The sequence below is a fragment of the Agrobacterium sp. OT33 genome (assembly GCF_017313365.1).
Taxonomy (GTDB): Bacteria; Pseudomonadota; Alphaproteobacteria; order Rhizobiales; family Rhizobiaceae; genus Agrobacterium; species Agrobacterium rhizogenes_A.
Genome location: NZ_JAFLMZ010000001.1, coordinates 621,924 through 676,624, shown reverse-complemented (window position 1 = coordinate 676,624; position 54,701 = coordinate 621,924). Strand labels below are relative to the sequence as shown.

The window sequence follows — 54,701 nt, the reverse complement described above, 5'->3', positions numbered from 1 at the left end:
TGGCCGTTATGGGCATGACAAGGCGGTAAAGCTCGGGGAAATGTCGCTGGAAGGCGGCGCGATCATCCGCGAGCGTATCGCCAAATATGACATCGACTGTGATCTCGTCGATGGTGGCTTCTTCGCCGCCTTCACGCCGAAACAGATTCGCGAGATGGAGGCTCACAAGGCCCATTGGGAAAAGCACGGCCATGGTGGGCTGGAAATGGTCCCCAGGGCGGATGTCGGCACTTATGTAAAGTCCGACCGTTATGCCGGTGGCATGATCGACCGCCTCGGTGGCCACATCCACCCGCTCAATCTGGTGCAGGGCGAGGCTGCGGCGGCCGAAAGCCTCGGTGCCCGCATATTCGAAAATTCACGGGTTATCTCGGTAGAACAGGGTGCAAACCCCGTGGTGCGCACGGCGACGGGCAGCGTGAAGGCGAAATATGTGCTCGTCTGCGGTAATGCCTATCTCGGGACATTGCTGCCGGAAATCGGTGAGCGGATGATGCCGGTCTCAAGTCAGGTCATGGCGACGGAACCACTCGATGCCGATCTGATCGAGGCGCTTTTGCCCGCCGATTATTGCGTCGAGGATGCCAATTACATTCTCGATTATTACCGCCGCACCTCGGATAACCGTCTGCTTTACGGCGGGGGTATCGGTTATGGCGGCAGCGACCCGGCCGACCTGACCGGCGTGATCCGCCCAAACATGCTGAAGACCTTTCCGCAACTGGAAAAGACCAGGATCGACTTCGCCTGGAGCGGCAATTTCGCGCTGACGCTGACGCGCATCCCGCATATGGGCAGGCTTTCGGACAATATCTATTTTTCGCATGGCGACAGCGGCCATGGCGTCACGACCACACATCTGCTCGGCAAGATATTGGGCGAGGCCGTTGCCGGCCACGCCGAACGTTTCGATATCTGGAGTTCGCTGCCGAACTATCCGTTCCCCGGCGGCAAGACCTTCCGCGTGCCGCTGACCATGCTTGGCGCCTGGTGGTACGGCATGCGGGACAGGCTCGGCTTTTAGAGCATTTCCCGCAAAAGCGTGAAGCGGTTTCGCCTCCGGAAATGCAATAAAACAGGGAGTTAGAACGTCACTGTTTTAAGGCCGGAAAGCGCATTTTTCGCGATTTCTTCCGGTGTGGTGTCGATGCTGACGGTGACGACGCCCGGTTCGCCGGTCGGCACTTCCAGCGTGGCAAGCTGGGTCTGAAGCAGCGAGAGCGGCATGAAATGGCCCTTGCGTTCACCCATGCGCCGGCTGAGAAGCTCCAGGCTGCCATCCAGATAAACGAAAGCAAGCGGGCTGCCGGTGGCCGTGCGAAGCCGGTCACGATAAATTTTCTTGAGTGCCGAGCAGGAAACGACGACACCGTTGCCTTCGCTGCCCTTGCGCAGTTCCGCGCCGATCAGGTCCAGCCAGGGCCAGCGGTCTTCGTCCGTCAGCGGAATGCCTTCGGACATTTTATCGACATTGGATTTCGGGTGAAGCTTGTCGCCTTCAATAAAGGCGATGCCCAGTTTTTCCGCCAGCTCCTCTGCGACCGTGGACTTGCCAGAGCCGCTCACTCCCATCACGACGATTGCCTGTGTCACCCGAACCTCTGATGTTTCTGTTTCGACGGTCAGCCCCTAACATGTGCGGCTGACGTCGGGAACATAAAAATACGGAGCTTGCCCGTGTCAGTGCCCGGTTTTGCGGGCTGCTGCTCTTTCCAGCGCGGAAAAGGCAGAGTGGATGAGAACCGCAAGTGCGGCGACGATCAGCCCGCCCTGCAGGATGAAGGCGAGATTGTTGGATTGCAGGCCGGCGATGATCACTTCGCCAAGCGTGCGCGCCGCTACCGTGGAGCCGATGGTGGCTGTTGAAAGGCTGATGACTGCCGACAACCGGATGCCTGCAAGAATGGCGGGTAACGCAAGCGGCAGTTCCACTTTGACAAGCCGCTGCCAGCCGGTCATGCCGCTGCCTCTGGCGGCATCCATCACCGTGGCGGGCAGGGTGGTAAGCCCGGTCAGCGTATTTTCGAACACCGGCAGCAATGCGTATAAAAACAGCGCAATAAGCGTCGGTTTTTCCCCGAAACCGATCATCGGCACCGCAAGCGCGAGTACCGCCACGGGCGGGAAGGTCTGACCGATATTGACGATGCTGCGCGACAAAGGCAGGAAATCCGCCCCGAAAGGCCGGGTGACGAGAACTGCGAGCGCACCCGCTACCAGTGTGGCCAGCCCCGTGGCGATCGCCACGGTGGTCAGATGCGAGAGGGTGAGGGAGAGAAGATTGGCCTGCGTGTAGATCGCCGGTGCATTGGCCTGCACGAGAGGGCGGAATATCGGCGCGAAGATTTGCGGCGCTGCAAGAAAGACGATCAGCACCAGCACCAGAAAGCCGATTGCAAGGAAAGAGGCCGCGTTTTTCATGAGGCTCCGGCAGCACGCTGGAGGAGAACGTCCCGCCGCACCCGGCCGACGAGCTGGCCGTCGTCCTTGACGACCGGCAGGACATCGCAGCCCGCCCATAACATCGCTGACAGGGCATCGCGCTGGCTTGTATGTTCGGTAAGCGGTTCGCCCTCGGCGCTTCCCAGCTCCACGATGTCAGCAATAGAGAGAACCGACAGCAGTTTCAGCGCACGTTCGTTTTCGCCGATCATGGTGCGCACGAAATCGGTTGCCGGTTTCAGCACCAGTTCCGCCGGCGGGCAGTCCTGCACGATACGGCCCTTGTCCATCACGGCAATGCGATCCGCCAGATGAAAGGCCTCGTCCATATCGTGTGTGACGAGGACGATGGTGACGCCGAGCTTCTTCTGAATATCGAGAAGATCGTTCTGCGCCTTGGCGCGGATTACCGGGTCGAGCGCGCCGAAGGGTTCGTCCATCAGCAAGATATTCGGCTCTGCGGCAAGCGCCCGCGCCACGCCGACACGCTGCTGCTGGCCGCCGGAAAGCTCATGCGGAAAACGGTCCGCATAAAGCGCGGGATCAAGCTGGAAGAGGTGCATCAACGCATCGATCTTCGCCTCGATGCGTTTGCGGTCCCAGCCGACCAACTGCGGAACGGTGGCGATATTCTCCGCCACCGTCCTGTGTGGAAACAGGCCATGGCCCTGAATGGCATAGCCCATCTGTCGGCGCAGTTTGTAACCCGGCATCGTGCTGACATCCTCACCGTCGATTCGGATCGTGCCGGAGGTCGGTTCCACCAGCCGGTTTATCATCCGCAGCAGCGTGGTTTTCCCCGATCCTGACGTGCCGACGATGACGGTGACGGTGCGCGGTGCGACGGTCAGCGACACCTGATCCACCACGGCCGCATCGCCATATCGTTTTGTGATGGTGTCGATCTCGATCATGCCTGTTGCCTTCCGCCTGCGCTGAAGAGATTACTGTCGATGAGGGCGTCTAGCGTGATCGCGGCGGCAAAACCGAGGAGAACGGTCGGCACGGTGCCGAGCAGTACGAGGTCCATCGCCGTCTGCCCGATGCCCTGAAACACGAAAACGCCGAAACCGCCGCCGCCGATCAGCGCGGCGATGGTCGCCAGCCCGATATTCTGCACCAGCACGATGCGGATGCCCGTGAGGATGACCGGCATGGCCAGTGGAAATTCCACCCGCAGCAGCCTTTGCACCGGTGTCATGCCAAGTCCACGCGCCGCTTCCCGGACTGCCTGCGAGACGCCGGAAAGGCCGACAACCGTGTTGGAAACGACCGGCAGCAGTGAATAGAGAAACAGCGCCACGAATGCGGGCGCCATGCCGATGCCGGCGATGCCGATCCTGGCCGCTCCCGGCACGGTGGCGGCAATCCATCCAAGCGGAGCGATCAGCAGGCCGAAGAGGGCGATGGAAGGGATGGTCTGGACGATATTGAGGCTGTTCAGCACGCCTGCCCGCAACCGCTCGACCTTGTAACAGAGTATCCCCAGCGGAATGCCTGCCACTGTCGCCGCGATCAGCGAGCCGATCGCAAGCTCCACATGCCGTAGGGCTTCTGTCCAGAAAATATCGGCCCGGGCAGTATATTCCCTGATGATCGAGAGATCGTTCCAGAGACCGCTTGTCAGCACGGCTGCAAGTGCGGCAATGGCCATGAGCAATAGCAATATCCGGACGGCGGGCTTCGGCTGGAGACGTGCAATGCAATCCGTCGCGAGCAAAGCCAGCCCGGCAAACATCAGCCAGAAACCGCTCGCCGGCGAAATGCGGGCGAAACCATTACCCTCCGGTGTGAGGAAGGAGGCCGCCTGCCCGACAAAAACCGCCAGCGCCGCAAGAGAGACCAGGGCGGCTGCGAGTTTCAGCCGCGCCGGAAAGCGCAGGAAAGCGATGAAGGCTGCAACGAGAATGATGGCGGCAAGGAGTGTTGCGGAAACGGATGGAAGTGCATCGAAGATCGCCCGTGCTTCGCCCTGAACGATCCGGTTGGCGCGAAACGTCATGAAAGGCGATACAAAAAGCGCATAGAGCAGCAGGCACGAAATCAGCACACCCACCTTGTCAGGCCATTTCGTCAAATCCTGCTCCCCTGCACCCTGGTCCAGCGCTGGGCCGTAAGAGCGCTGTGGTTCCCGCAGCCCGCCCCGGCACCATGATAGCTTACTTGACGAAACCGTTCTTTGTCAGGAAGTCGAGCGCCACGGTCTTCGCCTGTTCGCCACCCACCTGCACACGCGCATTCAGATCCTGCAGGGTCGCCAGATCGAGTTTCTCGAACACGGGTTTCAGCAGTTCCTCGATATTGGGATGCTTTTTCAGAGCCTCTTCACGAATGATCGGTGCGGGCTGATAGACCGGCTGCACATGTTTGTCGTCCTCCAGCACCACAAGACCCGAAGGCGCGATGCCGCCATCCGTGCCATAGACCATGGCGGCATTGGCATTGTTGGTCTGATTGGCGGCGGCGGCGATCGTGGCGGCCGTATCGCCGCCGGACAGCGTGATCAGCTGCTCCGGTTTCATGGTGAAACCATAGGTCGTCTGGAATGCCGGCAGGGCGGCGGCGGAATTGACGAATTCGGAGGAGGCCGCAAGAACCACCGCGCCGCCATCGGCGACATATTTGCCGAAATCGGAAAGCGTCTTCAGATTGTTCTTGTCGGCGACATCCTTGCGAAGCGCAATCGCCCAGGTGTTGTTGGCCGGAGAGGGCGCCAACCAGACGATCTTGTTGGCGTCGTAGTCGAGCGTTTTCGCTTCTTCATAACCCTTGGCGGCGTCCTTCCACAACGGGTCGTCGGCCTTGGAGAAAAAGAAGGCGGCATTGCCGGTATATTCCGGATAGATGTCGATCTCGCCGGCAGTGATTGCCTTCCTGACGACCGGGGTAGCACCAAGCTGGATGCGATCCGTCGTCTCGATATTGTTCTTGCTGAGGACGGCAAGGATGATGTTGCCGAGGACGCCGCCTTCCGTATCGATCTTCGACGACACCACCACCTGCGCCTGAGCGATGGAAACAGAAAGGGCGAACGCAAGTCCTGCGCCCGTCAACGTCATCAAGCGGTTCATGAATTTTCCTCCGGTGGGTCAGCCTGCCGAACAGGTGAAAGATTGCCGCCGCAATTGCGGCGGAGTGTTAACGACCGGGAGGGAAAAAGGTTGCAACGTCACCTGCAATTTGGCGTCCGGCGAGGTGCTTTGCGCTCACGGGGCGGCCGTCAGCTCTCGTCGTTCCGCTTGCGCGCATCCTTGCCCATGACGAGTGGCATGAGCACGGAGAGAAACAGCAGCCTGATGACATGGTGGGAGCCGACATAGGCGGTATCGGCATGCATCATCACCGCCATCGCCGCCATGGTTTCGAGGCCGCCCGGCGCATAGGCGATCATCACGGCATTGAGCGGAACGCCGGTGACGCCGGAAATCATCCAGGCGATGCCGCCGGCGATTACCATCACGGCAATGGTGACGACGAAGCCGGCCAGAAAACCCTTGCGCACTTCCATCAGCGACACATTGGAAAAACGCGTGCCGATGAGGCAGCCGATCAGCACATAGACCGGCAGGCTGAGCCAGGCGGGAACACCGCCTGCGGTAAAGCCGGTAATATGGGTGCCGATGGAAACGGCAACGCCGCCAAGCAGCAGGGCGGCCGGAAATCTCCAGCGCAGGAAAAGCCATCCGGTCAGCAGGGATGCGGCGATGGTCAGCGCCAGGGTTAAAAGACCCATTGGCGGGTTTGTGATCAGCGGCTCGGTGCTGACCAGATCGAAATATTCGACGATCAGCGGCACCGAAAGCGTCAGCGCCAGTACCCTGACACTTTGCACGATGCTGACGGTCGCAAGGTCGCTTTTCGTTTCTGCGCCAAGGCTGATGATGTAGCTGAGGTGACCGGGGGAGGCGCCCAGCATGGCCGTCGTCCGGTCGTAGCCGAAACCGTAATGCAGGATCCAGTAAGCGACGTAGAGCATGATGACGACGGCGACGAGCACGACGACGAAGCTCAGCGGCCATGTCTTTGCCGCATCGATGACCGAGGGCGTTACGCTCGTTCCCATCGAAATGCCGACGACGACGAAACAGGCATTGCGGATGAAGGCGGGAATTCCAAGCTTGACGCCCGCCAGTCCGGTGATCGTCACCGCGAGTGCCGGCCCCGAAAGAAAGGGGGCGGGAACATGAAGCAGGCTGGCAAGCAGTGCGCCCATGCTGCCGACAAGGGCGGTAAGCGCAAATGTATGAAGTTCGGGCTTGATGATCATTGCGACGCTGATTGTTTGCTTGAAAAAGCTCGTGACCAAATGCGCCGCTTCGTCTCGCAACGTCAACCGGCGGGACCAAAAATATTGTATTTCATGAGTATTTTATAAAAGAAAAGCCCGTGACCTTCCGGCACGGGCTCTGGCTGTCGCCATTTGGCATTCATCTGGTCAGGCGGCGGGAAGCGCCACGGCCTTCGGCATTTCGGTATCGAGGCCGAGCAGGAAGTTGATCTGCGGGCGTGCCTTGACGAGATCGTCGATCGAATATTCCGCCAGCACGTCGAAGAAGGCATTGAGCGCCTTGCGCAGCGCCGAGTTCAGGCCGCAGCTGTCCACAAGCGGACATTCGACAGCGCCGTCCTCGAAGCACTCCGCCATTGCAAAACTGTCTTCCGTGACCTTCACGACATCGAACAGGCTGATCTTCTCGGCGGGCTTGCCCAGGCGCACACCGCCATTGCGGCCACGTACGGTTTCCACCAGTCCGGCCTTGTTGAGCGGCTGCAGGATCTTGAAAAGGAACAGCTCTGACACGCCATAGGCCCTGGCGATCTCTGGAATACGGCTCAGCTTGCCTTCATTCGCGGCGCAGTACATCAACATGCGAACGGCATAGTTGGTCTGTTTGGTCAAACGCATGCTGGTCTCCTAACTCTCAATGTGGAGTTATATAGTCTCTTTTTCAGTTTAGAACAATTCCAGAAACTGAAAAAACTGGCATCCATCCGATATTTCTCGAACAGCCTTGTTGACCGCCTCGATGATTCATGAACAAACAAGTCAAGAATCGGAATGTAATGGAGGCATTCATAATGGCAAGCTTGAAATCGTATTTTTCCGCTGCCGTTTTTTCGGGACTGGCTATCCTCTCGGCCGTGCCTGCGGCTTTTGCGGAAGGCGAGGTGAATGTCTATTCCTATCGCCAGCCGGAGCTGATCCAGCCGCTGCTGGATGCTTTCACCAGGGAAACCGGTATCGAGGCGAATGTTCTTTTCCTCGACAAGGGGCTGGTGGAGCGCATCCAGGCCGAGGGCGTCAATTCGCCCGCCGATGTGCTGCTGACGGTCGATATCGCCCGTCTCGTGGAGGCAAAGGAAGGCGGCGTTACGCAGCCGGTCCTTAATGATCCCATCATTGAAAAGGATATACCCGCGAACCTCCGTGACCCCCAGGGGGAGTGGTTCGGCCTGACGACGCGCGGCCGGGTTGTCTATGCCTCCAGGGAGCGGGTGACCCAGAAGGATATCACCTATGAGGAGCTTGCCGATCCCAAGTGGAAGGGCAAAATCTGCATTCGCGACGGCCAGCATTCCTACAATATCGCGCTGATCGCCTCGATGATCGCCCATCATGGCGTCGATTACACCCGTACCTGGCTCACCGGCCTGAAGAATAACCTCGCGCGCAAGCCTGATGGCACCGACCGCAGTCAGGCGAAATCGATCTTTTCCGGCGAATGCGATATCGCGCTCGGCAACACCTATTATGTCGGCCTGATGCTGACCAATGATCGTGAACCGGAAGAAAAGGAATGGGCTGGATCGGTGCGGGTGATCTTCCCCAATGCGGGCGATCGCGGCACGCACGTGAATATTTCCGGCATGGCCCTGACGAAATATGCGCCCAACAAGGACAATGCGCTGAAGCTGATGGAATTTCTGGCTTCCCGCGAAGCCCAGGAAATCTACGCCAAGCAGGTCTTTGAATATCCGGTGCTGCCCGGCGCGGAGCCTTCCGATGTCGTGAAGGGCTTCGGCCCCATCAATCCGGACAAGCTGCCGTTGACGGATATTGCCGCCCATCGCAAGCAGGCATCGGAACTGGTGGACGAAGTGGGTTTCAACGACGGTCCGACCAACTGACGCCGCTCCCAAGGCTCGCGACTTTAAGTGTCGATATTACCGGCGGGTCAGTTGTCCGCCGGTTTGCTATCGAGTGAAGCGTTGTAGTCGAGGATCGCTTTACGCCTTTCCGGCGTTCCGGGATGGGTGGAGACGATGCTGGTGCCACCCTTGTCGCCCAGTTTTTCCTCAAGCAGCGCGAAGAAGCGTTCGATGGCGGTGGGGTCGAGCCCTGCCTCGCGCATCAGTTCGACAGAGCGCTGGTCCGCCTGCCGTTCGGCATCGCGCGAATGCGATAGCGCCAGAAGGCCGCCGCCCTGGGTGAGAATATCCTCCATCGCCGAACCGACGTCGCCGGCGATCAGCATGACAAGACCGGCGACACCGGCGGCACGATAAAGCTGCCGCAGGCTGTGCTCATATTCCACATGGCCGATTTCATGTGCGAGGACGCCGGTAATCATCTGCCTGTCGTCCCCCGCCAGCTCCACCAGCTCATCCGTCAAGACCAGCGTCCCGTCCGGCAGCGCGAAGGCGTTCGGGCCGATATAACCGCCCTTGCGGAAATTCAGCTTGTAGTCCTCGGGTGAACCTTCCGCATGGGCGGCGATCCGGGCAAACTCCGCACGGATGGCATCCTGCTCTTCCTGCGGCAGGCCGCTTGGAGAAAACACTGCCTGGTCCAGAGCCTGCATGGTGCTGGCCGACATGATTTGCGGAACGATCGGCGGGGTTACGGCGACCGCCAGCTCCACCAGCGCCGGAAGTGCCAGCTTGTAGGTGCCATAGGCCAGAAGAACGGCCGCGGCGGTGATACCGACCAGCCGCAGGCGGAACTGTTCCAGCCAGTTTACGAAACCCGCGCGTTTGGCGATGTGCTGGCCGAGCAGACGATCCACGCCGTCATTGTCGCGTGTTTCAAACAGCGACCCATCGGGAAAATGCAACTCCCGGGGGATGGTGCCAACCCGGTGGCTGATCTCGACCGCTTTTATCTCGGCCTGGGTTCTGACGTGGTTGTCCTTCGTGTCGAGCACGAGAAGAACCGTGCCGCCAAGCTTCAGCCTGGCGGCGCTGGAAAGGCTGGAGCGAGCGGCATGCCACTCGCCCGAAACGGTTTCTCCGGTATCAGAAACCAAATTCGAAACCTTCCATATCCATATATTCGGCGCTGACGGCGGCACCGGTGGCTTCCATCGATGAGAGGACTTCGCCCACGTCACCGTTGAAGCGGATTGCCGTGCGTTCCACGGTGTAACGCGCCTCGCGCACCGCCGCCCATGGCCGCATCAGGCCAAGTGTGAAGACTGTGACGATGAGGTTGGAGACGATGATCCACAGGTAGCGGCCGCGATGAAGGTCGCTGTGCAGGTCGTGCTTGCCGTCCAGCAGCATGGAGGAAATGACGACGTTGCGAACGCCGGTGCGATAGACGACACCCGCAAGACCATAGACCAGAAATGCGCCGAAAACTCCGGCATAGAGCGAAGCCAGCGCGGTGGCCATGGCTGTCGTCTCGTCTTCGAGCATCGCGCTGTTGGCCGCAAAGGCGGCAAGGCCGAAGAAGCCAACCACGATGCCACCGATCACCACCATGATCGCGGGAATGATCCAGACCCGGTAGAGCTTGCCGATCCTGGGGTCGGCGCTGAAGGGCCGGTCACCATAACGCAGGTTGCCGAAAATATAGCGGTTCGCCCAACGGCTGGACAGCGGCGCCAGAATGCCGAAGGAGAAGAACGCAACGAGGCTGCCGAGCAGGATGGAGACAAAAGCGCCCCCTGCGGTGCCGACGAAATCAAAACGCACATTGCGATAGCTTGTCACCCGCGCATTAAAACGAATGCTGCGCGTAATCAGCCATGGAAAGAAGATCATCAGCAGGATTGCCGGCACGAAGACCAGGTACGGATGGATGAGACCGACAAGCTGCGAGACGACGATGAAGGCAAAGGCAATGAGCCGTCCCTTGAAGATTTGTCCGCCCGTGGCGTGGTAACCGAAGGCGCGGCCCGCCAGCACGGTGTTGCCATTGAAATAACGCTTGCGGCGCACCTTCGCCCAGGCGGAATAGATGCCGATCGTGACGATCGTCAGCAGAATATTGACGATCCAGATTCCGAAATATTCCTTGGCATTTCCACTGAATGAGCCGCGTTCGAGTGCGCGCTGATCCGCGCTGACAGAGATATCACTCATAATAGTCCCTCATGACATGCCCCTCTCCGGGCAGATTGAGTTTGCAAGCTTCCCCGTTATCGTCGGTTTGGCAGCGTCCCCACGCCGCAACGGCTCTTTTACGCCATAACAGCTTTAAGTGGAATTATCTTGACGAAAGAAACTTGATTTTTTTAGTCGTCTTTTTAATCAAAAAAAGCCCCGCTGTTTTGCCGCGGGGCTTTTGTCTTGTTTGCGGGCTTTCCCGATTATTTCATCGTCGGCATGACGAATTCGGCACCCGACTTGATGCCGGACGGCCAGCGCGAGGTGATCGTCTTGGTCTTTGTCCAGAACTTGATCGAATCCGTGCCGTGCTGGTTGAGGTCACCGAAGCTGGAAGCCTTCCAGCCGCCGAAGGAGTGGTAGGCAAGCGGAACCGGGATCGGAACATTGACGCCGATCATGCCGATATTGACGCGGCTGGCGAAATCGCGGGCCGCATCGCCGTCACGGGTATAGATCGCGACGCCGTTGCCGTATTCGTGCTTCATCGGCAGTTCGAGCGCGTCCTCGTAGTTCTTGGCGCGAACGACCGACAGAACCGGTCCGAAGATCTCCGTCTTGTAGATGTCCATATCGGGGGTGACGTGGTCGAACAGGCAACCGCCGACGAAATAGCCGTCTTCATAGCCCTGAAGCTTGAAGTCGCGGCCATCAACCAGAAGCTTCGCGCCCTGTGCGACACCGCTGTCGATCAGGCCCTTGACGCGCGTCTGCGCTTCCTTGGTGACGAGCGGGCCCATATCGGCCTTGTCGTCGGTATAGGGGCCGATCTTCAGTGCCTCGATCTGCGGGATAAGCTTTTCAACGAGACGGTTGGCCGTCTCTTCGCCAACGGGAACCGCAACCGAAACCGCCATGCAGCGCTCGCCGGCCGAGCCGTAACCCGCGCCCATCAATGCGTTCACGGCCTGGTCGAGATCGGCATCCGGCATGATGATCATGTGGTTCTTCGCGCCGCCGAAGCACTGCGCGCGCTTGCCGTTCATGGCGGCGGTGCCGTAGACATAGCGGGCGATCGGTGTCGAGCCAACGAAGGAAACCGCGCCGATATCGGGATCGGTCAGGATGGCGTCGACAGCGCCCTTGTCGCCGTTGACGACGTTGAGGATGCCAGCCGGAAGACCGGCCTCGATCATCAGTTCGGCAAGGCGGATCGGCAGCGACGGGTCGCGCTCGGAAGGCTTGAGGATGAAGGCGTTGCCGCAGGCAATTGCCGGGGCGAACATCCACATCGGGATCATGCCGGGGAAGTTGAACGGGGTGATGCCCGCGCCGATGCCAACCGGCTGGCGGATCGAATACATGTCGATGGCCGGGCCGGCGCCCTCGGTGAACTCGCCCTTCTGCAGATGCGGAATGCCGCAGACGAACTCGCAGACCTCAAGGCCGCGAACGATATCGCCCTTGGAATCCTCGACGGTCTTGCCGTGCTCGCTGGACAGCAGCACCGCCAGCTCGTTGATATCGCGGTTCAGAAGTTCGACGAACTTGAAGAAGACGCGGGCGCGGCGCTGCGGGTTGGTGGCGGCCCATTTCGGCTGCGCAGCCTTGGCGCTTTCAACGGCGGCGCGCAGTTCGGCGTCGCTCGCAAGTGCAACGGTTGCCTGAACTTCGCCCGTCGCGGGATTGTAGACATTCGATGTGCGGCCGCTGGTGCCAGGCACATGCTTGCCGTTAATGAAATGACCGATTTCCTTCATGGGTTTTCCTCCAGATTATGATGGCGCAGCATTACCTTTCGATTTGCACAAATCAATCGCCTGAAATAAGCATCCATTGTGCAAAAATAGACACAAGGAGGGGCCAATGAACTGGGATGATGTGCGTTTGTTCCTAAGCGTCGCGCGAAGCGGCCAGTTTCTGTCGGCGGCCAGAAAGCTTGGCGTCAATCATGCTACCCTCAGCCGGCGGATTTCCGCGCTGGAAGCGGCGATCGGCACGCAGCTCTTCCTGCGAAGCACCAATGGCTGCGAGCTGACGGAGGAGGGCCAGCGCCTTCTTGCCGGGGCCGAACGCATGGAAACCGAAATGCTGAATGCCCAGGCAAATCTTGGCCGCGTCGATACGGTGGTGGCGGGAACGGTGCGCATCGGTGCGCCGGATGGTCTTGGTGTATCCTTCCTCGCGCCACGGCTCGGCCGGCTGACGGCGCGGTATCCCGACCTGAAAATCCAGCTCGTGCCGGTGCCGCGTTCTTTCTCCCTGTCGCAGCGCGAGGCCGATATCGCCATCACCATCGAAAGGCCGGAGCAGGGCCGCCTGATGTTTTCGAAACTGACCGATTATTCGCTGGGTCTATATGCCTCTGCGGATTATCTGGCCGAATATGGAACGCCGGCCGATGTCGAAGCGCTGAAGCGCCACCGCCGCATCGGTTATGTGGAAGACCTGATCTTTTCACCGTCGCTCAACTATACCGGCGAGATCATGCGCGACTGGGATGCCGCCTTCGAAATCTCCAGCGCCACGGGCCAGACAGAGGCGGTGCGCTCGGGCGCAGGCATCGGCATCCTGCATAATTACATCGCCGGGCAATATGCCGAGCTTCGGCGGATCATGCCGCATCTCAGCATAAACCGGTCCTACTGGACGGCCTATCACGAGTCCGCCCGACAACTGGTCCGCGTCCGTACCGTGGTCGATTTTCTGCAGGAACTCGTTGCCGAAGAAAGGCGAATTTTCACCTGATATCCGACGGTCCGGCTATTAGTAATATTAATTGCGCGAGACGGCTGCTTCCGGGCTTGACAAAGGGCCGCTGGCTGGACGACCAATGCAGCCATTGGGAGAAATCGGAACCTGACATGTCGACTATGATAAAAAAGCTTTCGCCGACCGGCCTCGGCGTGGCCGTCATGCTGCTTGGAATGCTGCTTTTTGCATTGAACGACGCCATGGGCAAATGGCTGGTATCGACCTATAGCCAGGGTCAGGTCATTCTCATCCGAAGTGCGGCAGCGCTTGTCATTCTCGTTCCGATCGTCTGGAGAGCCGGCCTTTCCGGCCTCGTGAATATCGAGCGGCCTAGCCTTCAGGTGGCGCGCGTGTTCTTTTCCACGGCCGAGCTCTTCTGTTTCTATTTCGCCGTGGCCGCCCTGCCGCTGGCCGATGTCATGACCTATTGGCTTGCCGCTCCGATTTACGTGGCGGCGCTCTCGCCGTTTCTGCTCGGGGAAAAGGTCGGCTGGCGCCGCTGGACGGCCATCGCCATCGGTTTTGTCGGCGTTCTTATCGCGCTCAAACCCAGTTCGGCAAGCCTCACCTCCGCGGCACTCTTTTCCATTCTCGGCAGCGCCGCCTTCGCTTTCATGATGTTGTCCGGCCGCCAGCTGCGCAATACGCCGGATACGGTGCTTGCCTTCTGGCAGATCATCGGAGCGGCGCTTGCCGGCATCGTTGCGGTGTTTCTTGCGCCATCGGGCTGGTTGCCGGTGCAGTCCGGTTTCGATCTTGCCTTCCTCGGCCTGCTCGGCGTGGTCGCCATGGCCGCGCATGTGCTGGTCAATCGGGCGCTTAAACTGGCCGATGCGGCCACCGTCGCGCCGCTGCAATATACCTTGCTGCTCTGGGCGGTGATTTTCGGCTGGCTGTTCTTCGGCGATGTGCCGCAGACGAGCATCGTCGTCGGCGCGGGTCTGATCGTTCTGTCCGGCCTCTATATTTTCTTCCGTGAAAATACGCTCAAACGCCGCCGCGAAGCTGCCGAAGGACTGGCCGCGGAGCAGGTCTGATTCTGCTTTGGCCGCCGCCGACACGATCACGGGACTTGACGACGGCGTGATCTTCGGGAAGTAAGAGAGGGCCCTGCGATGATTTGTCTCGCAAGGGCAGAGGAAACAAAGGTGCCGGGCCCCTCTGGCGAGAGTTTTACGGCGCTCTCGTGATGTCGGTACCGCCTGCAAAAATTGGCCGGCGGATTAAAAACTATGAAAAACCTGAATGTGCTTCGCGCGCGTGCTTTCTGCGTGCGGCCTGACGCTCCGCGTCGGTCCGTGTATGCCCTCGTTATCGGAGGCGACCGGACATGAGCGCCGCCCAGAAAACCACGCTTTCCTACTTCAAGTGGGCTTTTATCGTCACCGTCGTCGGTCTGATCCTTGGCGGCTATCTTGGCTGGGAAATGACCGGAACGGTGGGCGGCACGGCGACGATCTTCTTTATCTGCGTCGTTCTTGCGGTGCTGGAAATCTCGCTCTCCTTCGACAACGCCATCGTCAATGCCAATAAGCTCAAGGACATGACACCGGTCTGGCAGCACCGCTTCCTGACCTGGGGTATTCTCATCGCCGTTTTCGGCATGCGTATCGTCTTCCCGCTGCTCATCGTCGTCGTGGCCGCCAATGTCGGCCCCTGGACGGCGATCGTCATGGCGGCGACGCAACCGGAACGTTATGCGGAAATCATGCGTGACGCCCATCTGCCGATCGCGGCTTTCGGCGGTACCTTCCTGATGATGGTCGGTCTCAACTTCTTCTTCGACCATGAAAAGGACGTGCACTGGGTGCGCTGGATCGAGGAAAAGGCAGCGGCCTATTCCTCCGTCAAGGGGATTGAAATCGCCTTTGTGCTTGTCGTCATGCTGATCTTTTCCCGCATCATCGGCGCGAGCGACAATCCGGAACTCGGTCCGGTCGCGGCCAACACCTTCTTCCATTCGGCGATCTGGGGTCTCTTGACCTTCCTGCTGGTGGAAGTTGTCGGCGGCATTCTCGACCGCAGCCAGGAAATGCTGGAAGGCGCGGCGAAAGGCGGCTTCGGTGCGTTTCTCTACCTCGAAGTTCTTGATGCCAGCTTCTCCTTTGACGGCGTTATCGGCGCCTTCGCGCTGACGCAGAATCTGTTCATCATCGCCATCGGCCTCGGCATCGGCGCCATGTATGTGCGCTCGATGACGATCATGCTAGTGGAGAAGGGAACGCTTGCCGAATACCGTTATCTGGAACACGGCGCTTTTTATGCGATCCTGATCCTGTCGATCATCATGTATGTGCAGACCATGTTCCATATACCGGAGGTCATCACCGGCCTTGGTGGCGCGACCCTGATCGGCATTTCGCTCTGGTCATCGATCCGGCATAACCGGCAGCAAAGTGCCGGTGCCGCTGATGCGGCGCGCGGTGCGGAAATCTGATCCACTATGATCCCCGCCTTCCGCCGTCATGGCGGAAGGCAGTTTTTAAGCATTGAATTCCCGTTTGCTTATTTTTATTGCTGTTCCTTCGTTGCGGAAAAATTGGCCATAGCGCCGCGATGGTATGGCAAGTATTTGTTTTACCTTGAATTTGTGCGCCGCAATAAAACTGGCATGCTTCCTGCTTCTCCTGTCACAAGTCCAGAGGGGACGTTGGAAGCCCGGAAAACGGGTCAAAAAAACGCCGCCGCGCCGTTCGACCTGTCGGGTCCCAACAGCGCGGCGGTTTGTTTGTGTGCATGGTTCTTGAGTTTTGCCTTCCGTTGAATGAAAACGGTAGGACAACGACTGGAGGGTTACCGGCTTGCCTGCACAATTGTCACCCTCGGAGGCTCTGGGACTCTGGCATCGTGTTTCCATGACGCAGGTCATCGCCGATGCACCGGATTTGACCTTGCGCCAGACCGCCATCCTGCTGCAGATTTATCTCGTGCCGCCGCCGCACACCGTCCGGGGGCTTGCCGCCATGCTGGGCGTAACCAAGCCGGTCATCACCCGCGCACTTGACAGTCTCGGGGCGCTTGGGCTGGTCGACAGGGTGCGTGATGAGCGGGACAGGCGCAATGTCGTGATAAAACGTACCGTCGCAGGTGCGCTCTATCTGGAAAAATTTGGCGATCTGGTTATTGATCAGGCGCGTAAGATCTAACCTCAGGACGTGAAACCCATGATGCTCGACCGCCGCCTGAATGTTTTCCGTTCCGATCTCGCCGATGAAAAACTGCAGGGCGTGGTGCAGGCCGAACGTTTTGTCGGCGGCACTCCCGCGCAGATCGTGGCACCGGTGATCGGCCTGCGTCCGACGCCCGATATTATCGCCGGCATCGACACCGAGCTGCTGTTTGGCGAAACGGTGCGCGTTTTCGATAGGGCAAACGGCTGGGCATGGGTGCAGGCGGATGCCGATGGTTACGCCGGTTATGTGCCGGAAACGGCCATCGGTGATGTCGTTGCCGCGACCCACCGCGTCATCGCGCCGCGCACCTTCCTTTATCCTTCGGCCGAGCTGCGCAAACCGCCGGTGGCGGCGCTGTCGATGGGCAGCCTTGTCCGTATCGTCGGTGAGGCGGAAACTCGCGGCACCCGTTACCTGATGACCGACAAGGGCGAAGGCATCATCGCCGGTCATTGCCAGACCGTCGATGCCGCTTGTGACGACGATTACGTCGCTGTCGCGTTACGTTTCATCGAGACGCCCTATCTGTGGGGCGGACGCTCGGGTTTCGGCATCGATTGTTCCGGCCTCGTCCAGCTTTCCATGACGATGACCGGTAGGCGGGTTCTTCGCGATACCGACATGCAGGTGAAGTCGCTCGGTGTGGAAATAGAGCGTGACGAATTGCGCCGCGGCGATCTCGTTTTCTGGAAAGGCCATGTCGGCCTCATGGAGAACGAAGAAACCCTGCTGCATGCCAATGGTCATACGATGAATGTCGCACGCGAGAATCTCGATGCGGCCATCGAGCGTATCGGCTGGCTTTATGAAAAGCCGACGGCGTTTCGCCGCCTGGAGGGCTGAGAAGGCGGCTTTCACGAAATTGTGCCCGCCCCGCCCTTTGTAGGAAGAGCGCCGACGGCCTACATCCCATGGATAAAAGCACGGGACAGGCATCGATGAAGACAAGAACAGCGACACGATTGGCTGCCATCCTCGCGGCGGTTCTGGCGAGCGGCGCGGCAGAGGCGCAGACGGTTTTCCAGAATGGTTTCGCCCCGGCGCCTGACGCCTATGCGAATCTGCCCGGCGTCAAGGATCCGCGAACGCTGCAACCCAAGGTCCGTTACACCTGCCATAGCGCGCTTGGCGTTACCGGATATTCCCGAGGTCCCTACCGGGATGTTTTCGGCAGCCGGGGCCTTCCCATGCAGGGCTACCGCTGTACGGATGAAAACGGCATTTCCAGCTTCGGCGGCAGGAATCCGGTCTCGAAGGATTGGTATCCCGGCATCAATCCCGTTGACCCGACCTTCTGAGGCGACATGGTTTAAGGCGGCGGGCCGAAAACTTCAGACGGCGTTCCGAAAATCGATGCGCAAGCAGCAACGGAAGGCATTTGCCCTTTCGTTGCTCTGGACTTGTTGTCGCTTTTTCAGATAAATCTTCGGCATGACAGGTTGGTACCTGCACGCGTGCGGAGTGACATCGGCTATTTTGACCTTTGGCCGATATTGGGGAATGCGAGTATGACGAAGACCGATATAGCCACCCGTGTCCACAATCATACCTGGAAACTCGATCCGATTGTGCGCAGCCTGATCGATACGGATTTCTACAAGCTGTTGATGTTGCAGATGATCTGGAAGCTCTATCCGGAAGTCGACGCGACATTTTCCTTGATCAATCGCACAAAGACGGTGCGGCTGGCGGAAGAGATCGACGAGATGGAATTGCGTGAGCAGCTCGATCACGCGCGCACCCTGCGCCTCTCCAAAAAAGAAAACATCTGGCTCGCGGGTAACACGTTTTACGGCCGCTCGCAGATTTTCGAGCCGGAATTCCTGTCCTGGCTTTCGAGCTATCAATTGCCGGAATACGAGCTTTTCAAGCGCGACGGGCAATATGAGCTGAATTTCCATGGTCGCTGGATGGATACCACGCTCTGGGAGATTCCGGCGCTGGCGATCATCAACGAACTCCGCTCGCGCAGCGCCATGCGTTCTCTCGGTTATTTCACGCTGGATGTCCTTTATGCCCGCGCCAAGGCCAAGATGTGGGAAAAGGTCGAGCGGCTGCGGGAACTGCCGGGCTTGCGCATTTCCGATTTCGGCACCCGCCGCCGCCACAGCTTCCTGTGGCAGCGCTGGTGCGTCGAGGCACTGAAGGAAGGCATCGGCCCTGCTTTCACCGGCACGAGCAATGTTCTGCTCGCTATGGATTCCGATCTTGAAGCTGTCGGTACCAACGCGCATGAGCTGCCGATGGTGGTTGCGGCACTTGCCCAGACGAACGAGGAACTGGCGGCAGCGCCCTATCAGGTTCTGAAGGACTGGAACCGGCTTTATGGCGGCAACCTGCTGATCGTATTGCCCGATGCCTTTGGCACGGCAGCGTTTCTGCGCAACGCGCCGGAATGGGTGGCGGACTGGACGGGCTTTCGCCCCGACAGCGCGCCGCCGATCGAAGGCGGGGAAAAGATCATCGAGTGGTGGCAGAAGATGGGCCGCGATCCTCGCAAGAAGATGCTGATCTTCTCCGACGGTCTCGATGTCGACGCCATTATCGACACCTATCGGCATTTTGAAGGCCGGGTGCGCATGAGCTTCGGCTGGGGCACCAATCTGACCAATGATTTTGCCGGCTGCGCGCCGAAAACCATTGCCAGCCTCAAGCCGATCTCCATCGTCTGCAAGGTCAGCGATGCCAATGGCCGGCCGGCGGTAAAGCTCTCGGACAATCCGCAAAAAGCGACGGGCGAACCGGCCGAAGTGGAGCGTTACCTGAAGTTCTTCGGCGAGGAAGACCACAAGGAACAGAAGGTTCTGGTTTAATCGAGACCGGGCGCTCCGGTTAACGAAGCGCCCGTGGAAGTGATTACTTCGCGAATTGATGCGAGATGTAGTGGAAGAGCGCCCGGATACCCTGCGCCTCGCCGCCGATCGACGAGTGATGTCTCTCGCTCAGCGACCAGCCGTAAATATCGAAATGCGCCCAGCGCTTGGTATTGGTGACGAAACGCTTGAGAAACAGCGCGGCTGTGATCGAACCGGCCATGCCGCCTGACGGCGCGTTGGTGATGTCGGCCGCGCGTGAGCGGATGTCCTTGTCATATCCCATATAAAGGGGCATCCGCCACAACGGGTCATCGATATCGATGCTCGCTTCCGCGATATCATGGGCCAGATCCTCGTCATCGGTATAGAACGGCGGCAGATCCGGGCCGAGAGCGACACGGGCGGCACCCGTCAGCGTCGCCATGTCGATCATCAGGTCCGGCGCGTCCTCATCGGCATAGGCCAGCGCATCCGCCAGAACAAGACGGCCCTCCGCATCGGTATTGTCAATCTGTACCGTCAGTCCCTTACGGCTCTTGTAGATGTCGCCGGGACGGAAGGCATTGGAAGAGATGGAGTTTTCGACGGCTGGTATAAGCACGCGAAGGTCGACCGGCAGCTTCGCATCCATGATCATCAGGGCGAGACCGAGGAGATTGGCCGCACCGCCCATATCCTTCTTCATCAAAGCCATGGAGGCGGCGGGTTTGATATCGAGACCGCCGGTATCGAAGCAGACGCCTTTGCCGACGAGGGTAAGGCGCGGATTGCCCTTCTTGCCCCAGTTCATCTCGAGAAGACGTGGCGCGCTTTCGCTGGCGCGGCCGACGGCGTGGATGAGCGGGAAGTTTTCCTTCAGCAGGTCGTCGCCGGTGGTGACGCTGACCTTTGCCTTGTAGTGGGCGGCAAGGGCGCGGAAGGCGATTTCAAGCTCGTCCGGTCCCATGTCATTGGCCGGAACATTGATGAGGTCGCGGGCAAGGAAAACGCCTGCCAGAATGCGCTTGATTTCGCCGTCTTCGGCATCCTGTGGAATGAGAAGCCTTGCCCCGTTGGTCTTGGTGGTCCTGTATTTGTCAAAACGATAGCTGCCGAGACCAAAGCCGAGTGCCAGGCGGTTGGCCGTCAACGGTGCGGTCTCGATGTGCCATTCGCCTTCCGGCAGCTCGCGGGCCAGTTTCCCAGTTATGAAGGGAATTTCGGACGGATTGCCGCCAAGGCCGAGAAGCACGCCGCCGAGCGAACCATCGGCGGAAGGGACAAGCAGGATGGCGCCGGCTTCCGCCTTGAACCCCGCCTTTTTCGCCCAGTCCAGAGCGACAGGATCGATGGCACCCTGTTCAATATGGGCTGGTGTGACGGCGAAAACCGGCAAGGTGCTGCCGGCCTTCGAGCTGAAAGGGGTGGGGCGTTCGATGAACTGATAGGGCGCCATTGTATGCTTCCGTAAATCTCGTGAATCGGTGCGATTAACGCTCTGTTAGGGTTAACAGATTATTGCTTAAGCGAAAGTTGCGTCATGTGAGTCTGTCGTATGTCGGGCGCAAGATCGATCATTCTTGGGCGGGGGCGCTGCCATGACTGCTTTTTCTTTGGGCGAGACAGGCCGGACCGGATTGCTGCGCGGCGTGTGCCTGGCGGCGCTGGTTCTGGCCGTTTCCGGATGCGCGGGCACCAATAAGCCGGATCGCATGTCCACCGGCTCCATTCCCGCAGCCACGCGTTCCTATGACACCATGAACATGGACCAGTTGCGACAGGCGGAGGAGACTGCCGGCAAAGCCTACGAGCGCAGCCCCAAGGACAAGTCGATCGGCATGAGTTATGCCAGCGTGCTGATGATGACGGGCAAGAATACGCAGGCGCTTGCCGTGATGCAGCAGATTGCCATCGCCAATCCGGCGGATCGCGACGTGCTTGCCGCCTATGGCAAGGCGCAGGCGGCGGCCGGCCAGCTGGAACAGGCGCTTTCGACCATACAGCGGGCACAGACGCCTGACCGCCCCGATTGGCGGCTTTATTCCGCCGAAGGCGCCGTGCTCGATCAGCTCGGGCGCTCGAACGATGCGCGTTCCCGATATCGGCAGGCGCTGGACCTCAAGCCGAATGATCCAAGCGTGCTTTCGAACCTCGGCATGTCCTATGTCCTGTCGAGTGATCCCCGCACTGCCGAGACATATCTGCAGTCGGCCATCGCCCAGCCCGGTGCCGATAGCCGCGTCCGTCAGAATCTGGCGCTTGTGGTCGGTCTTCAGGGGCGTTTCGCCGAAGCCGAGCGTATCGCGGCGCAGGAACTGTCGCCACAGCAGGCGCAGGCAAATCTCGGCTATCTGCGTGCCATGCTCTCACAGCAGAATTCCTGGCAGCAACTGGCGAAAAAAGACGCAAAGCCGGCGGGCTGATACGCTTTGGATGTGGCCACCCGGTATAGGCAGGCTAAAAATCTTGCCATATGAATTACGCTGTACCGCCGGGTGAAATACCGGCGGTATTTTTCTTTGTCAAAACGTATCCAGAACCCGGATGATGGCCGGGCCGAGAATGACGGCAATGAGCACCGGCAAGAAAAAGACGATCATCGGCACGGTCAGTTTCGGCGGCAGCGCGGCGGCTTTCTTTTCGGCCTCGTTCATGCGCTCGTCACGGCCTTCCTGCGCCAGAACACGCAGCGCCTGAGCCAGCGGTGTGCCGTATCGCTCCGCCTGGATGAGGGCCTGCACCACGCTTTTGACGCCTTCCAGCTGTGTGCGCATGCCAAAATTCTCAAGCGCGATGCGCCTGTCCTGAAGGAAGGAGAGCTCCGCCGTCGTCAGTATCATCTCCTCAGCCAGTTCAGGGGACTGTTCGCCCACTTCTTCCGCAACACGGCGCATCGCGGCTTCCATCGAAACACCGGATTCAATGCAGATCAGCATCAGATCCAGAGCGTCGGGCCATGCGCGCTTGATCGAACTCTGCCGCTTCGTCATGGCGTTCGAGACATAGATATTGGGCGCGTAAAACCCGATATAACCGAAAAGCAGCACAGCCATCAGCCTGACGATGAAGGCCTTGTCGGCAAGGTTTCCCAGAAGGAAGACCCAGGTAAAAGCGATGGCAAGAAAGGCGAATGGCAGCAGGAAGCGTGCGGCAAGAAATGTGTTGAGCGCGTTCTGCGAACGAAAACCCGCTGCACGCAGCTTGTTCATCGTATTGGCGTCAGCCAGCGCTTCCTGAAGGTTGAATTTTTCGACGATACGCCGGGCCGATTTGTTGTTGCTGCCGCGCAACGAGGCTTTTCCATCTCTGGAGGCCGCTGCAATGCGCTCACGCTCCCGGCTGCGGATGAAGTCGCGCTCCGACGACACGGCCTTCATGCGCTTGGCGAAGTCCTTGCGCTCGAAGAACGGCATGATGAGGGTGTAGAGGGTGGCGAAAACCGCAAGAGTGACCAGAATGGCGATGATCGTTTGCGGATCCGTCAGGCTCGAGATGAGATTCCCTGTCATGGCCCACCCTCAGATATCGAAATTGATCATTTGGCGCATGATGAAAATGCCGATCAACATCCAGATGCCCGATGCTCCGAGAATGAGGTGCCCGCGCAGGTCGGTGAAGAGCACGGACAGGTAATCTGGCGACGTGAAGTGCACCAGCATCATGACGATGAAGGGCAGCGCACCGATGATGACCGCCGACGCTTTCGCCTCCATCGAAAGGGCACTGACCTTGGCGCGCATCTTCTTGCGGTCACGCAGGACTTTTGAAAGGTTGGACAGCGCTTCTGAAAGATTGCCGCCCGCCTGCGCCTGAATATTGATGACGGTGCCGAAGAAACTGACCTCGAAGAGTGGCATCGTAAGCATCATGCGTTCGATTGCCTGGGGAATGCTGATACCGACCTGTTGCGCATCGACAATCCGCTGGAATTCGGTTTTTACCGGCTCCTGGCCATCCGATGCGATCAACCTTACGGCGTCGTTCAATGGCAATCCGGACTTGATCGACCGGCACATGACGTCGAGCGCATTGGGAAATTCCTCAAGGAATTTTTTCTGCCGGCGCTTGAGAAGAAAAGCCAGAATCCACCGCGGTAATCCCAATGCCACGACAACCCCGATGAGCAGCGCGAGCACCAACGACAGGCCGTAGAGAATAGCGATAAGGGAGCAGAATACCGCGGCGCCAGCACTTATCAGGTGGAATTGCCGGACCGAAAGCCGCAGGCCTGCCTGAACCAGCTTGTCACGCAAACTGACATTCTTGGCTTTCTTTGCCTTTTCACTCTGCTTCTTTTCCATTTCCCGCAGGTTGTCCTGCATGGATTTACGGCGCTTGCTGAGTTCCTGCACGCGGTCGCGCGCCGCTTTGATATTGGCGTGATCCGTCTCGGCGGCCTGAACCCGCTTGAAGCGGCTGGTGGTCTTTTTTTCGACCTCTATCTGCTGAAAAAGGAAGGCGTAAGCCAGCGCTCCTGCCGAAATGGCGACAAGTACGGCCAGTAACAGGATTGTGGGGTCCATGACGGTCGCCTTCCCTTAGGATGTCTTTTCCATTTCATCGAGCGCAGCCGCCAGACGTTTTTCTTCGCCGTAATAACGTGCGCGATCCCAGAAATGGGGTTTGCTGATGCCTGCCGAGACATGCCTGCCGATCAGCTTGCCATGCGCATCTTCGCCTTCGATTTCGTACCGCATCAGATCCTGGGTGACGATGACATCGCCTTCCATGCCGATCACTTCGGTGATCTGCGTTATCCGGCGGGAACCGTCACGCAGGCGCGCAGCCTGGATAACGATATCGATCGATCCGGAGATGATTTCGCGCACCGTCTTCGCCGGCAGCGTGAAACCGCCCATGGCGATCATCGATTCGATACGGCTGAGGCATTCCCGCGGCGTATTGGCGTGCAGCGTTCCCATCGAGCCGTCGTGGCCGGTGTTCATGGCCTGAAGCAGGTCAAAAACCTCCGGTCCGCGCACTTCACCGACGATGATGCGTTCGGGTCGCATGCGAAGGCAGTTCTTCACGAGATCGCGCATGGTGATCTCGCCTTCCCCTTCGATATTGGGTGGACGTGTTTCCAGTCTCACCACATGCGGCTGCTGTAGCTGGAGTTCGGCGGTGTCCTCGCAGGTGATGACGCGTTCATCCCTGTCGATAAAGCTCGTGAGGCAATTAAGAAGCGTTGTCTTACCGGAGCCGGTGCCGCCGGAGATGACGACATTGCAGCGGACGCGGCCGATGATCTTGAGCAATGTCGCACCTTCGGGCGTGATCGCCCCGAAACGCACCAACTGGTCAAGTGTGAGCTTGTCCTTCTTGAATTTTCGGATCGTCAGCGCCGGACCGTCAATGGCCAGCGGCGGCGCAATGACGTTGACGCGCGACCCATCCGGCAGGCGGGCGTCGCATATGGGGCTTGATTCATCCACGCGCCGGCCGACCTGGCTGACGATCCGCTGGCAGATGGATAGCAGCTGGCCATTGTCGCGAAAGCGGATGTCGGATTCGATGGTCTTGCCGCCGACTTCGATGAAGGTCTGGCCGGATCCGTTGACCATGATATCGGCAATATCGTCGCGTGCGAGAAGCGGTTCCAGTGGTCCGTAACCCAGAACGTCGTTGCAGATGTCTTCGAGCAGCTCTTCCTGCTCGGCAATCGACATGGCAAAATTCTTGATGGTGATGATATCGTTGACGATATCGCGAATTTCCTCGCGCGCGCTCTCCGCATCGAGCTTGGCGAGCTGCGAAAGGTCGATCGTATCGATGAGCGCGGAAAAAACCTGGCTCTTGGTATTGTAATAGTCTTCCGTGCGGGCGCGCTTTTTCTGCGGCGACTGCGATGTTGCCTGCGCTTGCCGCGTCGCGGGTGACTGGCCGGGTTCCAAGGTATCGATCGCAAGAGGACGCGGCTCGGGTGGCATCGCCACCTGAACGGAAACAGGTGCGGCCAGATCCGGCTTCGTGCTTCTGGTTGGGCCGTCAGACCCGCGTTTTCCGAACATCGGCGTTTCCGTCTAAGGGCGCAGAGGCAAGACCTATTTGCGCTTGAGAATATTCTTGAGTTTATCCAGGCCACCGCGTCTGCTCTTGCGCAGTATGGTGCGGCCCGTAATCGTATGGGCGATCTGCGAGAAGGTTTCCGCGATCTGGGATTTTTCATCCATCTCGCTGATCATGCGTCCGCTGTTGGCGGCGCTGCCGAACAGCTGGGTATCGAACGGGATGATCGCGATCGGTTCGATTTCCAGGGGCTCAAGAAAATCCGCCGGGGCGATTTCCGGCCGCTTCGGCATGCCCACCTGGTTGAGAATGAGGTGAGGCAACTTGTCGTTGGGCCGCAATTTTATCAGCGCATCGAACAGGTTTTTCGTATTGCGCAGATTTGCGAGATCGGGAACCGCCGTGATGACCACTTCGTCGGCTTCGGCAAGGACCGCCCGCGTCCAGTCGCACCACTGGTGTGGAAGATCGAGAACGGCAACGGGCGCGCTGCGCTGCAGGACCTCCAGTATCGGCAGGAAAGCCTGACGATCGAGATCATAGGTCCGGTCGAGAAGCGAGGGCGCCGCCAGGAGCGACAGGTGGTCGGAACATTTCGTCAGAAGGCGGTCTAGAAACACCTCGTCCAGCCGTTCCGGCGAAAACACGGCTTCCGCCATGCCTTGCGCGGGGTCCTGATCGAAATCGATGTTGGCCGTGCCATAGGCAAGGTCCATGTCCGCCAGAATGGTTTCGGTGGAAAAGAGCGTGGATATGCCAAAGGCGCAATTATGTGCGATCGTCGAGGAGCCAACGCCGCCTTTGGCACCGATGAAAGCAATGTTGCGGCCGAGTGGCTCCGCTTCCGGGTCAACGAAGATTGTCGCGATCGAGCCCAGCAGATCGGCCATGCTGACCGGGGCGACCAGATATTCGGAAATGCCGTTGCGGATGAGATCGCGATAAAGCGTTATGTCATTGTGCCGGCCGACGATGATGACGCGGGTCGAGGGATCGCAAACCTCTGCCAGCGGAGCCAGATCATCCAGCAGCGAGCCGGGTGCGCTGGCCGTCTCCAGAATGATGAGATTGGGCGTCGGCGAGGCGGAAAACATCGTGGCGGCCGCGTTGATGTCTCCCTTGGTCACCCTGAGGGTTACCTTGCTCATGCGCCGGTCGCCGGACAATGCGTCCATGACACCCTGCATATTGTCGCTGACACAGAAGGCATGGACGGAAATGCGGGGCAGGGGCCGCAGGCGATCCATATCCCCGGCACGAACGGGCGCCTCGGCGTCTGCACTGCCGCTTGCCTTGATATCGTATTCTACAGCGCTCATCGTCTATCCTGCCGTAACAAATGTTGGAGCCGCATCAATTCGGCGTCGCCGTGGTCTTGCCCTGACGATAGTTGTCGATGACGACCGCGCGGCGCTCCGCATCGATCGGGCTCATGCCGCGCGGGCCGACCAGATCCATGGGGTTGGCGACCTGTGCGGCGAGATTGCTCTGGGATGCGCACCCGAAATTGTACCAGTTCTTGTTGGCAAAGGTGTTGTCCGAAAGGTCCTCTGGCCATTGACCGCATTGCCCGGTCATGGCGGTGACGGCCACATAGCTCAAACGGATGGGAGCAGCATCGCCATTCGGGGATGCGGCGTAGCGCGTTTCCATGATCTTGCCCGAAGAAACTCCGGCGCCGGAAAGCGTCGAGCGGATCTGTTTCGCCATTTTTGATGCGGCCGCCGAATTGGCGGACCCCGACGGCACCTGGATATTGACGATACCGGTCGACATGGACGCGTAATTCTGGGCAAACCCGCGGACATTATCCGCCACTGCCGTGGTCAGCCGGCTGTCGCCTGCCGAAACCGGAATATCCAGCGAATGTTCCGCTTCCGAGAGCGTGATGGGATGGCGCGTGCGATAGTCGTCAGGAATGGCATTGGTCGTCAAAGGGTCACGCGCGCAGCCCTGCAGAAGGCCGGCGGTGAGCGCAACCATGGCGACGAGACTGGCGCGTTTGATGGACAAAAAGGAAGAGGTTTCCTGCATGATGTTTCCTGCCCCCGCCGGGCTTGCTCTGAAGAGGGGATTTCGTGCGCGTGTCGTCATTTGTAGATGAACCCCACCGATCCCTGATAAGGAGCCGCCTGAACCTGGTCCTTGCGGCCATAGACCTTGTTGACGCGGTTCATGAAATACATGGCTGCATCGTTTTCCGGATTGAAGTTGTCATCCGGCCGGGCGATCTGGTTGCGCGCGACTGGCCGCACCAGATAGGGCGTCGCGATGATGACCAGTTCCGTTTCGTTGCGGATGAAGTCCTTGCTGCGGAAAAGCGTACCGAAGATCGGAACCTTTGAAATACCCGGAAGCCCCGACATGGCCTGGCGGATATTATCCTGGACCAAGCCGGCGATGACGATCGAGCCACCCGATGGGAGTTCGACGGTTGTCGAGGTCTCGCGCTTGCGGATCGACATATAAGTCGAACCCGGGATGTTCCTGCCTGCATTTCCGGTTACCACGTTACCTTCATAGGTAGGCTCGGAAACATTGGTTTCGATCTTGAGGCTGATCCGTCCTGGGGAAAGCACGACCGGCCGGAAATTCAAGGTTATGCCGTAGTCGACCGTGTCGGTCGTGCGCGTTATGGTCTGCTGGCCCGTATCCTTGTCGATGGTGACTTCCTGTTCCGCAGGCAGACGGAAATCGCCCCCGACATAGAACTTTGCCTGCTCGCCGGAAATGGCGGTGAGGCTGGGTTCGGCCAGCGTGCGTACGACGCCGGCCTGCTCCATGGCATTGAGATAGGTGGCAAAGTTGAGCGAACCGGAACCGATCGCGCCGCTGGCGATTCGCGAGGCGCCGCTGATTGCATTTCCAAGGTTGGACGGATTTGCGAATTCGAAGCCGTTATTGCTTGTCGAACTGCTGATGGAGCCATTGAAACCCAGCTGTTTCAGCACCTGCCGGCTGACCTCGGCGACGGTGACCTTCAGCGTTACCTGATCTTCGCCTTCGATCGTCAGCATATTGACGATCTGCGATACCTGGCGGTTTTCGGCAAAAATTGCGGCGTCTCCGCCATTGTCGCCACCTGTCAGCGATATGTTACGGGTGGTGGCTTCACCACCCTTCAGAAAGGCTTCGGCAAGCTGTACTGCCCGTGCCGAATCCTGCGGTGTACGAACCGTTCCCGTCAAAACGATATTGTCTGAAACAATTTCGACCTTGATGTCGGAGTCGGGAATAAAGCGGCGAATATTGGTCTCCAGCCCGACGATATCGCGCTCCACCTCGAGATCGAGGCTGACGATTTCACGGCCACTATCGCCGAAAATGAAAATATTGGTCTGCCCCACCGTTTTTCCGAAGAGATAGATTCGTCTCGACGTGCGGGTCACGGCATCGGCAAGGCTGGGATCAGCAACGAGAATATCATGGGCGTCCTCGGGCAGGTCGATGACCAAAGCCTTGTTGAGACCGAGTTTCAGGCGCTTGCGAACGCCCGAGCCACTCTCGGTGATGCGCACAATGCTGGCGCTTTGTGCCGCGGCCTCGCCGAGACGCAGAAATTCGGGCGAATGCGGGCCTGGAATGCCTGAAAAAGCCACGCAGAATGCAAGTCCGCCCAGCATCGATGAACGCAGGTGTTTTTTAACGCGCTTTGCCATGAACCCCCCGGTCATTGTGATGCTCCCTGATTGCCCTTGACGATCGAACCGGATTTGATCACCTGAATTTCCGGTTGGCCGGAGCCGCCGTTGAGAAGATAGCCCGCCGAAAGCGTGTCGTTTTCCTGTGCATCGGCGATCGAGCGCAGGGCGAGAGTGAGGCGATCCGCCATCTGCTGCGCCACCGTTATGATCTTCGCCTGCTCAGGTGTCAGTTCCAGTGTGGCCGTTGCGCCCACGACGGCGGAAATCCCGTCTTCGCCTTCCTTGATCTGCTGGTCGATCGCGAGAACCCGGACATTGTTCAAAACATTCTCGGTCAGGAAGTTTCCGTTCTCACCCTTGCGAACCATGATGACGTCGACACGGTCATTGGGCAGTACGAAGCCGCCCGCGCCGGTCGAGACGGAAATTTCCGTGGCGACGGCGCGTTTTCCGGCCGGCAGAAGCGATGACATGATGCGGGTGCTGGAATCGACGACTTTTTCCGGCCGCACCGGTTCCCCCTCGAACAGGGGCAACCGTACAACGGCGCCGGTGAGTTCGGTGATTGCGTTGGGGTTTTTGGCTTCGGTTATGAAGCTGTCGACGACATTGCCCTGCGGCCAGGGCGTCCAGCGCACCGAGCTGTCATTCAGACGGCTGCCGACGGGTAAATTGACCGAGGAAACGAGAACGTTGACCGTCGGCTCTTTCTGGATGATCGTTTCCGCCTTTTCGATAACCTGTTTTGCACCGGAAATCTGCATGGCGACAAGACCGGCAAGGCCGGCTGCAACCAGGGCAACGGAGAGAATGACGATACGCGACGGTTTCATGCTCGATCCTTGAGGGAATCAGATTCTTCTCCCGTCAGGATGGCGCGTCATTGGTATAATTATGGTTAATATTATGCTTGGGTTTGTGGTTAACGAGCCTTTAATTTCGGTCCTTGAAGTAATTCATTCAAAGAAGACCGGCGATGGCGGCCTTTACCAGCGGTGCTTCACCGTATGTCAGAAGTCCGGCAATGGCGATACCGATCCCATAGGGGATCTTCTTTGCCACCATCAGTGAATCTGGGATAGGAATGCCTATCGCCATTATTTCCTGTGAGCGGGATCGCAAAAGCAGGATGCCAAGTGTCAACACACCGCCGATGAAGGTCACTGCGAGCAGAAATTCTATGAGGGAGATGTTGAAGCCGTACCACACGGCAGCGGCCGTCAGAAGCTTGGCATCTCCTCCACCCATGACATTGGCGGCGAAAAGCGCAAAACAGGCAAAAAATACAATAGCGGCGGCCGCGAGGCTCATGGCAAAAGTATGCCAGTCCATTCCGGAAAAAGGGGCTATGACCACAAAAGACGATAGCAGGAAAAGTGTTATCCTGTTCGGTATCGTCATGCTGAAGAGATCATTCAGAGCAGCAAAAGCGAGGCAAAAAGGCAATATCAGGAAAATTGCAGCGACTACCACGACCATCTCCTCGTGCTGCTTTTCACGGCAGCTACTCTATCGAAGGTATTCATAAAAAAGACACGCCGCCTCAAGGGCGGCGTGTCCACTTTTGATTCAGTAACGCTTAGTTTGTTGCGGCAGGCGCATTGGCGTCGATTCTCTGAGAAAGAGAGGTGAAGAAAGCATTGAGTCGCGTACCAACGGCCGAAGCGCCGCCGATGATTGCAACGGAAATAAGCGCGGCGATCAGGCCGTATTCAATTGCCGTGGCGCCGGATTCGTCCTTGAGGAAACGAGCGAAAATCTTGGTCATGAGTATCTCCTAACTCTTGTTTGGTTCAGCACGCCGACAACTGTTCTCCGTTGTTCGGTTGCGTTCAAACTACCGCCGAGCAATTTCCAAGCGCTTAAAAAAAAGGATTAATCCAAAGTAAACGGCATGTTGAGTTTCTCTTGGTAAACAAAGATAAAAAGTATTGCTTGTATTTTTATATTTGCTGGAAAACGAATATATTCCGCTGTAGGCTGTTTCCTGTTTTGAGAAGAGCGCGTTCTAGATGAGACATATATGTTCATTTTTGGTGCGGGTTTGCGGGAGTGGGGAATGACTTGAGATGCGCATGGTTACCGCTGCAATCGTGCATTTTCGTCATTTAACGCTTCATTCACTAAAACCGAGCATTCTTGGACGCAGTGAATTGCGGGTAATGAACAAGGGCCAAACGCGTGTCATCCGGAAAACTGGCGAAATTTGTGGTGGGCTTGTGCGTCATTATGGGAGGCTGGTCGCATTCTGTTTTCGCTCAGGAAGACATATTGCGTGTTTCGATGAACCATGCCCGCGTTCTCCGTCTCGATCGTCCCGTAAGCAAGGTTATCGTCGGCAATTCGAAAGTTGCCGATGCCACAGTCGCAGATGCCACCACCATTGTCCTGACCGGCCGCAGTTTCGGAACCACAAACCTCGTGCTTCTCGATTCCGACGGCAATCCGATCGTCGATGAACGCATTCTCGTCTCCATCGATGAAGGCAATACGGTTCGCGTCTTCCGTCAGACGGAACGAACCGTGCTTTCCTGCACGCCGAATTGCGAACAGCATTCGCAAAACAGTGGCGACAAAGACTCGCAGCCTTAACCCCGGCGAGGCCGAACCAAGCCGTCGAATGGATTGATTCCGCTCAAAGAAGCCGCCCGCATTTTGCCGGCGTGACAAATATAGCGCTCATGCAGGCGCTGACCATTTTTGGTGAGAGACGAAGCCGAATATTTTGGCAGACCGAAAAAAACAACATGCTCTCCGGCGTTCTGCCGGAGGCCTGCATGTTGCTGTTTTTTCGTCTAAGTCATTGATCTGGCTAGGATCAAAAAAGGAATGGTGCCCAGAAGAGGACTCGAACCTCCACACCCTTGCGAGTACCAGCACCTGAAGCTGGCGCGTCTACCAATTCCGCCATCTGGGCGACGGAGAGCGATGTACGAGGGCAGCCGCCCGGTGTCAACAGACTTTTTGAACTTTTATGACGATCATTGATTTTAAAGGGAAAAAACTTGCCGGATGTTGTTGAAACATGTCGCCGGGTCAGGTGTCGAGCCCTTCATGCCTCGTTCTGTCGGCGTGACCGAGGTCGCGTTCGGGGTCGATGATATCGCGGATTCTCTGTTTGAGTTCTTTTGGGCCGGGAAAACCGCCATCGCGCTTGCGTTCCCATATGATGATTCCGTCCAATGTGATCTCGAACAGGCCGCCGGTTGCGGGGACAAGGCTGACTGCGCCGATGTCAGAGGCGAAGGTTTGCAGGATTTCCTGTGCCATCCAGCCCGCGCGAAGCAGCCAGTTGCATTGTGTGCAGTAGCGAATGGTTATGTGCGGCTTGGTTCCGGTCACGATCACGTCTCCTTCAGGGCCCGGTCACGATAATGTCAACTATAATACTCATGTTTTTACCCGGCGCGTGCTTGTTCTTACCATGGGGCTTTGCGAACAGATAAGCCATCGAAGGCTGAAACGTGGAGATCCTATGGCCCAGTTCGACAATAACCGTCAGCGTCTTTTCGTTCCCGCTGTCGCACCGCTTTATAATGCCACGCATGATCTGGTGGAGACCATTTTGCGCGTCGCTGCGGGTCTCCTTCTTGTCACCCATGGTTTCGGCAAGATAGTCAATCCGTTCGGGGCTGTCGGCATGGTCGAAAATCTGGGCTTTTATCCCGGTGTCTTCTGGTCGCCGCTCCTGGCTGCCACGGAGTTTTTCGGTGGTATTCTGGTGGCGATCGGCCTCTTCACGCGGCCGGCATCCTTTGCTGCCATGATCGTGCTTCTCGTAACGGTGTATGTGCACGGCATACTGAGAGCGGAAGGGCTGGTCGGCGCCGAGAAGTCGATCCTCTGGGCCGCTATCTTCCTGTTCTTCGCGGTTCGTGGTGGCAACCGGCATTCCGTCGACGCAAAACTGTCGCGGGAATTCTGAAATCCGCCGGCGGGGCGTGTCGAATATCGCCCCGCCGCCGTTCAGGTCTCTTGAAAATCCGTTTTTCTCGTGGTGAAGCTTGGATTTGACGGCGGATGCGTCGTTTGAATTTCCCTCATCATCGAGAGGCCGTATGCGCGTTGCAATTATCGAAAACATGGCGGGTACACCCCATGGACAGCTCGGCATCGCGCTGAAAGAGGCGGCAGCGGATGTGCATATTATTCGCGCTTATGCGGGCGAGGCTCTTCCCGCCAATGCCGGTGAACATGATGCGCTCATTGTTCTTGGGGGTGAGCAGAACGCCCTTGATGACGCGCTTTATCCCTATCTTCCACAGCTTGCGCTTTTGATGAAGGCCTTTGGTGATGCCGATAAGGCGGTAATGGGTGTCTGCCTCGGCAGTCAGCTGCTGGCGCGCGCCTATGGCGGAGAGAATATTCTTGCCGGCCCGCCGGAATTCGGCTGGCAGGATGTGTCGCTGACGGAAGAAGGGATGTCGGATCCATTATTGTCCGGGCTGGACAGGATATTCCCGATTTTTCAGTGGCACCGCGATACATTTACGCTTCCGCCCGGGGCGACGCGGCTTGCGACCAATAGCGCGACACGCAATCAGGCTTTTCGTCTCGGCCGGGCGGTTTATGGCACCCAGTTCCATTTCGAGGCGTCCACGACGGTGGTTGACGGCTGGTGTGAGGCATTTCCGGCTTCGGTGGAAAAAATGGCGCCCGGCTGGCTGGAGAAATACGGTGATCACCGGGGTATGCGTGCGCAAAAGGCCGATGCAACCGGGCTGGAAATTGCCCGCGCCTGGGTGCGGCTCGTTTAAACGCACGAGATTTCCTTTGTGAATGAAGCTGAGGCGTATGAAGGTTGCGGCTGGGCTGAATGTCGCGCGAAGGAGGCGCAGAAACATGTATAAATTTGAGATTTATCAGGACAGGGCCGGGGAATATCGCTTTCGCTTCAAGGCTTCCAACGGCGAAACGATGTTTTCATCGGAAGGATACAAGGCCAAGGCTTCAGCAGTTCACGCAATCGAATCGATCAAGAAAAATTCCCCCGGCGCCGATACCGTTGACCTGACCACCATGACGGCCTGAGCACTGTCGCCAACGTGAGAACTCGAAGCATTTCGCCTGCCAGAAATGAAGGGCGCATTGGCAGATGTCGGCGTAAAGATAAGATTCAGTCTTTTTTGATAATCTTCCGTTAGCATTTGTGTTTCGAGGTCTCCGGGCGGCGTCAGTGTGCCCCCGATTTGTTTTGCGTACGGGTTCTCATGCGTTCATCGGCTGTGCCAGCACTTTTCTTCGGTTGCCTTCTGCTTGGCGGCTGCACGTCCAGTTCCGGGCCGGAAAGCCTGGTGGCCGGCTTGCCGTCGAAGGAAACCACGAGTTCGGTCACGCCTTCCGCGCCGGTGCCGCAGGCAAGTGTCGGTACCCAGCCCATCACGGCCCAGCCGCGACAGGAGGTTCTGGCATGGGGCGGGCCGGTGCCGGAAGAACCCAAGGCCTTTTCCGCCGTCACGCCGCGGGCGTCCCTGCCGCAGAATGCGCCTGAAATCCGTTTGCCGGTCCCGTCGCAGGCCGGAATGGTGCGCCCGGCCGAACGCCCGATGGAACGTCCGGTACAATTGGCCATGGCTGCCGCTCCGGCGGCGAGCGCTGGCGCCCAGATCCGCTCCCGCGTCTTCCGCTCCAGCTTCAGCGACGCCAAGCCCATCAATTTCGGCCGGGTTCAGCCGCGCCATTTCCAGGTTCATGGTGTGGATGTTTCCCGCTGGCAGGCGAATATAGATTGGCCTTTGCTGCGCACCCGCGGCGCGAACTTCGCTTTCATCAAGGCGACGGATGGCGGCGATCATCTTGACCCGATGTTCCGCGCCAACTGGCAGCGTTCAAAGGAAGCGGGCATCCGCCGCGGCGCTTACCACTTCTTTTACTGGTGCCGCTCCGCCAGCGAACAGGCCGACTGGTTCATTCGCAACGTGCCGCGCGATCCCGATGCGCTGCCACCTGTCATCGACGTGGAATATAACGGCGAGTCGAGCTGCAAGATGCGCCATTCCCGCGAACGCGTTCTGGAAAAGATGCGCGTGTTCATGAACAAACTGGAGCGCCACTACGGACAGCGGCCGATCATCTATACGGCGCCCGATTTTTATAAGGACAATCTTACCGGCGAGTTCCAGGACTATCCATTCTGGCTGCGCGCCGTCGCCCAGCATCCGTCCGTGGTCTATCCCGGCCGCAAGTGGCTGTTCTGGCAATATTCCGGCTCGGGCCTGTCGCATGGTGTCGATGGCCGTATCGATCTCAATGTCTTCAACGGCAGCGAGGACGCATGGCATCGCTGGATCGACCGCCGTTCAAGCTGAACCGGGCCGTGCGTCAGCGCGCAAATTTTCTGGCACCCGCAACGCAGAGCACCACCACAAGCGTGACACCGATCATGGCGGGGCTCACCTCCTCATGCAGCAGGCTTGCTGCAAGCACCAGCCCGAAGAACGGCTGCAGCAATTGCAGTTGGCCCACGGCGGCAATGCCGCCGAGCGCCAGCCCGCGATACCAGAAGATGAAGCCGATCAGCATGCTGAACAGCGAGACATAGGCAAGTCCGCCCCAGGCCTGTGGATCGATGCCGGCAAGCGTTTCCGGCCCGGTGAAAAAGGCAAGCGGCAGCATCACCGGCAGCGAAAGAACGAGCGCCCAGGAGATCACCTGCCAGCCGCCCAGCTTTCGCGACAGGGCTGCGCCCTCCGCATAACCCAGCCCGCAGACAATGATCGCGCCCAGCATCAGGAGATCGCCGGCAAGCGAAGCCCCAACTCCGACTGAAAGCGAGCTCGACAGTGAAAAACCTGCCACGAGAGCACTGCCCAGACACGAAAACAGCCAGAAGGCGGGGCGGGGACGTTCGCCACCGCGCAACACGGCAAAGATCGCCGTGGCAAGTGGTAGCAAGCCGACAAAGACAATGGAGTGCGCTGATGTCACGTGACGCAGTGCCAGCGCCGTCAAAAGCGGAAAACCCACCACCACGCCGAGCGAGACGATGAAAAGCGATGTCATATCGTTCCGTGCCGGGCGTCTTTGCTGGAACAGCAACAGCAGGGCGAGCGCCAGAATACCGGCAATGCTGGCCCGGGCGACGGTCAGGAACACCGGATCGAAATCCGTCACCGCGATACGTGTGGCCGGCAGCGAGCCGCTGAATATCACCACGCCGATAAGACCGTTCAGCCAGCCGCTTGTCGTCTTGTCCATTGTCATCTCCTGCATTTTGCTTGTCTTGATCCGGAACGGCTGGCGGGAACAGCAACAGTCGTATACAATTTTGAGAAACTGTTATGGTTGTTGACCCAGTACGGATGGAGAGCGATTTGGACGGACAGGTCTTTTCCCTCACGCGCATGGAACCCGGAACACGCATAGAAAAAGTGATGGCGAACATCCGCCAGCGTATCGCTTCGCGCAGCCTCGTGCCGGGCGCACGTTTACCGTCCGTCCGCGCGCTGGCAAAAACCATGCAGGTTTCAACCTCCACCATTGTCGAGGCCTATGACCGGCTGGTCGCAGATGGCACGATAAGTTCGCGTCCGGGCTCCGGTTTTTTTGTAGCCGGCCCGCTTGCGCCGTTATCTCTGGCCGATATTGAGCCGCGGCTGGACAGGGCGGTGGACCCCCTGTGGGTATCGCGGCAGGCGCTGGACGAGGCCCCGGTCCTTGCCAAACCCGGCTGCGGCTGGCTTCCCGCATCGTGGATGCCGCAAGAGGCGCTGCGGCGGGCGATGCGGGGGATTGCCCGTGCGGATACCGCCCTGCTGACGGACTATGCAAGCCCCATGGGGCTGCTGCAACTTCGCCAGCTTCTGTCGCGCAGGCTTGCCGAACACGGGGTGCAGGCGGGTGCGGGCCAGATCATGCTCACGGATTCCGGCACGCAGGCGATCGATCTTCTCTGTCGTTTCCTGCTGCAGCCGGGAGATGCGGTGATTGTCGACGATCCCTGCTATTTCAATTTCCATGCCCTCTTGCGCGCACACCGCGTCAAAGTCATCGGTGTGCCTTACACCCCGACCGGACCGGACCTTCCGCTTTTCGAACAGGCGCTGAAAGAACACCAGCCGCGTCTTTATATTACCAATTCCGCGATCCATAATCCCACAGGCGCCAGGCTTTCCGCCGTTACCGCCCATCGCCTGCTGATGCTTGCCGAACAGGCGGGACTGACCATCATCGAGGATGATATTTTTGCAGATTTCGAAACGCAGGCGGCGCCGCGACTGGCCGCTTTCGATGGGCTGAACCGCGTTGTCCAGATCGGCAGCTTCTCCAAAACACTGTCCGCCTCCGTGCGTTGCGGTTTCATTGCGGCACCTCCTGCGTGGGTGGAGGCGCTGACCGACCTCAAGATCGCCACCGCCTTTGGCGGGACGCATTTCTCGGCGGCGCTGGTCCTGTCGCTTTTGACGGATGGCAGCTACCGCCGTCATGTTGAAGCGCTGCGCCTGCGTCTTGCGGCGGCAATGCCGGAGGCGGCGGCGCGTTTGAAGGCGATTGGATGTGTACCCTGGATCGAACCGCAGGCGGGCATGTTTTTATGGTGCCGCCTGCCGGACGGGGTGGATGCCGGCAATGTGGCGCGCCACGCCCTTGCGCAGCAGGTGGTTCTGGCGCCCGGAAATGTGTTCAGTTCCTCGCAGAATGCCGCCGCTTTCATGCGTTTCAACGTTTCGCAGTTGGGCAGTTCGGAGACCATGGCCGTGGTGGCGGATGCGCTCCGGTCTGCGCCTGATCGTCGCCCTTTGTGAGGGCCAAGGGCCGAATCGGAACAAAATCGCGTGAACGCCGTTTTCTCCGCAGAGTGAAGAGGAGAAATACCATGACATTCGATCCCAACAACCCGCGCCCGGACCGCGATCTTCGTCCGGAACTGAATATCAGCAATGAGCCGGCTGCCCGGACCTCGTCGTCCTGGGTACCGTGGCTGGCGATCATCGTCGTCGTGCTGGTGGGCGTTTTCGCCTGGTCGCAGATGAGCGGCCCGACCACCGATCCGGCCACGACATCGTCCACCACACCGCCCGCTGCAACGGATCAGGCACCGGCCCCGATGACGCCGACCGCACCGGCAACGCCGCCGGCAAACAACACGGCTCCGGCAAGCCCGACTACGGGTGGCACTCAGACCCAGCCGTAATGGGCTGACTGACATGCTAAAACCGTCTGCCTTCGGGCAGGCGGTTTTTTCGTGGATGCAATCAGCTTTCGCCTTTAGAGCTGCTCCATCGCCGAGGGGCTATTGGACACTCTGGACCAGCGGGCGATCGATTCTTTCGCCAGCGCTGCAAGCGTTATGCTTCCAAAGCGGGACAGGAGGATGGTTTCCGCCTCTTTCATCGCGTCAAAAAGGGCTTCATTGACGGCCTGTTCGATGACGCAGTTCGGATTATCGCCCGCCAGCCCGATGGAAAACAGCTCCGGTGCGCCGAGCGCCTGGTAAATATCCAGCAGGGTGATCTCGCTGAGCGGCCGCGCCAGGACCCAACCGCCGCCATGGCCTTTTTCCGATGAGACATAACCATGTTCTCGCAGGCCCGCCATGGTCCTGCGCACCACCACAGGATTGGTTTGCAGCATGGCCGCGATGCTTTCAGAGGTCGCCGCCCTCTCGTGTTTTTCCATATGGATCAGAATATGCAGCACCCTTGAAAGGCGCGTGTCGTGTCTCATTGCGCAAGCCCATTTGTTTTTCGCAACGCTATCAGTTCCGAAGTGACGTAACAATATAAGTTGCGTGACCCTTGACTCGAAAAATCACGTAACAATATAAGTGTCGTGAAAACGAACGGGCGCTTCCTGCCCGGTCTTGAACGATAGGTGCATCATGAAATTCGACGTCATCATCATCGGCGGCAGCTATGCCGGTCTCTCCGCCGCACTGCAGCTTGGCCGCGCCAGAAAGAACGTTCTTGTCGTGGATGCCGGTAAAAGGAGGAACCGCTTTGCCAGCCATTCCCACGGTTTTCTCGGCCAGGATGGCAAGGCGCCGGGCGAGATCGTTGCAGAAGCACGCCGCCAGATCGAGCGTTACCAGACGATAGAGTGGGCGGAGGGCAGGGTGACCGATGCCGAAGGGTCTTTTGGCGATTTCGTCGTCGAGATCGACGGTCGCCGCCGCGAAAGTGCTGCCCGGCTGATCCTTGCCATGGGCGTTACCGATGAGCTGCCCGACATAACCGGGCTGAAAGAGCGCTGGGGCTCTTCGGTCTTTCATTGCCCCTATTGCCATGGCTACGAGCTTGATCAGGGGAAAATCGGCGTCATTGCCGCTTCACCCATGGCTATTCATCACGCCCTGATGCTGCCGGACTGGGGCGAGACGACCTTCTTTACCAATGGTATCTTCATGCCGGATGAGGACCAGGCCGCACTTCTGTCCGCTCGTGGTGTCCGGGTGGAGAAAGACCGTATCGCGGAAATTGCCGGACATGCGGATGTCGTTCTGTCCGACGGCCGCAGCATTGCGCTGGCCGGTCTTTTCACCCAGCCGAAACTGTGGATCACCTCGGACTGGATCGGAAAACTCGGCTGCTCCGTGGAGGAGGGGCCTATGGGGGCAAGCATCGTGACTGATGCCATGAAACAGACCACGGTCCGCGGCGTCTTTGCCTGCGGTGATGTCGCAAGGCCGGCAGGCTCGGTCGCCCTTGCGGTGGGCGACGGTGCCATGGCAGGGGCTGCGGCTCACCGGTCGATCCTGTTTCCGGAATGATCAGCTGGAGGTGAGGCTAAGCCAGCGTCCGGGAGGCATGCCGAAGGCATTCTTGAAATGCCGGGTGAAATGCGCCTGATCCGCAAACCCGCAGGCAAATGCCGTTTCGGCAAGGCTGGCGCCGGCCCGCATCATCTCTTTGCATTTTTGCAGCCTCCGCATGATGAGATAACGATGCGGGCTGGTTCCCAGCAGGCCGCGGAAATGCCGGAAGAGCGTAAAGCGGTCGAGTCCGCTTATTCGTTCAAGTTCCTCCGCACCGACGGTGTCGGTACTGTTCTCCTGCAGGTAGTCCCGACACCGTAAAACGGCGGCGCGGTCAATGCGTTTGACGGTTCCGGCGCAACTGTTCGCATGCTTGGAAAGCAGGTCCGCCAGCCGCGATTGCCAGTCGGTCAGGAGCAGATTGTCCGGCTCGCTTTCGAGATCGCCGAGTGCTTCGATCAGACATTGCCGGAAGGCGGGGTCCTCGATGACGGGATTTCTCGCAAAAGGCAGCGTCTGATATCCCGCCTGCGCCATTTTTTCAGGCGGAAGATAGAGCATACGGTAGCACAGACCCTCATCCGTGCCTGCGCCACCATCATGCACTTCGTCGGGATGCAGCACGATGACATTTCCCGGCATGCTGAAATGCGAGGTGCCGCGATAGGAAAAGGTCTGGATGCCGGAGAGCGTGACGCCGAGCGCATAGGTATCATGGCGGTGCGGCGCATAGGCATTGCCACGAAAGCGCGCTTCTATGCGTTCGATGCCGTCGCTCGCCGGGGCCTGCACGATCCCCTCGAATTTGCACGAACGTTCAAGATCGCCGACGCCCCGAGGCGCTAGGTTTGCTTCTCTTTCGTAACCACAGCCAGATTGAGTTTGCATGTTTGATACCAAGATCGCCGTCATCCTTCGTGATGACCTTGCCGTGTGGCAAAAACTGAACGTTACCGCATTTCTCATGTCGGGGATCGTCGCCCAGACCGGAGAGATTATTGGGGAACCATACCGCGATGGTGCGGGCAACGTCTATAATCCCCTGTCCATCCAGCCGGTGGTCGTCATGGCCACGGATCAGGAGGCGCTACGCAAAATCCATCTGCGCTCCCTCGAGCGCGACGTCACGACGTCGCTCTATATCGAGGAAATGTTCTCCACCGGGCACGATGTCGCCAACCGTCAGGTATTTTCGGAATTTTCTCCTGACAATGCCAGGGTGGTCGGCATGGCGCTGAGGGCAGACAAGAAGATCGTCGACAAGATCACCAAGGGTGCAAAGCTGCATACTTGAGAACATATCTTCAAATGCAAAAGGGAGGCTGCAAGCCTCCCTCCAATTACTACTTATTCGTCGTTCATCTTCAGGGCGGCGATGAAGGCTTCCTGCGGAATTTCCACCTTGCCGAACTGGCGCATGCGCTTCTTGCCTTCCTTCTGCTTGTCCAGAAGTTTGCGTTTACGCGTCGCGTCGCCGCCGTAACACTTCGCCGTCACATCCTTGCGCAGCGCGCGCACGGTTTCGCGGGCGATGACCTTGCCGCCAATGGCGGCCTGGATCGGGATCTGGAACATGTGCGGCGGAATGAGTTCCTTCAGTTTTTCGCACATGCCGCGCCCGCGCCGGTCGGCCGCCGAGCGGTGCACCAGCATGGACAGCGCATCCACCGGATCGCCGTTGACGAGGATCGACATCTTGACGAGATCGCCCGCACGGTAATCGATGATGTTGTAATCGAACGAGGCGTAACCCTTGGAAATGGATTTCAGCCGGTCGTAGAAATCGAACACCACTTCGTTGAGCGGCAGTTCATAGGTAATCATCGCACGGTTGCCGACATAGGTCAGTTCCGTCTGCAGGCCGCGCCGGTCCTGACACAGTTTCAGGATGCCGCCGAGATATTCGTCCGGCGTCATGATCGTCGCCTTGATCCACGGCTCGCGGATTTCCTTGATCTTCACAACGTCAGGCATGTCGGCCGGGTTGTGCAATTCCTTTTCCGTGCCATCCGTCAGCGTCATTTCATAGACAACCGAAGGTGCGGTGGCGACGAGATCGAGATTGAACTCGCGCTCAAGGCGTTCCTGAATGATTTCGAGGTGCAGCAGGCCAAGGAAGCCGCAGCGGAAACCGAAGCCGAGAGCGGCAGACGATTCCATTTCGAAGGAGAAGGAAGCGTCGTTCAGGCGAAGCTTGCCGACAGCTGCACGCAAATCTTCGAAGTCGGCCGCGTCGACCGGGAAGAGGCCGCAGAACACCACGGGCTGTGCCGGCTTGAAGCCGGGCAGGGCCAGCGCCGTCGGGCGCTTGTCGTCGGTGATCGTATCGCCGACGCGCGTATCGGCAACTTCCTTGATCGATGCGGTGATGAAACCGATCTCGCCGGGGCCGAGGCTGTCGACATTGACCATCTTCGGGGTCAGCACGCCGACGCGCTCGACGCCGTATTTGGCGCCCGAGCCCATCATGCGGATCTGCTGGCCCTTGCTCAGCACGCCGTCGATGACGCGCACCAGAACCATGACGCCGAGATAGGTGTCATACCAGCTGTCGACCAGCAGCGCCTTCAGCGGCCCGCTTTCACCAACGTCGCTCGTCGGCGGCGGCAGGCGGTGAACAATGGCTTCCAGAACATCGGGAATACCAAGCCCGGTCTTGGCCGAAATCATCACGGCGTCGGAGGCGTCGATGCCGATCACCTCTTCGATCTGTTCCTTGATGCGGTCGGGTTCGGCCGCCGGCAGGTCGATCTTGTTGAGCACCGTCACCAGCTCGTGATCGTTGTCGATCGCCTGGTAGACGTTGGCCAGCGTCTGGGCTTCCACGCCCTGCGATGCGTCCACGACGAGCAGCGAGCCCTCGCAGGCCGAAAGCGAACGGGACACTTCGTAGGCGAAGTCGACGTGGCCGGGCGTGTCGATGAGGTTCAGCACATAGGTTTCGCCGTTGTTCGCCTTATAGTGCAGGCGAACCGTCTGGGCCTTGATGGTGATGCCGCGCTCGCGCTCGATATCCATCGAATCGAGAACCTGTTCCGACATATCGCGTTCGGCAAGGCCGCCTGTCGACTGGATCAACCGGTCGGCCAGTGTCGATTTGCCGTGATCGATGTGGGCAACGATCGAGAAGTTGCGGATATGGTCTAGGGGCGTGCGGGTCGAATTTGTGCTCATGCCCCGCGCTATAGCAGGGGCTTCTCATGCCGCAAAGCGGGAATTTGGTTAAAAGCCCTTTAAAATGGGCTTTTCAGATCGCAAATTGCTCCGGCCAGTCGCGACGGGTGGCCACCTGTCCTTCGGTCCTGAGCCTTGCGACAGTGGCAAGATCGATGTCGGCGATCAGAAGCGTGCTTTGCGTCACCGCATCGCTTTCGCTCTCCGCAATGATGCCGGATGCGGGCATGCCGTAATCGGAGGGCACATAAAGCGCCGCACGGCCGCGATTTTCATCGACGGCGGGCGACCATGGAGCCTCACCTGCGGTGGGGGAGGAGAGGACGGCATATTGATTTTCGAGTGCTCGCGCCTGCGCGCCGATGCGCACCCGGTAAGCGCCTGCCAGCGTGTCGGTGCAGCTGGGAGCGAGAACCAGTTCCGCGCCAAGCTCCGCCAGCCTGCGGCCGAGCATTGGAAACTCGTTGTCGTAACAGATGAGGATGCCGAGCCTGCCAATGCTCGTCTCGAAGGCCTTCAAACCCTCGACACCGGCATGGACATTCCATTGCTCCCGCTCGAAGCGGGTCATGATCTGCTTGTCCTGATAACCGATCAACCCTTCCGGTCCAAACAGCCATGCCCGGTTGCGGAACTTGCCGTCCGGGTCCTTCACCGGCGCGCTGCCCGGCTGGAACAGGATTTGATGTTGCCGCGCCAGCTCTTCGCAAAGCTCCACCCAGGAGGGGATCAGCGGCTGTATCTCTTCGATGGAGCGGTGCAGGTCGGAGCGGATATCTGGCGGCAGCTGCCCCGTCAGCGCCATGGCCGAATATTCCGGCAGAAGCAGCAGTTCCGCACCCGTTTCTTTTGCCTCGCGCACGATGGCCGCAAGGTGCGCCGCATAGGCTTCCCATGTCTCGATCAGTTCGATGGCATATTGGCTGGCGGCGAGGCGGGTCATCGGTTTCTATCTCCTGCGGCGATATTCTTCATCCAGAAGGTCAGCGGTTTCGGGCTCTCGGCGCTTTCGTCGATATCCTGCCAGGTAAAGCTGGTGCGCAGCTCGGGGTGGTGGCGATAGCCGCGCTTTTCCCAGAACGCATTCAGCGGCACGTAATCCGCCGGGCGGAGCGGGTGATCCGCAGGCCGCTCGACAGCGCAGAAGGTGCACCAGTCGAAGTCGAGACGTCTGGCATGGGCCTCCCGTTCCTCGAAAAACCGCACGCCGATGCCGTGACCGCGATAATCCGGCAACAGCACGCTTTCGCCGAAATAAAACAGCTGCGACGGGTCGTAACCGGCCGCCAGGAAAGGTGATTTCACCGCGTCGGTTTCCGCCGCCATGGGCATACCCGTGGACATGCCCACCACCTGTCCGCCGTCGAGCGCCAGCACGAAAACAGCGCCTTTCGTATCGGCATAGGTGGCCAGATATTTGCGCTCATACTCCACCGAACCATCATAGAGATAGGGGAAGGCGCGGAACACCGTGATCCGCAGCCGTGCGAGATCATCGAAATAGCGTGCGGCGTCAATGCCGGAAAGAGACTTGATTTCGACGGTCATGGGCATTTTCACTTTCGGTTCCGCTGGTTATACCGTCATGGGAAACCCGCGCAAGCATTGAACGGAGAAGACGATGACCGCAGCCGAGACGATCCGCGCCTATTACGATGCCTTCAACCGACAGGACATGGATGCCTTTCTGGCGCTTCTTCATGACGAGGTGGTGCATGACATCAATCAGGGCGAGCGCCAGACCGGCAAGGCCGCTTTTGCCTCCTTCATGGACCACATGAACCGCTGCTATAAGGAAAACCTCACCGACATGGTGATCATGGCGAGCGCAGACGGTAAACGTGCCTCCGCGGAATTCACCGTGAACGGCGAATACCTTGCGACCGACGAGGGCTTGCCGGAAGCCGATGGCCAGAAATACGTCCTGCCCGCCGGTGCCTTCTTCGACCTGAAGGATGGAAAAGTTAGTCGAGTAACAAACTACTATAATCTGAACGACTGGATTGCCCAGGTCGGCGCCTGAGGCCTTCGCTGTTACTGCCACAATGGCCATCCGAGAGTAATTGTCGTTTCCACTATCATGGATATTGACTCCATCATATGAGAATTCTAATCTCATATGATGGAAAACGAAGATCATATTCTCGAACGTTCGATCGGTGAGCGGATTAGGTCGTTGCGGGCCGAAAACGGCCTGACACTGGATCGGCTTGCCTCTGAATCCGGCGTCAGCCGCGCCATGATTTCGCGCATCGAACGGGGTGAGGCGAGCCCGACGGCATCGCTGCTCGCCCGCATCTGCGCAGCATTGGGCCTGTCGCTCTCCGGCTTCTTCGCCGAAAACGAAGAGGCTGTTTCCCCGCTGGTAAAGAAGCGGGACCAGCAGCTCTGGAAAGATCCCGAAACCGGTTATGTCCGCCGCGCCATCTCCCCACCGCGTGTGGGTTCCGATGTCGATATTGTCGAGGTCGAGTTTCCGGCCGGCGCGCGTGTTGGCTTTCCGCCGCATGCGGCAAGCCGGGGCATGACGCAATATGTCTGGCTTTTCGAAGGCGTTCTGGAGATGACCAGCGGCGGTGAGGTGCATCTGATGGAGCCCGGAGACTGCCTTTTCATGCCGGTCGGTGAAGGACATGTCTTTCACAATCCTTCCGAAAAACCCGCCCGTTACGCCGTCGTGCTGGACCAAAGACAGCGCTGATTTTTCCCGACAGGAGTTTTCATGGCCACCATCCGCGTGCTGAACGGGCAAGAGACGCTCGATGTGCTTCCGGAGCTTTGCGAAGTTCTCTCCGCCTGCGTCAATGGCGGCGCATCCGTTGGTTTCATGTTGCCCTTTTCCCCGCAGGACGCAGAGCCCTTCTGGCGAGCCGTGGCGGAAGCGGCGGATGAGGGCGGCACGATCCATGTCGTGGCGGAAGTGGATGGCAAGGTGGTGGGCACCGTGCAGGTGGGCCTCGCTTCCAAACCCAACCAGCCACATCGCGGCGATCTGATGAAGCTTCTCGTGCATCCCTCGGCCCGCGGTCACGGGCTTGCCCGCAAGCTCATGCAGAAGGTTGAAGAGGAAACGGCAGCCCGTGGCCGTACCCTTTTGGTGCTGGATACGGCCACGGGCAGTGATGCAGAGGCGATCTATCCCCGCCTTGGCTGGGAACGGGTCGGGATCATTCCCGATTACGCCCTGTTTCCCGATGGGCGTTATTGCGGCACGACGCTGTTTTACAAGCGGATTGGCTAGCACATTTCCGCCGCTTATTGTCCCGGCTTCAGCGAGCGGTTGAAGGCGTCAACAATCATCTTTTCCAGTTCGGCATGAATATCCGCACGGTCGCGTGGCCCGGCTGGTTCGCAGATCGGATCACGCTCGCCAACGGATTTGAGAAACGCATCGGCATCCGGTTTGCATAGGGGCAGGAAGCTGAAATGGTTGGCCCCGTCGACCTGTTGATAGGTCGCGCCGGGCACCTCGGCCGCCAGTTTGTCCGCCAGCACGGCCGGTGGAATTTCCCCCTTGCTGCCGAGATTGATGAAGGCCAGCGGAATATCGATTGTTTTCAGGCTGTCCGTCTGGAAGGCGAGTGCGAGGCCGGGATCGACCAGCACGGCGGAACGAATGCGTGGATCGCGGTTCTGTTGCTCGAAACGGGCCTTGTCGAGGGTTCCGAGGTCGAGCTTCGGCACACTGACCGGCTCGTTGTTGAGATAACCCCGGCCGCCGGCAAACCATTGGCAATCCATCATCGTGGCATACTCTTCGCAGTAACGCGCATAGGCATTGAGATCGGCGCGCGCGCCCGAAATCTCCATTGCCACGCTGCCGCCGAGCGAAAAGCCGAGGACGCCGATCCTCTGCGCATCGATCGCGCCCGACCATTTGCCCTGCGTCGTCAGCGCGGTGAGGATCGTGGAAAGATCACCCGTCCGCTCCCAGATTTTCGGCGTATCGGCAGGTGTTGAATCGCCGCTGGTGGTGCCGGGATGGTTGGGGCCGGCGACGATGAAACCTTCGCTCGCAAGCTTTGCGGCGATCCAGGCCATGCCGCTCACTCTCGAGCCCGAACCGTGTGACAGAAGCACCAGCGGCAGGCGACCCGGCTGCACTGCGCTGTCCTTGAAGACAGCCGTGCCTTGAAAAATCCGGTCCTCGCCGGAAAGCGTCTGCCTGCCGTTGCCTTCCGAAGGATACCAGATGGTGACGGCAAGATCCTTGCCACGTTCGGGAGAGTGGATGGTGATTTCGCTGACGCCAACGGCTTCATTTGCAAAAGCCGGCTGGGTAATGAGAGCGGAAAACAGCATGGTGGTGATGGTGACGATGGGGCGCATGAAAACCTCTTGCGGTCGGAAAGAACGAGACCCAATCTGCACCGTCACCTGTTTTTCGCGTCCTTGATCGCGTTTGAGGTCGTACCGAAACGCGATCTGGTCCATGGAAAGACAACAGGCCGTCGATCCGGGATATTTATTCGTGCTTTTCATTCCCCTGCCATTCGTCGTGGCGCTTCTGCTGGTCGTCATGTTCATCGTCTTTTTCCGAAGCGGAGACGATGTGCGGACGAACCGCGCCTTTCTGGCCCTGATCGCGCTTTGCGCCGTCCAATCGGTTCTTGTCGGCCTGCGCTGGGGGTATGGCGTCAATGCGGTACGTTATGTCCTGCCGGTTCTGGCCGCCTGCCTGCCGCCGCTAGTCTATATCGCCTTTCGTGGCTTGATGAGGGTCGGGGCAGACAGCAGGAGAGCGATGCTGGCAAGTCTTGTGTTCTCGCCTTTGTCGATCGTTGTTCTGGAACTCGCCTTGCCGGTAGTGATCGACCTTGCCTTGATCCTCATCTTCGTCAGCCATGCCGCCGCACTGCTTCTTCTGGGACGAAAAGGGCCGGATGGGCTGGACGAGGCGCAATTCGCCAGCGTCGCGTCGGCGCACAGGGCATTGATCATCGCCGCCATGGCGCTTTGTGTTTCGGCGCTGTTCGATCTTCTCGTGTTCCTCGATTTTGAGTGGGCGCATGGGGAAAATGTCGCCGCGCTCGTCAGCAATGCCAATCTTTTCGGGCTGTTGCTGATCGGTCTGATGGCAGCCATGGCTGGAAAAAGCAAAGCGCCGCAAACGGCTGCAGAGCCGGCTGAGGAATTGCCGCCTCCCTCTGAACCATCGGAACAGGACCGGGACATCGTCGCAAGCCTCGACCAGCTGATGACAACACAGGCGCTTTACCGTGATGAGAACCTCAACCTGACCCGGCTGGCCAGACATCTCGGCCTGCCCAGCCGGCAGATATCCGGCGCGATCAATCGTTCCCTCGGCATCAATGTCTCGCAATATGTCAACCAGCTCCGCATCCGCGAGGCCTGCCGGCTGCTGGAGGAGACGGAGCAATCGGTAACCGCGATCATGTTCTCCTCGGGTTTCCAGACAAAGTCCAACTTTAACCGGGAGTTTCGCCGCGTCACCGGCATGAGCCCGGTCGACTGGCGTGAACGGCAGGTGTGGAAGCTGGTCTCGCCAAACAAAACGGCCACCCGGCAGATGCCGGATGACCGTCTGAAGATGGTCGGGAAATGATGAGGGATCAGAGCGTGCCGTTGCGCTGCTGGATCATCATGTAGGTGTCATAGGTATATTCGGCGATCTGCGCCCAGAGATAGGCATCCTTCTTGAAGGCCTGCTGGCTCTCGTAGATCTTCTTGAAGTTCTCGTTCTTGGCCGAAATCTCCGCATAGGTGTCCTGTGCCGCCTTGTGGCAGACATCAAGGATTTCCTGGCTGAACGGCCGCAGGATGGCGCCCTGCGCCACCAGTTCCTTCAGGGCCTTCGGGTTGCGCGCATCGTAGCGCTCCAGCATGCTGGCGCTGCCAGCGGCACAGGCGTCTTTCAGGATGCGCTTGTAGTTTTCCGGCAGCTCATTGAACTTCTGCAGGTTCACGAAGGCATGCACGGCCGGGCCGCCTTCCCACCATGCCGGATAGTAATAGTATTTTGCGACCTTGTAGAAGCCGAGCTTCTGGTCGTCATAGGGGCCGACAAACTCGGTCGCGTCGATCGTGCCCTTTTCCAGCGCGGCATAGACATCACCGCCGGCGATCTGCTGCGGGGTAACGCCAACCTTCTGCATCACCTGGCCGGTGAGGCCGGCAATACGCATCTTCAGGCCTTTAAGGTCGTCGATGGTGTTGATTTCCTTGCGGAACCAGCCGCCCATCTGAGCGCCTGTGTTGCCGAGCAGGATCGAGTAGATATTGTGCTGGGCAAGGAACTCGTTGAGCAGCTCATTGCCGCCGGCCTGGTTGAACCAGGCATTCGTCTGGCGCGCGTTGAGGCCGAAGGGAACCGAGGTTCCAAGCGCGAAGGTCGGGTCCTTGCCGACGTAATAATAGGCGCAGGTATGCGCCATTTCGACGGTTCCGGCCGCCACCGCATCCGCCGCCTGCAGCGCCGGCACGATTTCGCCGCCGGCAAAATGCTGGATGACGAAGTTGCCGCCGGAAGCTTCCTTGACGTGATCGGCGACCATCTGGCCAGCACCGAAAAGAATGTCGAGGCCCTTGGTGAAGGACGACGTCATGCGCCAGGTGATCTTGGGGTTTTCCTGCGCAATGGCCGGAGCGGCCAGCGCGGTTGCGGTAACACCGGCGCCAAGAGCGCCCGCCTTGCGGATAAATGATCTGCGATCCATGTCGATAAGCCCTGATACGTCTGCATATTACAGGCGAACCGCACGGTACGCCTCCCAAAGGCTACTAAACATTTATCCTCGCGGCCATCAAGGGGGAATGTTCGAAACTTGCGCGCTCTTCGGCGACACCTGTCGATTGCTGCCTTGCCGCGCCTTTTTGTGCTTCCGTATACGGCGTTACGATGTGCCGCGTCTTAATGCCGGGTCGTCCATTGCAGGATTATAAAACAGCGAAAGTGTCAGGCTTCTGGCGATGCGTTCCGCCGTTTCCATGAACCAGTCATGGGCCTCCCTGCTCGGCGCGATGTCATCGAGCGTTGCCGAAAACAGCGCGAGCCATTGCGGGAAAAGTTCGGCCGACATGCCTTTTACGCCAAGATGCGCCTGTACCGGCTTGCCGCCATAGGCGCCATTCTTGAAGGCGACGGCTGACCAGAACTGTTTCATCTTGGCCATGTGTTCCGGCCAGCGCCCGGCCAGCCGCGCATCGAAGACCGGCCCGAGCGCCGGGTGGTTCAGAACGCGGCCGTAAAATGTCTCCACCAGCAGATCGATGAAACCGGCATCGACGCCGATCTCAGCCATGGCTCGTTCAGCCCTGTGCTGGATGTCTGCATTATGGGCGGCCTTTGCCGCGATTGGGTTCTGCATCGTGCTTCCTTTACCTTGAATTTACGCCGTCTGGCGGTCCTCCGCAATGCGACGCTTTGACGTATTAGAATCATTCTAAAAGGCTTGATTGTGACGGCGCGCCGCTGTATTTAGAATTATTCTAAAAAGGTTTCAGCCATGTTCCGCAGTCTTTTTTCCCTTTCCAAACGCCCCTTCTCCTCGCTCGGCGAGCAGGAAATACTGGCACTCGCCATTTCTTCCGAGGAAGATGATTCCCGTATTTACCGCTCCTATGCCGATCATCTGCGGGCGCAATATCCGCAATCGGCAAAGGTTTTTGATGATATGGCCGAAGTCGAGCAGCAGCATCGAAATGTGCTGATCGACATGCATCGCCGCCGTTTCGGAGAAACCATTCCGCTGATCCGCCGCGAACATGTGCGCGGATTTTACGAGCGTACACCGGACTGGCTGGTGAAGAACCTGTCGCTGGAGAAAATTCGCGCCCAGGCGGAATTGATGGAAAGTCAGGCGATCCGGTTTTACGATGAAGCCGTCAAGCGAACCACCGATGCCTCGACACGCAAGCTGCTGGGCGATCTGGCCGAGGCGGAGCGGGGGCACGAAGACATTGCCCAACGGCTGGAAGAAAAACACCTCGATGAGGACGGCAAGTCCGAAGAGGCGGAAACGGCCAGGCGGCAATTTCTTTTGACCTATGTGCAGCCGGGCCTTGCGGGGTTGATGGACGGTTCCGTCTCGACGCTTGCCCCGATCTTCGCCGCGGCTTTCGCCACGCAGGATACCTGGCAGACCTTCTTGATCGGCCTTTCAGCCTCCGTGGGCGCGGGCATTTCGATGGGCTTTACCGAGGCCGCCCATGATGATGGCAAGCTTTCGGGCCGTGGCTCGCCGGTAAAACGGGGCTTCGCCTCTGGCATCATGACCGCCGTCGGTGGCCTCGGCCACGCGCTGCCTTATCTCATTCCGCATTTCTGGACGGCCACGGCGATCGCCGCCATCGTCGTTTTCGTGGAACTCTGGGCCATCGCCTTCATTCAGAACCGCTTCATGGAAACGCCGTTCCTGCGGGCGGTGTTTCAGGTTGTGCTTGGCGGTTCGCTGGTGCTGGCAGCCGGCATCATCATCGGCAATGGCTAGTAAATGAAAAAGCCCGCAGCAGACGCTGCGGGCTTTTTTCTTTGGAGCTATATCCCATCGATCAGCGCAATGCACCGACCAGAACGTCACGACCATCTTCGATGGAAACCCAGCGGCCGGTATTAAAGGACGCCTGCCGTTTCAGATAGGTATAGTTGGTGTCGGTCCAGAGCTTCACGTCGTCGGTAAGGTTGTCGAGAATATAGTCACCGTCGGTGGTGCGGAGCGTCAGCACGGCATGACCCTCGCCATCCGGCTTGCGCACGACGGTAATGAGCAGGTCAGCCACGGAAAAACCGCGCTCGATCAGCTTCTTGCGCTTCAGCAGCACGAAGTCTTCGCAATCGCCGGCGGTCGTCGGATATTCCCAGACTTCGTCCTTGCCGTAGATTTCCTGATCGGTCATCGCCACGATGGTGGTGTTGACGGAGGTGTTGATCTCGCGAACGACGCTCCAGCCATAATCCGTCACGCGCGGCGGCGGTGTCGTCTTGCTGCGGATGTTGCATTCATCCGCATATTTCTGACAGAACTCGTAATGGCCGATCGGCTGGGAGGTAATCCCGCCCGTCACCATGGAAGGGCTTCCCTTGGTTTCCGCCATGGCGGAGGCAGCAGTCATTAGCCCGGCGGCAACTGCAGACAGCAGCGCACGCGCCAGCGGTACGTTCATCATGAAACCCGTCCCTTAATTCTTAACGAAAAGTTAAGAGGGTTGGGGGGTAGGAGTCAATCATTAGCAACCGGTGGCGCGCAAGACTCGTTGAATATGGTTAAGAGCGTTGCGGAAATGCCTATATTGCAAGGGTTTTGACGGCCGCAAGCATCCTGTCGATATCCTGTGGCCGGGAGAGCCGGTGGTCACCGTCGCGGATCAGCGTCAGCACCACGTCGTCAGCGGGAAGATGTTCGACGAGTTTCAGGGCGTGCTGATATGGAACATCGGGATCGCGCATGCCCTGCAGGATGTGAACGGGGCAGCCGGTGGTGATGATGCCCTGCAAAACGCGGTTCTGCCTGCCGTCTTCCATCAATGCGCGGGTGAAGATGTTGGGTTCGGGACTGTATTCCGAGTGTTCCTCGAAATAGCCCTTTTCCAGCAGGGACGTCTTTTCTGCGTCCGTCAGGCTGGGCTCTATCAGTTCCGCGGTGAAGTCCGGCGCGGGCGCAATCAGGACGAGGCCGGCGACGGAGGGCGCACCGTCGCCTTTCCGCAACTCTTCGACCATGCGCAGCGCGATCCATCCGCCCATGGACGAGCCGATGAGAACGACACGGGATGACGACTTTGCGCGCACCACGGCGATAGCCTCTTCCAGCCATCTCGAGATCGTACCCCTTTTGAAATCGCCGCCGGAAGCGCCGTGCCCTGAATAATCGAGCCGCAGGCAGGCAAGGCCGTTTTCCGCCGCAAAACGATCGAGTTCGACCGCCTTGGTTCCCGTCATGTCGGAACGGTAACCGCCCAGCCACACCAGCATGGGCGCGTCGGGCTGTGATGTTGCGTGGCGATGGATAAAGGCGATGTCGCGGGCGTCGTCGCCCACCCCTATCTGCAGGAATTCAGCGGCTTGTTCGGTCATGTATATGCAATTCTCCTGATTTTCGTGCGATATCGGCGGCGTATTTGCAAAAACCGTGGCGACAGGTGATCTTTTCGGGCAGATATGCTATTGACTTCGCCACGGCAATAACGACATTTCCGCCGCTTGTACCAAACAAGCTGTTTTTTGCTGACGTGATCCAGAAACAGATCAGGAGAATACGACCATTCGCAGACCTTTCAAAGCCGATGCCCCCGTCAAGGAGGGGCCGCGCTCCAACCGGGAAATTCGGGTTCCCAGAGTTCAGCTTATTGATGAAGAGGGCCAGAACCTCGGTAGCATGCCGACGGATCAGGCTTTGAAAATGGCGGAAGAGGCCGGTCTCGATCTCGTCGAGATTTCGCCGAACGCTGAACCGCCGGTATGCAAGATCCTCGATCTCGGCAAGCTTAAGTACTCGACCCAGAAAAAGGCCGCTGAAGCGCGCAAGAAACAGAAGATCGTCGAAGTTAAAGAAATCAAGATGCGCCCCAACATCGACACGCATGACTATGACGTGAAGATGAAGGCTATGGGTCGTTTCTTTGATGATGGCGACAAGGTGAAGGTAACGCTGAAGTTCCGCGGCCGCGAAATGGCCCACCAGGAACTCGGCATGAAGCTTCTCCTCCAGGTGAAGGAAGACACCCAGGCGATTGCCAAGGTGGAAGCCGAACCGAAGCTGGAAGGCCGTCAGATGATGATGGTTCTCGCCCCGAAATAATTTGCGCCGGCCACTGCGGTCGCATAAATCACCATCGCAAGGGGAAGTTTGCTTTCCCCGTTGCGCTTTTAGCCGACTGCGGTTATAAGCGCGCGTCCGAACGGTCCGGCAGGGCATGCCGAGGCCGTTCCTGAATAGCTTGAAATAGGCCTCGTCTGCCTGTTTCGATACAAAAACGGAGTAGCAAAATGCCCAAGATGAAGACGAAGTCCGCTGCAAAGAAGCGGTTCAAGATCACCGCAACCGGCAAGGTTGTTGCAGCCGCCGCCGGCAAGCGCCACGGCATGATCAAGCGTACCAACAAGTTCATTCGCGACGCGCGCGGAACCATGGTTCTCGCCGAAGCTGACGGCAAGAAAGTCGTCAAGAACTACCTGCCGAACGGTCTCTGAGACTTTTCCGCACTTTTGGACACTTTAAGGAGATCATGACATGGCACGCGTAAAACGTGGCGTAACTTCCCGCGCCAAGCACACCAAGACACTCAAGGCAGCCAAGGGCTTCTACGGCCGCCGCAAGAACACCATCCGCGCAGCAAAGGCTGCCGTGGATCGTTCCAAGCAGTACGCTTACCGCGACCGCAAGGTCAACAAGCGCAACTTCCGCGCTCTGTGGATCCAGCGTATCAACGCTGCTGTTCGCGAATTCGGCCTGACCTATGGCCGCTTCATCGACGGCCTGAACAAGGCTGGCATCGAAGTCGACCGCAAGGTTCTGTCCGACATGGCTATCCATGAGCCGGCAGCATTCGGCGCGCTCGTCGAAGCAGCGAAGAAGGCGCTTGAGTACCTCAAGGATGCTGGTACGGCCAACGAGTTTGAAACCGCTGTAAAGTAATTACGGCGCGGACAATCTGTTGTTCATTTGAAACCCGCGCCGGTTCTCCGGCGCGGGTTTTCGTTTTTTTGAAATTCACGGCAGTTTCGGCAAAGATGGTAACGCTTTTGCCCAGAGGTTGCCAAAAGGGTGGAGCATCCGGCTTTTGGTCG

Annotated in this window: 60 protein-coding genes and 1 tRNA gene (1 of these 61 only partly in view); 28 read left to right on the top strand and 33 right to left on the bottom strand. The window is 58.8% G+C overall.

All coding sequences use genetic code 11. The annotated features are described in order from the left end of the window. Nucleotides 1-1,024, top strand: partial view of an FAD-binding oxidoreductase gene (locus JZX88_RS03355; protein ID WP_206912535.1) — the 3' portion only. 278 nt of this gene lie to the left of the window's left edge; the window shows 1,024 of its 1,302 coding nt (coding positions 279-1,302); its start codon lies off the left edge, out of view; its stop codon occupies nt 1,022-1,024. A 59-nt stretch (nt 1,025-1,083) separates the two neighbouring features. Here JZX88_RS03355 and JZX88_RS03350 read toward each other — a convergent pair whose 3' ends face one another. The 7 genes from JZX88_RS03350 to rirA form a co-directional block, all read right to left on the bottom strand. Continuing rightward, nucleotides 1,084-1,572: a gluconokinase gene (locus JZX88_RS03350; protein WP_046799193.1), complete on the bottom strand. Its 489-nt coding sequence runs from the start codon at nt 1,570-1,572 to the stop codon at nt 1,084-1,086. A gap of 108 nt (nt 1,573-1,680) precedes the next feature. After that, nucleotides 1,681-2,421, bottom strand: a complete 741-nt coding sequence (locus JZX88_RS03345; protein WP_110755777.1) for an ABC transporter permease — start codon at nt 2,419-2,421, stop codon at nt 1,681-1,683. After that, nucleotides 2,418-3,356: an ABC transporter ATP-binding protein gene (locus JZX88_RS03340; RefSeq protein WP_206912534.1), complete on the bottom strand. Its 939-nt coding sequence runs from the start codon at nt 3,354-3,356 to the stop codon at nt 2,418-2,420. Before JZX88_RS03340 ends, JZX88_RS03345 begins: the two co-directional genes overlap by 4 nt. Further along, on the bottom strand, nt 3,353-4,519 hold the full coding sequence (locus JZX88_RS03335; protein ID WP_206912533.1) for an ABC transporter permease: 1,167 nt from the start codon (nt 4,517-4,519) through the stop codon (nt 3,353-3,355). Before JZX88_RS03335 ends, JZX88_RS03340 begins: the two co-directional genes overlap by 4 nt. Nucleotides 4,520-4,601: 82 nt before the next feature. After that, on the bottom strand, nt 4,602-5,513 hold the full coding sequence (locus tag JZX88_RS03330) for an ABC transporter substrate-binding protein (RefSeq protein ID WP_206912532.1): 912 nt from the start codon (nt 5,511-5,513) through the stop codon (nt 4,602-4,604). A gap of 149 nt (nt 5,514-5,662) precedes the next feature. Then, nucleotides 5,663-6,709, bottom strand: coding sequence for an AbrB family transcriptional regulator (locus JZX88_RS03325; protein WP_206912528.1), 1,047 nt, complete (start codon nt 6,707-6,709; stop codon nt 5,663-5,665). Nucleotides 6,710-6,877: 168 nt separating this feature from the next. After that, nucleotides 6,878-7,348, bottom strand: coding sequence for an iron-responsive transcriptional regulator RirA (gene rirA, locus JZX88_RS03320; RefSeq protein WP_065114589.1), 471 nt, complete (start codon nt 7,346-7,348; stop codon nt 6,878-6,880). A 173-nt stretch (nt 7,349-7,521) separates the two neighbouring features. Here rirA and JZX88_RS03315 point away from each other — a divergent pair, with 173 nt between their 5' ends. Beyond that, nucleotides 7,522-8,571 carry a Fe(3+) ABC transporter substrate-binding protein gene (locus tag JZX88_RS03315; RefSeq protein WP_246753425.1) on the top strand — a complete coding sequence of 350 codons (1,050 nt, stop codon included), beginning with the start codon at nt 7,522-7,524 and terminating at the stop codon, nt 8,569-8,571. Between the two features lie 47 nt (nt 8,572-8,618). Here the strand turns inward: JZX88_RS03315 and JZX88_RS03310 are convergent, their stop codons facing one another. The 3 genes from JZX88_RS03310 to JZX88_RS03300 form a co-directional block, all read right to left on the bottom strand. After that, a complete protein-coding gene (locus JZX88_RS03310; RefSeq protein ID WP_065114590.1) occupies nt 8,619-9,689 on the bottom strand; it encodes a M48 family metallopeptidase in 1,071 nt (356 codons plus the stop codon). Then, on the bottom strand, nt 9,679-10,749 hold the full coding sequence (locus tag JZX88_RS03305; protein WP_206912525.1) for a YjgN family protein: 1,071 nt from the start codon (nt 10,747-10,749) through the stop codon (nt 9,679-9,681). Before JZX88_RS03305 ends, JZX88_RS03310 begins: the two co-directional genes overlap by 11 nt. A gap of 227 nt (nt 10,750-10,976) precedes the next feature. Further along, nucleotides 10,977-12,473 carry a CoA-acylating methylmalonate-semialdehyde dehydrogenase gene (locus tag JZX88_RS03300; protein WP_065114592.1) on the bottom strand — a complete coding sequence of 499 codons (1,497 nt, stop codon included), beginning with the start codon at nt 12,471-12,473 and terminating at the stop codon, nt 10,977-10,979. A gap of 106 nt (nt 12,474-12,579) precedes the next feature. On the opposite strand from JZX88_RS03300, the gene JZX88_RS03295 reads away from it, so the two are divergent. The 8 genes from JZX88_RS03295 to pncB all read left to right on the top strand — a co-directional run bounded on the left by JZX88_RS03295 (nt 12,580) and on the right by pncB (nt 19,453). Next, a complete protein-coding gene (locus JZX88_RS03295) occupies nt 12,580-13,461 on the top strand; it encodes a LysR family transcriptional regulator (protein ID WP_065114593.1) in 882 nt (293 codons plus the stop codon). A gap of 125 nt (nt 13,462-13,586) precedes the next feature. Next, complete coding sequence (locus JZX88_RS03290; protein ID WP_371741078.1) at nt 13,587-14,504, top strand: DMT family transporter; 918 nt, start codon at nt 13,587-13,589, stop codon at nt 14,502-14,504. A gap of 293 nt (nt 14,505-14,797) precedes the next feature. Next, nucleotides 14,798-15,904 (top strand): DUF475 domain-containing protein, encoded by a 1,107-nt coding sequence (locus tag JZX88_RS03285; protein ID WP_065114595.1) that lies wholly within the window; start codon nt 14,798-14,800, stop codon nt 15,902-15,904. A 6-nt stretch (nt 15,905-15,910) separates the two neighbouring features. Further along, a complete protein-coding gene (locus JZX88_RS03280; protein WP_146227635.1) occupies nt 15,911-16,231 on the top strand; it encodes a hypothetical protein in 321 nt (106 codons plus the stop codon). A gap of 37 nt (nt 16,232-16,268) precedes the next feature. Beyond that, complete coding sequence (locus JZX88_RS03275; RefSeq protein WP_065114596.1) at nt 16,269-16,613, top strand: helix-turn-helix domain-containing protein; 345 nt, start codon at nt 16,269-16,271, stop codon at nt 16,611-16,613. Between the two features lie 18 nt (nt 16,614-16,631). Next, a complete protein-coding gene (locus JZX88_RS03270) occupies nt 16,632-17,483 on the top strand; it encodes a C40 family peptidase (protein ID WP_206912521.1) in 852 nt (283 codons plus the stop codon). Between the two features lie 95 nt (nt 17,484-17,578). Further along, entirely contained in the window at nt 17,579-17,938 is a 360-nt protein-coding gene (locus JZX88_RS03265) for a hypothetical protein (RefSeq protein ID WP_110755976.1), read from the top strand. A 210-nt stretch (nt 17,939-18,148) separates the two neighbouring features. Continuing rightward, a complete protein-coding gene (gene pncB, locus JZX88_RS03260) occupies nt 18,149-19,453 on the top strand; it encodes a nicotinate phosphoribosyltransferase (protein ID WP_065114598.1) in 1,305 nt (434 codons plus the stop codon). Between the two features lie 43 nt (nt 19,454-19,496). Here the strand turns inward: pncB and JZX88_RS03255 are convergent, their stop codons facing one another. Further along, on the bottom strand, nt 19,497-20,891 hold the full coding sequence (locus JZX88_RS03255; protein ID WP_206912519.1) for a M17 family metallopeptidase: 1,395 nt from the start codon (nt 20,889-20,891) through the stop codon (nt 19,497-19,499). 256 nt (nt 20,892-21,147) lie between these two features. Between JZX88_RS03255 and JZX88_RS03250 the strand changes: the two genes are divergently transcribed. After that, complete coding sequence (locus tag JZX88_RS03250) at nt 21,148-21,858, top strand: tetratricopeptide repeat protein (RefSeq protein ID WP_206912617.1); 711 nt, start codon at nt 21,148-21,150, stop codon at nt 21,856-21,858. 99 nt (nt 21,859-21,957) lie between these two features. Here the strand turns inward: JZX88_RS03250 and JZX88_RS03245 are convergent, their stop codons facing one another. The 9 genes from JZX88_RS03245 to JZX88_RS03205 form a co-directional block, all read right to left on the bottom strand. Further along, complete coding sequence (locus JZX88_RS03245; protein WP_206912517.1) at nt 21,958-22,944, bottom strand: type II secretion system F family protein; 987 nt, start codon at nt 22,942-22,944, stop codon at nt 21,958-21,960. A 9-nt stretch (nt 22,945-22,953) separates the two neighbouring features. After that, on the bottom strand, nt 22,954-23,958 hold the full coding sequence (locus tag JZX88_RS03240; RefSeq protein WP_206912515.1) for a type II secretion system F family protein: 1,005 nt from the start codon (nt 23,956-23,958) through the stop codon (nt 22,954-22,956). A gap of 15 nt (nt 23,959-23,973) precedes the next feature. Continuing rightward, nucleotides 23,974-25,446: a CpaF family protein gene (locus JZX88_RS03235; RefSeq protein ID WP_065114603.1), complete on the bottom strand. Its 1,473-nt coding sequence runs from the start codon at nt 25,444-25,446 to the stop codon at nt 23,974-23,976. 33 nt (nt 25,447-25,479) lie between these two features. Beyond that, nucleotides 25,480-26,763 (bottom strand): CpaE family protein, encoded by a 1,284-nt coding sequence (locus JZX88_RS03230; RefSeq protein WP_065114604.1) that lies wholly within the window; start codon nt 26,761-26,763, stop codon nt 25,480-25,482. Nucleotides 26,764-26,797: 34 nt separating this feature from the next. Then, on the bottom strand, nt 26,798-27,478 hold the full coding sequence (locus tag JZX88_RS03225; protein WP_206912513.1) for a CpaD family pilus assembly protein: 681 nt from the start codon (nt 27,476-27,478) through the stop codon (nt 26,798-26,800). Nucleotides 27,479-27,534: 56 nt separating this feature from the next. After that, on the bottom strand, nt 27,535-29,118 hold the full coding sequence (locus tag JZX88_RS03220; protein WP_006699755.1) for a type II and III secretion system protein family protein: 1,584 nt from the start codon (nt 29,116-29,118) through the stop codon (nt 27,535-27,537). Beyond that, entirely contained in the window at nt 29,115-29,921 is an 807-nt protein-coding gene (gene cpaB / locus JZX88_RS03215) for a Flp pilus assembly protein CpaB (RefSeq protein ID WP_006699754.1), read from the bottom strand. The genes JZX88_RS03220 and cpaB overlap by 4 nt, the downstream gene beginning before the upstream one ends. A 127-nt stretch (nt 29,922-30,048) precedes the next feature. Next, nucleotides 30,049-30,561 carry a prepilin peptidase gene (locus JZX88_RS03210; protein WP_045533216.1) on the bottom strand — a complete coding sequence of 171 codons (513 nt, stop codon included), beginning with the start codon at nt 30,559-30,561 and terminating at the stop codon, nt 30,049-30,051. 106 nt (nt 30,562-30,667) lie between these two features. Next, nucleotides 30,668-30,856: a Flp family type IVb pilin gene (locus JZX88_RS03205; RefSeq protein WP_206912511.1), complete on the bottom strand. Its 189-nt coding sequence runs from the start codon at nt 30,854-30,856 to the stop codon at nt 30,668-30,670. Between the two features lie 461 nt (nt 30,857-31,317). On the opposite strand from JZX88_RS03205, the gene JZX88_RS03200 reads away from it, so the two are divergent. After that, nucleotides 31,318-31,680 (top strand): pilus assembly protein N-terminal domain-containing protein, encoded by a 363-nt coding sequence (locus tag JZX88_RS03200; RefSeq protein ID WP_210347391.1) that lies wholly within the window; start codon nt 31,318-31,320, stop codon nt 31,678-31,680. Between the two features lie 238 nt (nt 31,681-31,918). Here the strand turns inward: JZX88_RS03200 and JZX88_RS03195 are convergent. Together JZX88_RS03195 and JZX88_RS03190 are read right to left on the bottom strand one after the other, a co-directional pair. Beyond that, a tRNA-Leu gene (locus JZX88_RS03195) sits at nt 31,919-32,005 on the bottom strand. A gap of 119 nt (nt 32,006-32,124) precedes the next feature. Then, complete coding sequence (locus JZX88_RS03190) at nt 32,125-32,430, bottom strand: SelT/SelW/SelH family protein (protein ID WP_206912506.1); 306 nt, start codon at nt 32,428-32,430, stop codon at nt 32,125-32,127. Between the two features lie 133 nt (nt 32,431-32,563). Between JZX88_RS03190 and JZX88_RS03185 the strand changes: the two genes are divergently transcribed. The 4 genes from JZX88_RS03185 to JZX88_RS03170 all read left to right on the top strand — a co-directional run bounded on the left by JZX88_RS03185 (nt 32,564) and on the right by JZX88_RS03170 (nt 35,396). Next, nucleotides 32,564-33,013 carry a DoxX family protein gene (locus JZX88_RS03185; protein WP_065114611.1) on the top strand — a complete coding sequence of 150 codons (450 nt, stop codon included), beginning with the start codon at nt 32,564-32,566 and terminating at the stop codon, nt 33,011-33,013. 133 nt (nt 33,014-33,146) lie between these two features. Next, complete coding sequence (locus JZX88_RS03180) at nt 33,147-33,845, top strand: type 1 glutamine amidotransferase (protein WP_181423844.1); 699 nt, start codon at nt 33,147-33,149, stop codon at nt 33,843-33,845. Nucleotides 33,846-33,930: 85 nt separating this feature from the next. Further along, nucleotides 33,931-34,119 carry a YegP family protein gene (locus tag JZX88_RS03175; RefSeq protein ID WP_065114613.1) on the top strand — a complete coding sequence of 63 codons (189 nt, stop codon included), beginning with the start codon at nt 33,931-33,933 and terminating at the stop codon, nt 34,117-34,119. A 179-nt stretch (nt 34,120-34,298) separates the two neighbouring features. Continuing rightward, a complete protein-coding gene (locus JZX88_RS03170; RefSeq protein WP_110755747.1) occupies nt 34,299-35,396 on the top strand; it encodes a GH25 family lysozyme in 1,098 nt (365 codons plus the stop codon). Between the two features lie 13 nt (nt 35,397-35,409). On the opposite strand, the gene JZX88_RS03165 is transcribed toward JZX88_RS03170, so the two are convergent. After that, a complete protein-coding gene (locus JZX88_RS03165) occupies nt 35,410-36,285 on the bottom strand; it encodes a DMT family transporter (RefSeq protein WP_206912504.1) in 876 nt (291 codons plus the stop codon). A 104-nt stretch (nt 36,286-36,389) separates the two neighbouring features. Between JZX88_RS03165 and JZX88_RS03160 the strand changes: the two genes are divergently transcribed. Both JZX88_RS03160 and JZX88_RS03155 read left to right on the top strand, forming a co-directional pair. Next, complete coding sequence (locus JZX88_RS03160) at nt 36,390-37,832, top strand: PLP-dependent aminotransferase family protein (protein ID WP_206666257.1); 1,443 nt, start codon at nt 36,390-36,392, stop codon at nt 37,830-37,832. Nucleotides 37,833-37,903: 71 nt separating this feature from the next. After that, on the top strand, nt 37,904-38,221 hold the full coding sequence (locus JZX88_RS03155) for a hypothetical protein (RefSeq protein ID WP_065114616.1): 318 nt from the start codon (nt 37,904-37,906) through the stop codon (nt 38,219-38,221). 74 nt (nt 38,222-38,295) lie between these two features. Here the strand turns inward: JZX88_RS03155 and JZX88_RS03150 are convergent, their stop codons facing one another. Then, entirely contained in the window at nt 38,296-38,754 is a 459-nt protein-coding gene (locus tag JZX88_RS03150; protein ID WP_206912502.1) for an Rrf2 family transcriptional regulator, read from the bottom strand. A 154-nt stretch (nt 38,755-38,908) separates the two neighbouring features. Here JZX88_RS03150 and JZX88_RS03145 point away from each other — a divergent pair, with 154 nt between their 5' ends. Continuing rightward, complete coding sequence (locus tag JZX88_RS03145; protein WP_206912500.1) at nt 38,909-39,796, top strand: NAD(P)/FAD-dependent oxidoreductase; 888 nt, start codon at nt 38,909-38,911, stop codon at nt 39,794-39,796. Here the strand turns inward: JZX88_RS03145 and JZX88_RS03140 are convergent, their stop codons facing one another. Beyond that, nucleotides 39,797-40,573: an AraC family ligand binding domain-containing protein gene (locus JZX88_RS03140; protein WP_206912498.1), complete on the bottom strand. Its 777-nt coding sequence runs from the start codon at nt 40,571-40,573 to the stop codon at nt 39,797-39,799. Between the two features lie 94 nt (nt 40,574-40,667). On the opposite strand from JZX88_RS03140, the gene JZX88_RS03135 reads away from it, so the two are divergent. Then, nucleotides 40,668-41,075 (top strand): DUF2000 family protein, encoded by a 408-nt coding sequence (locus JZX88_RS03135; RefSeq protein WP_065114619.1) that lies wholly within the window; start codon nt 40,668-40,670, stop codon nt 41,073-41,075. Between the two features lie 53 nt (nt 41,076-41,128). Here JZX88_RS03135 and lepA read toward each other — a convergent pair whose 3' ends face one another. From lepA to JZX88_RS03120, 3 genes are all read right to left on the bottom strand, one after another. Then, complete coding sequence (lepA, locus tag JZX88_RS03130) at nt 41,129-42,967, bottom strand: translation elongation factor 4 (RefSeq protein WP_174029187.1); 1,839 nt, start codon at nt 42,965-42,967, stop codon at nt 41,129-41,131. A gap of 61 nt (nt 42,968-43,028) precedes the next feature. After that, nucleotides 43,029-43,898, bottom strand: a complete 870-nt coding sequence (locus JZX88_RS03125; RefSeq protein ID WP_206912496.1) for a carbon-nitrogen hydrolase family protein — start codon at nt 43,896-43,898, stop codon at nt 43,029-43,031. Further along, entirely contained in the window at nt 43,895-44,503 is a 609-nt protein-coding gene (locus JZX88_RS03120) for a GNAT family N-acetyltransferase (protein ID WP_206912495.1), read from the bottom strand. Before JZX88_RS03120 ends, JZX88_RS03125 begins: the two co-directional genes overlap by 4 nt. A 73-nt stretch (nt 44,504-44,576) precedes the next feature. On the opposite strand from JZX88_RS03120, the gene JZX88_RS03115 reads away from it, so the two are divergent. The 3 genes from JZX88_RS03115 to JZX88_RS03105 all read left to right on the top strand — a co-directional run bounded on the left by JZX88_RS03115 (nt 44,577) and on the right by JZX88_RS03105 (nt 46,196). After that, entirely contained in the window at nt 44,577-44,978 is a 402-nt protein-coding gene (locus tag JZX88_RS03115; RefSeq protein WP_065114623.1) for a ketosteroid isomerase-related protein, read from the top strand. Nucleotides 44,979-45,074: 96 nt separating this feature from the next. Next, on the top strand, nt 45,075-45,656 hold the full coding sequence (locus JZX88_RS03110) for a helix-turn-helix domain-containing protein (protein WP_371741062.1): 582 nt from the start codon (nt 45,075-45,077) through the stop codon (nt 45,654-45,656). A 21-nt stretch (nt 45,657-45,677) separates the two neighbouring features. Next, on the top strand, nt 45,678-46,196 hold the full coding sequence (locus JZX88_RS03105; protein ID WP_206912494.1) for a GNAT family N-acetyltransferase: 519 nt from the start codon (nt 45,678-45,680) through the stop codon (nt 46,194-46,196). Nucleotides 46,197-46,210: 14 nt separating this feature from the next. Here JZX88_RS03105 and JZX88_RS03100 read toward each other — a convergent pair whose 3' ends face one another. After that, the gene (locus JZX88_RS03100; RefSeq protein WP_206912493.1) at nt 46,211-47,284 is read right to left on the bottom strand and encodes an alpha/beta fold hydrolase; all 1,074 of its coding nucleotides are present in this window, start codon (nt 47,282-47,284) and stop codon (nt 46,211-46,213) included. 142 nt (nt 47,285-47,426) lie between these two features. Here JZX88_RS03100 and JZX88_RS03095 point away from each other — a divergent pair, with 142 nt between their 5' ends. Further along, nucleotides 47,427-48,521: a helix-turn-helix domain-containing protein gene (locus JZX88_RS03095; protein WP_206912492.1), complete on the top strand. Its 1,095-nt coding sequence runs from the start codon at nt 47,427-47,429 to the stop codon at nt 48,519-48,521. 7 nt (nt 48,522-48,528) lie between these two features. Here JZX88_RS03095 and JZX88_RS03090 read toward each other — a convergent pair whose 3' ends face one another. Both JZX88_RS03090 and JZX88_RS03085 read right to left on the bottom strand, forming a co-directional pair. Then, the gene (locus JZX88_RS03090; protein WP_206912491.1) at nt 48,529-49,632 is read right to left on the bottom strand and encodes a TRAP transporter substrate-binding protein; all 1,104 of its coding nucleotides are present in this window, start codon (nt 49,630-49,632) and stop codon (nt 48,529-48,531) included. 177 nt (nt 49,633-49,809) lie between these two features. Then, nucleotides 49,810-50,283 carry a group III truncated hemoglobin gene (locus JZX88_RS03085; protein WP_206912490.1) on the bottom strand — a complete coding sequence of 158 codons (474 nt, stop codon included), beginning with the start codon at nt 50,281-50,283 and terminating at the stop codon, nt 49,810-49,812. Between the two features lie 138 nt (nt 50,284-50,421). On the opposite strand from JZX88_RS03085, the gene mbfA reads away from it, so the two are divergent. Then, entirely contained in the window at nt 50,422-51,405 is a 984-nt protein-coding gene (gene mbfA, locus JZX88_RS03080) for an iron exporter MbfA (RefSeq protein ID WP_206912488.1), read from the top strand. A gap of 61 nt (nt 51,406-51,466) precedes the next feature. On the opposite strand, the gene JZX88_RS03075 is transcribed toward mbfA, so the two are convergent. Beyond that, entirely contained in the window at nt 51,467-52,081 is a 615-nt protein-coding gene (locus JZX88_RS03075; protein WP_065114630.1) for a transglutaminase-like cysteine peptidase, read from the bottom strand. 118 nt (nt 52,082-52,199) lie between these two features. Beyond that, nucleotides 52,200-52,988, bottom strand: coding sequence for a carboxylesterase (locus JZX88_RS03070; RefSeq protein WP_142855193.1), 789 nt, complete (start codon nt 52,986-52,988; stop codon nt 52,200-52,202). 187 nt (nt 52,989-53,175) lie between these two features. Between JZX88_RS03070 and infC the strand changes: the two genes are divergently transcribed. From infC to rplT, 3 genes are all read left to right on the top strand, one after another. Then, nucleotides 53,176-53,712, top strand: coding sequence for a translation initiation factor IF-3 (infC, locus tag JZX88_RS03065; RefSeq protein WP_077767695.1), 537 nt, complete (start codon nt 53,176-53,178; stop codon nt 53,710-53,712). Nucleotides 53,713-53,900: 188 nt separating this feature from the next. Further along, nucleotides 53,901-54,104 (top strand): 50S ribosomal protein L35, encoded by a 204-nt coding sequence (gene rpmI / locus JZX88_RS03060; protein ID WP_003493355.1) that lies wholly within the window; start codon nt 53,901-53,903, stop codon nt 54,102-54,104. Nucleotides 54,105-54,144: 40 nt separating this feature from the next. Continuing rightward, nucleotides 54,145-54,549: a 50S ribosomal protein L20 gene (gene rplT, locus JZX88_RS03055; protein ID WP_003493358.1), complete on the top strand. Its 405-nt coding sequence runs from the start codon at nt 54,145-54,147 to the stop codon at nt 54,547-54,549. Nucleotides 54,550-54,701 lie beyond the last annotated feature (152 nt).

Excerpts from the sequence above, each read along its gene's own strand:
- JZX88_RS03350 (WP_046799193.1), bottom strand. The coding sequence starts at position 1,572 with ATGGGAGTGAGCGGCTCTGGCAAGTCCACGGTCGCAGAGGAGCTGGCG.
- JZX88_RS03345 (WP_110755777.1), bottom strand. The coding sequence starts at position 2,421 with ATGAAAAACGCGGCCTCTTTCCTTGCAATCGGCTTTCTGGTGCTGGTG.
- JZX88_RS03340 (WP_206912534.1), bottom strand. The coding sequence starts at position 3,356 with ATGATCGAGATCGACACCATCACAAAACGATATGGCGATGCGGCCGTG.
- JZX88_RS03330 (WP_206912532.1), bottom strand. The coding sequence starts at position 5,513 with ATGAACCGCTTGATGACGTTGACGGGCGCAGGACTTGCGTTCGCCCTT.
- JZX88_RS03325 (WP_206912528.1), bottom strand. The coding sequence starts at position 6,709 with ATGATCATCAAGCCCGAACTTCATACATTTGCGCTTACCGCCCTTGTC.
- rirA (WP_065114589.1), bottom strand. The coding sequence starts at position 7,348 with ATGCGTTTGACCAAACAGACCAACTATGCCGTTCGCATGTTGATGTAC.
- JZX88_RS03315 (WP_246753425.1), top strand. The coding sequence starts at position 7,522 with ATGGCAAGCTTGAAATCGTATTTTTCCGCTGCCGTTTTTTCGGGACTG.
- JZX88_RS03305 (WP_206912525.1), bottom strand. The coding sequence starts at position 10,749 with ATGAGTGATATCTCTGTCAGCGCGGATCAGCGCGCACTCGAACGCGGC.
- JZX88_RS03300 (WP_065114592.1), bottom strand. The coding sequence starts at position 12,473 with ATGAAGGAAATCGGTCATTTCATTAACGGCAAGCATGTGCCTGGCACC.
- JZX88_RS03295 (WP_065114593.1), top strand. The coding sequence starts at position 12,580 with ATGAACTGGGATGATGTGCGTTTGTTCCTAAGCGTCGCGCGAAGCGGC.
- JZX88_RS03290 (WP_371741078.1), top strand. The coding sequence starts at position 13,587 with ATGATAAAAAAGCTTTCGCCGACCGGCCTCGGCGTGGCCGTCATGCTG.
- JZX88_RS03285 (WP_065114595.1), top strand. The coding sequence starts at position 14,798 with ATGAGCGCCGCCCAGAAAACCACGCTTTCCTACTTCAAGTGGGCTTTT.
- JZX88_RS03280 (WP_146227635.1), top strand. The coding sequence starts at position 15,911 with ATGATCCCCGCCTTCCGCCGTCATGGCGGAAGGCAGTTTTTAAGCATT.
- JZX88_RS03270 (WP_206912521.1), top strand. The coding sequence starts at position 16,632 with ATGATGCTCGACCGCCGCCTGAATGTTTTCCGTTCCGATCTCGCCGAT.
- JZX88_RS03265 (WP_110755976.1), top strand. The coding sequence starts at position 17,579 with ATGAAGACAAGAACAGCGACACGATTGGCTGCCATCCTCGCGGCGGTT.
- pncB (WP_065114598.1), top strand. The coding sequence starts at position 18,149 with ATGACGAAGACCGATATAGCCACCCGTGTCCACAATCATACCTGGAAA.
- JZX88_RS03255 (WP_206912519.1), bottom strand. The coding sequence starts at position 20,891 with ATGGCGCCCTATCAGTTCATCGAACGCCCCACCCCTTTCAGCTCGAAG.
- JZX88_RS03250 (WP_206912617.1), top strand. The coding sequence starts at position 21,148 with ATGTCCACCGGCTCCATTCCCGCAGCCACGCGTTCCTATGACACCATG.
- JZX88_RS03245 (WP_206912517.1), bottom strand. The coding sequence starts at position 22,944 with ATGACAGGGAATCTCATCTCGAGCCTGACGGATCCGCAAACGATCATC.
- JZX88_RS03240 (WP_206912515.1), bottom strand. The coding sequence starts at position 23,958 with ATGGACCCCACAATCCTGTTACTGGCCGTACTTGTCGCCATTTCGGCA.
- JZX88_RS03235 (WP_065114603.1), bottom strand. The coding sequence starts at position 25,446 with ATGTTCGGAAAACGCGGGTCTGACGGCCCAACCAGAAGCACGAAGCCG.
- JZX88_RS03230 (WP_065114604.1), bottom strand. The coding sequence starts at position 26,763 with ATGAGCGCTGTAGAATACGATATCAAGGCAAGCGGCAGTGCAGACGCC.
- JZX88_RS03225 (WP_206912513.1), bottom strand. The coding sequence starts at position 27,478 with ATGCAGGAAACCTCTTCCTTTTTGTCCATCAAACGCGCCAGTCTCGTC.
- JZX88_RS03220 (WP_006699755.1), bottom strand. The coding sequence starts at position 29,118 with ATGACCGGGGGGTTCATGGCAAAGCGCGTTAAAAAACACCTGCGTTCA.
- cpaB (WP_006699754.1), bottom strand. The coding sequence starts at position 29,921 with ATGAAACCGTCGCGTATCGTCATTCTCTCCGTTGCCCTGGTTGCAGCC.
- JZX88_RS03205 (WP_206912511.1), bottom strand. The coding sequence starts at position 30,856 with ATGACCAAGATTTTCGCTCGTTTCCTCAAGGACGAATCCGGCGCCACG.
- JZX88_RS03200 (WP_210347391.1), top strand. The coding sequence starts at position 31,318 with ATGGGAGGCTGGTCGCATTCTGTTTTCGCTCAGGAAGACATATTGCGT.
- JZX88_RS03185 (WP_065114611.1), top strand. The coding sequence starts at position 32,564 with ATGGCCCAGTTCGACAATAACCGTCAGCGTCTTTTCGTTCCCGCTGTC.
- JZX88_RS03180 (WP_181423844.1), top strand. The coding sequence starts at position 33,147 with ATGCGCGTTGCAATTATCGAAAACATGGCGGGTACACCCCATGGACAG.
- JZX88_RS03175 (WP_065114613.1), top strand. The coding sequence starts at position 33,931 with ATGTATAAATTTGAGATTTATCAGGACAGGGCCGGGGAATATCGCTTT.
- JZX88_RS03170 (WP_110755747.1), top strand. The coding sequence starts at position 34,299 with ATGCGTTCATCGGCTGTGCCAGCACTTTTCTTCGGTTGCCTTCTGCTT.
- JZX88_RS03165 (WP_206912504.1), bottom strand. The coding sequence starts at position 36,285 with ATGGACAAGACGACAAGCGGCTGGCTGAACGGTCTTATCGGCGTGGTG.
- JZX88_RS03160 (WP_206666257.1), top strand. The coding sequence starts at position 36,390 with ATGGAGAGCGATTTGGACGGACAGGTCTTTTCCCTCACGCGCATGGAA.
- JZX88_RS03155 (WP_065114616.1), top strand. The coding sequence starts at position 37,904 with ATGACATTCGATCCCAACAACCCGCGCCCGGACCGCGATCTTCGTCCG.
- JZX88_RS03150 (WP_206912502.1), bottom strand. The coding sequence starts at position 38,754 with ATGAGACACGACACGCGCCTTTCAAGGGTGCTGCATATTCTGATCCAT.
- JZX88_RS03145 (WP_206912500.1), top strand. The coding sequence starts at position 38,909 with ATGAAATTCGACGTCATCATCATCGGCGGCAGCTATGCCGGTCTCTCC.
- JZX88_RS03135 (WP_065114619.1), top strand. The coding sequence starts at position 40,668 with ATGTTTGATACCAAGATCGCCGTCATCCTTCGTGATGACCTTGCCGTG.
- JZX88_RS03125 (WP_206912496.1), bottom strand. The coding sequence starts at position 43,898 with ATGACCCGCCTCGCCGCCAGCCAATATGCCATCGAACTGATCGAGACA.
- JZX88_RS03120 (WP_206912495.1), bottom strand. The coding sequence starts at position 44,503 with ATGACCGTCGAAATCAAGTCTCTTTCCGGCATTGACGCCGCACGCTAT.
- JZX88_RS03115 (WP_065114623.1), top strand. The coding sequence starts at position 44,577 with ATGACCGCAGCCGAGACGATCCGCGCCTATTACGATGCCTTCAACCGA.
- JZX88_RS03110 (WP_371741062.1), top strand. The coding sequence starts at position 45,075 with ATGATGGAAAACGAAGATCATATTCTCGAACGTTCGATCGGTGAGCGG.
- JZX88_RS03105 (WP_206912494.1), top strand. The coding sequence starts at position 45,678 with ATGGCCACCATCCGCGTGCTGAACGGGCAAGAGACGCTCGATGTGCTT.
- JZX88_RS03100 (WP_206912493.1), bottom strand. The coding sequence starts at position 47,284 with ATGCGCCCCATCGTCACCATCACCACCATGCTGTTTTCCGCTCTCATT.
- JZX88_RS03090 (WP_206912491.1), bottom strand. The coding sequence starts at position 49,632 with ATGGATCGCAGATCATTTATCCGCAAGGCGGGCGCTCTTGGCGCCGGT.
- JZX88_RS03085 (WP_206912490.1), bottom strand. The coding sequence starts at position 50,283 with ATGCAGAACCCAATCGCGGCAAAGGCCGCCCATAATGCAGACATCCAG.
- mbfA (WP_206912488.1), top strand. The coding sequence starts at position 50,422 with ATGTTCCGCAGTCTTTTTTCCCTTTCCAAACGCCCCTTCTCCTCGCTC.
- JZX88_RS03075 (WP_065114630.1), bottom strand. The coding sequence starts at position 52,081 with ATGATGAACGTACCGCTGGCGCGTGCGCTGCTGTCTGCAGTTGCCGCC.
- JZX88_RS03070 (WP_142855193.1), bottom strand. The coding sequence starts at position 52,988 with ATGACCGAACAAGCCGCTGAATTCCTGCAGATAGGGGTGGGCGACGAC.
- rpmI (WP_003493355.1), top strand. The coding sequence starts at position 53,901 with ATGCCCAAGATGAAGACGAAGTCCGCTGCAAAGAAGCGGTTCAAGATC.
- rplT (WP_003493358.1), top strand. The coding sequence starts at position 54,145 with ATGGCACGCGTAAAACGTGGCGTAACTTCCCGCGCCAAGCACACCAAG.